This is a genomic window from Candidatus Weimeria sp. HCP3S3_B5 (assembly GCF_052064335.1).
In the GTDB taxonomy this organism is placed as follows: Bacteria; Bacillota; Clostridia; order Lachnospirales; family Lachnospiraceae; genus Weimeria.
Genome location: NZ_JBQHVU010000016.1, coordinates 1 through 57,671, shown reverse-complemented (window position 1 = coordinate 57,671; position 57,671 = coordinate 1). Strand labels below are relative to the sequence as shown.

The 57,671-nt window shown below is 42.4% G+C and carries 52 protein-coding genes (1 of these 52 running past the window's edge); 36 read left to right on the top strand and 16 right to left on the bottom strand.

Annotated elements, in window-relative coordinates:
- From ACTNCK_RS08695 to ACTNCK_RS08650, 10 genes are all read left to right on the top strand, one after another.
- Positions 1-1,099 carry the end of a GH36-type glycosyl hydrolase domain-containing protein gene (locus ACTNCK_RS08695; RefSeq protein WP_441082123.1) on the top strand. The gene continues 1,304 nt to the left of window position 1, outside the view, so only the last 1,099 of its 2,403 coding nucleotides appear in the window; its start codon lies beyond the left edge, outside the window; it ends in the stop codon at positions 1,097-1,099.
- A gap of 87 nt (positions 1,100-1,186) precedes the next feature.
- Positions 1,187-1,372: a hypothetical protein gene (locus ACTNCK_RS08690; protein WP_441082122.1), complete on the top strand. Its 186-nt coding sequence runs from the start codon at positions 1,187-1,189 to the stop codon at positions 1,370-1,372.
- Positions 1,373-1,410: 38 nt separating this feature from the next.
- The gene (locus ACTNCK_RS08685) at positions 1,411-2,010 is read left to right on the top strand and encodes a PilZ domain-containing protein (RefSeq protein WP_441082121.1); all 600 of its coding nucleotides are present in this window, start codon (positions 1,411-1,413) and stop codon (positions 2,008-2,010) included.
- A 144-nt stretch (positions 2,011-2,154) separates the two neighbouring features.
- The gene (locus ACTNCK_RS08680) at positions 2,155-2,868 is read left to right on the top strand and encodes a S1 RNA-binding domain-containing protein (protein WP_441082120.1); all 714 of its coding nucleotides are present in this window, start codon (positions 2,155-2,157) and stop codon (positions 2,866-2,868) included.
- Positions 2,869-2,872: 4 nt separating this feature from the next.
- The gene (locus ACTNCK_RS08675) at positions 2,873-3,886 is read left to right on the top strand and encodes a 5'-3' exonuclease (protein WP_441082119.1); all 1,014 of its coding nucleotides are present in this window, start codon (positions 2,873-2,875) and stop codon (positions 3,884-3,886) included.
- Between the two features lie 13 nt (positions 3,887-3,899).
- Positions 3,900-6,575, top strand: a complete 2,676-nt coding sequence (locus ACTNCK_RS08670; protein ID WP_441082118.1) for an EAL domain-containing protein — start codon at positions 3,900-3,902, stop codon at positions 6,573-6,575.
- 26 nt (positions 6,576-6,601) lie between these two features.
- Complete coding sequence (locus ACTNCK_RS08665; RefSeq protein ID WP_441082117.1) at positions 6,602-7,615, top strand: lipase family protein; 1,014 nt, start codon at positions 6,602-6,604, stop codon at positions 7,613-7,615.
- A gap of 253 nt (positions 7,616-7,868) precedes the next feature.
- Positions 7,869-9,860: a heavy metal translocating P-type ATPase gene (locus ACTNCK_RS08660; RefSeq protein ID WP_441082116.1), complete on the top strand. Its 1,992-nt coding sequence runs from the start codon at positions 7,869-7,871 to the stop codon at positions 9,858-9,860.
- Positions 9,857-10,162, top strand: a complete 306-nt coding sequence (locus ACTNCK_RS08655; RefSeq protein WP_441082115.1) for an ArsR/SmtB family transcription factor — start codon at positions 9,857-9,859, stop codon at positions 10,160-10,162. The genes ACTNCK_RS08660 and ACTNCK_RS08655 overlap by 4 nt, the downstream gene beginning before the upstream one ends.
- 68 nt (positions 10,163-10,230) lie before the next feature.
- A complete protein-coding gene (locus ACTNCK_RS08650; protein ID WP_441082114.1) occupies positions 10,231-11,970 on the top strand; it encodes a hypothetical protein in 1,740 nt (579 codons plus the stop codon).
- Here the strand turns inward: ACTNCK_RS08650 and yfbR are convergent.
- Positions 11,963-12,565 carry a 5'-deoxynucleotidase gene (yfbR, locus tag ACTNCK_RS08645; RefSeq protein WP_441082113.1) on the bottom strand — a complete coding sequence of 201 codons (603 nt, stop codon included), beginning with the start codon at positions 12,563-12,565 and terminating at the stop codon, positions 11,963-11,965. The two genes, ACTNCK_RS08650 and yfbR, sit on opposite strands and share 8 nt — an antisense overlap.
- A gap of 98 nt (positions 12,566-12,663) precedes the next feature.
- On the opposite strand from yfbR, the gene ACTNCK_RS08640 reads away from it, so the two are divergent.
- The 15 genes from ACTNCK_RS08640 (at position 12,664) to ACTNCK_RS08570 (ending at position 33,206) form a co-directional block, all read left to right on the top strand.
- Positions 12,664-13,971, top strand: a complete 1,308-nt coding sequence (locus ACTNCK_RS08640) for an ATP-binding protein (protein ID WP_441082112.1) — start codon at positions 12,664-12,666, stop codon at positions 13,969-13,971.
- A gap of 92 nt (positions 13,972-14,063) precedes the next feature.
- On the top strand, positions 14,064-14,258 hold the full coding sequence (locus ACTNCK_RS08635; protein WP_441082111.1) for a hypothetical protein: 195 nt from the start codon (positions 14,064-14,066) through the stop codon (positions 14,256-14,258).
- Between the two features lie 19 nt (positions 14,259-14,277).
- Positions 14,278-14,961 (top strand): exonuclease domain-containing protein, encoded by a 684-nt coding sequence (locus ACTNCK_RS08630; protein WP_441082110.1) that lies wholly within the window; start codon positions 14,278-14,280, stop codon positions 14,959-14,961.
- A gap of 192 nt (positions 14,962-15,153) precedes the next feature.
- The gene (locus ACTNCK_RS08625) at positions 15,154-16,887 is read left to right on the top strand and encodes a phospho-sugar mutase (RefSeq protein ID WP_441082109.1); all 1,734 of its coding nucleotides are present in this window, start codon (positions 15,154-15,156) and stop codon (positions 16,885-16,887) included.
- A 39-nt stretch (positions 16,888-16,926) separates the two neighbouring features.
- Positions 16,927-17,949 (top strand): LacI family DNA-binding transcriptional regulator, encoded by a 1,023-nt coding sequence (locus tag ACTNCK_RS08620; RefSeq protein WP_441082108.1) that lies wholly within the window; start codon positions 16,927-16,929, stop codon positions 17,947-17,949.
- Positions 17,950-18,142: 193 nt separating this feature from the next.
- A complete protein-coding gene (locus ACTNCK_RS08615) occupies positions 18,143-19,519 on the top strand; it encodes an ABC transporter substrate-binding protein (protein ID WP_441082107.1) in 1,377 nt (458 codons plus the stop codon).
- Positions 19,520-19,567: 48 nt separating this feature from the next.
- Positions 19,568-20,590 (top strand): carbohydrate ABC transporter permease, encoded by a 1,023-nt coding sequence (locus ACTNCK_RS08610; RefSeq protein ID WP_441082106.1) that lies wholly within the window; start codon positions 19,568-19,570, stop codon positions 20,588-20,590.
- Complete coding sequence (locus tag ACTNCK_RS08605; protein WP_441082105.1) at positions 20,590-21,468, top strand: carbohydrate ABC transporter permease; 879 nt, start codon at positions 20,590-20,592, stop codon at positions 21,466-21,468. Before ACTNCK_RS08610 ends, ACTNCK_RS08605 begins: the two co-directional genes overlap by 1 nt.
- 36 nt (positions 21,469-21,504) lie before the next feature.
- Positions 21,505-22,752: an AGE family epimerase/isomerase gene (locus ACTNCK_RS08600; RefSeq protein ID WP_441082104.1), complete on the top strand. Its 1,248-nt coding sequence runs from the start codon at positions 21,505-21,507 to the stop codon at positions 22,750-22,752.
- Positions 22,753-22,781: 29 nt separating this feature from the next.
- On the top strand, positions 22,782-23,957 hold the full coding sequence (locus ACTNCK_RS08595; RefSeq protein WP_441082103.1) for a glycoside hydrolase family 130 protein: 1,176 nt from the start codon (positions 22,782-22,784) through the stop codon (positions 23,955-23,957).
- A 29-nt stretch (positions 23,958-23,986) separates the two neighbouring features.
- Positions 23,987-25,012, top strand: coding sequence for a glycoside hydrolase family 130 protein (locus tag ACTNCK_RS08590; RefSeq protein WP_441082102.1), 1,026 nt, complete (start codon positions 23,987-23,989; stop codon positions 25,010-25,012).
- A gap of 18 nt (positions 25,013-25,030) precedes the next feature.
- Positions 25,031-27,268 carry an alpha-galactosidase gene (locus ACTNCK_RS08585; RefSeq protein WP_441082101.1) on the top strand — a complete coding sequence of 746 codons (2,238 nt, stop codon included), beginning with the start codon at positions 25,031-25,033 and terminating at the stop codon, positions 27,266-27,268.
- A 12-nt stretch (positions 27,269-27,280) separates the two neighbouring features.
- A complete protein-coding gene (locus tag ACTNCK_RS08580; RefSeq protein WP_441082099.1) occupies positions 27,281-29,374 on the top strand; it encodes a type I phosphomannose isomerase catalytic subunit in 2,094 nt (697 codons plus the stop codon).
- A gap of 23 nt (positions 29,375-29,397) precedes the next feature.
- Positions 29,398-32,133 (top strand): glycosyl hydrolase, encoded by a 2,736-nt coding sequence (locus ACTNCK_RS08575; RefSeq protein ID WP_441082098.1) that lies wholly within the window; start codon positions 29,398-29,400, stop codon positions 32,131-32,133.
- The gene (locus ACTNCK_RS08570; RefSeq protein WP_441082097.1) at positions 32,130-33,206 is read left to right on the top strand and encodes an electron transporter RnfD; all 1,077 of its coding nucleotides are present in this window, start codon (positions 32,130-32,132) and stop codon (positions 33,204-33,206) included. Before ACTNCK_RS08575 ends, ACTNCK_RS08570 begins: the two co-directional genes overlap by 4 nt.
- Before the next feature lie 35 nt (positions 33,207-33,241).
- Here the strand turns inward: ACTNCK_RS08570 and ACTNCK_RS08565 are convergent, their stop codons facing one another.
- Positions 33,242-33,583: a hypothetical protein gene (locus tag ACTNCK_RS08565; protein ID WP_441082096.1), complete on the bottom strand. Its 342-nt coding sequence runs from the start codon at positions 33,581-33,583 to the stop codon at positions 33,242-33,244.
- 206 nt (positions 33,584-33,789) lie between these two features.
- Here ACTNCK_RS08565 and ACTNCK_RS08560 point away from each other — a divergent pair, with 206 nt between their 5' ends.
- The 7 genes from ACTNCK_RS08560 (at position 33,790) to ACTNCK_RS08530 (ending at position 39,344) form a co-directional block, all read left to right on the top strand.
- Entirely contained in the window at positions 33,790-35,145 is a 1,356-nt protein-coding gene (locus ACTNCK_RS08560; protein WP_441082095.1) for an MATE family efflux transporter, read from the top strand.
- Positions 35,146-35,214: 69 nt separating this feature from the next.
- Complete coding sequence (locus ACTNCK_RS08555) at positions 35,215-36,453, top strand: O-acetylhomoserine aminocarboxypropyltransferase/cysteine synthase family protein (RefSeq protein WP_441082094.1); 1,239 nt, start codon at positions 35,215-35,217, stop codon at positions 36,451-36,453.
- A 123-nt stretch (positions 36,454-36,576) separates the two neighbouring features.
- A complete protein-coding gene (locus ACTNCK_RS08550) occupies positions 36,577-37,449 on the top strand; it encodes a 4Fe-4S binding protein (RefSeq protein ID WP_441082093.1) in 873 nt (290 codons plus the stop codon).
- Between the two features lie 4 nt (positions 37,450-37,453).
- Positions 37,454-37,699, top strand: coding sequence for a sulfurtransferase TusA family protein (locus ACTNCK_RS08545; protein ID WP_441082092.1), 246 nt, complete (start codon positions 37,454-37,456; stop codon positions 37,697-37,699).
- A gap of 55 nt (positions 37,700-37,754) precedes the next feature.
- Positions 37,755-37,961 carry a sulfur carrier protein ThiS gene (gene thiS, locus ACTNCK_RS08540; protein WP_441082091.1) on the top strand — a complete coding sequence of 69 codons (207 nt, stop codon included), beginning with the start codon at positions 37,755-37,757 and terminating at the stop codon, positions 37,959-37,961.
- A complete protein-coding gene (locus ACTNCK_RS08535; RefSeq protein WP_441082090.1) occupies positions 37,961-38,782 on the top strand; it encodes a HesA/MoeB/ThiF family protein in 822 nt (273 codons plus the stop codon). Before thiS ends, ACTNCK_RS08535 begins: the two co-directional genes overlap by 1 nt.
- A 91-nt stretch (positions 38,783-38,873) precedes the next feature.
- Positions 38,874-39,344, top strand: a complete 471-nt coding sequence (locus ACTNCK_RS08530) for a M67 family metallopeptidase (protein WP_441082089.1) — start codon at positions 38,874-38,876, stop codon at positions 39,342-39,344.
- Between the two features lie 25 nt (positions 39,345-39,369).
- Here ACTNCK_RS08530 and ACTNCK_RS08525 read toward each other — a convergent pair whose 3' ends face one another.
- Positions 39,370-40,407, bottom strand: coding sequence for a protein kinase domain-containing protein (locus tag ACTNCK_RS08525; RefSeq protein WP_441082088.1), 1,038 nt, complete (start codon positions 40,405-40,407; stop codon positions 39,370-39,372).
- Between the two features lie 114 nt (positions 40,408-40,521).
- Positions 40,522-41,298 (bottom strand): DUF4352 domain-containing protein, encoded by a 777-nt coding sequence (locus ACTNCK_RS08520; RefSeq protein ID WP_441082087.1) that lies wholly within the window; start codon positions 41,296-41,298, stop codon positions 40,522-40,524.
- 114 nt (positions 41,299-41,412) lie between these two features.
- On the opposite strand from ACTNCK_RS08520, the gene ACTNCK_RS08515 reads away from it, so the two are divergent.
- The 4 genes from ACTNCK_RS08515 (at position 41,413) to fliB (ending at position 44,796) form a co-directional block, all read left to right on the top strand.
- Positions 41,413-41,850 carry a hypothetical protein gene (locus tag ACTNCK_RS08515; protein ID WP_441082086.1) on the top strand — a complete coding sequence of 146 codons (438 nt, stop codon included), beginning with the start codon at positions 41,413-41,415 and terminating at the stop codon, positions 41,848-41,850.
- Between the two features lie 114 nt (positions 41,851-41,964).
- Entirely contained in the window at positions 41,965-42,582 is a 618-nt protein-coding gene (locus ACTNCK_RS08510) for a 50S ribosomal protein L25 (RefSeq protein ID WP_441082085.1), read from the top strand.
- 212 nt (positions 42,583-42,794) lie between these two features.
- Positions 42,795-43,496 carry a hypothetical protein gene (locus ACTNCK_RS08505; RefSeq protein WP_441082084.1) on the top strand — a complete coding sequence of 234 codons (702 nt, stop codon included), beginning with the start codon at positions 42,795-42,797 and terminating at the stop codon, positions 43,494-43,496.
- A 166-nt stretch (positions 43,497-43,662) separates the two neighbouring features.
- Positions 43,663-44,796: a flagellin lysine-N-methylase gene (gene fliB, locus ACTNCK_RS08500; RefSeq protein WP_441082083.1), complete on the top strand. Its 1,134-nt coding sequence runs from the start codon at positions 43,663-43,665 to the stop codon at positions 44,794-44,796.
- 211 nt (positions 44,797-45,007) lie between these two features.
- On the opposite strand, the gene ACTNCK_RS08495 is transcribed toward fliB, so the two are convergent.
- From ACTNCK_RS08495 to ACTNCK_RS08440, 12 genes are all read right to left on the bottom strand, one after another.
- The gene (locus ACTNCK_RS08495; RefSeq protein WP_441082081.1) at positions 45,008-45,514 is read right to left on the bottom strand and encodes a shikimate kinase; all 507 of its coding nucleotides are present in this window, start codon (positions 45,512-45,514) and stop codon (positions 45,008-45,010) included.
- A gap of 14 nt (positions 45,515-45,528) precedes the next feature.
- Positions 45,529-46,491, bottom strand: coding sequence for a phospho-N-acetylmuramoyl-pentapeptide-transferase (locus ACTNCK_RS08490; RefSeq protein ID WP_441082080.1), 963 nt, complete (start codon positions 46,489-46,491; stop codon positions 45,529-45,531).
- Between the two features lie 92 nt (positions 46,492-46,583).
- Positions 46,584-47,396 (bottom strand): MerR family transcriptional regulator, encoded by an 813-nt coding sequence (locus tag ACTNCK_RS08485; RefSeq protein ID WP_441082079.1) that lies wholly within the window; start codon positions 47,394-47,396, stop codon positions 46,584-46,586.
- A gap of 89 nt (positions 47,397-47,485) precedes the next feature.
- Positions 47,486-48,625: an NAD(P)/FAD-dependent oxidoreductase gene (locus ACTNCK_RS08480; RefSeq protein WP_441082078.1), complete on the bottom strand. Its 1,140-nt coding sequence runs from the start codon at positions 48,623-48,625 to the stop codon at positions 47,486-47,488.
- Positions 48,622-48,975 (bottom strand): (2Fe-2S)-binding protein, encoded by a 354-nt coding sequence (locus tag ACTNCK_RS08475; RefSeq protein ID WP_441082077.1) that lies wholly within the window; start codon positions 48,973-48,975, stop codon positions 48,622-48,624. Before ACTNCK_RS08475 ends, ACTNCK_RS08480 begins: the two co-directional genes overlap by 4 nt.
- 64 nt (positions 48,976-49,039) lie before the next feature.
- Complete coding sequence (locus tag ACTNCK_RS08470) at positions 49,040-50,617, bottom strand: FAD-dependent oxidoreductase (RefSeq protein WP_441082076.1); 1,578 nt, start codon at positions 50,615-50,617, stop codon at positions 49,040-49,042.
- Positions 50,618-50,628: 11 nt separating this feature from the next.
- A complete protein-coding gene (locus ACTNCK_RS08465; RefSeq protein ID WP_441082075.1) occupies positions 50,629-50,946 on the bottom strand; it encodes a (2Fe-2S)-binding protein in 318 nt (105 codons plus the stop codon).
- Positions 50,947-50,981: 35 nt separating this feature from the next.
- On the bottom strand, positions 50,982-52,388 hold the full coding sequence (locus ACTNCK_RS08460; protein ID WP_441082074.1) for an APC family permease: 1,407 nt from the start codon (positions 52,386-52,388) through the stop codon (positions 50,982-50,984).
- A 77-nt stretch (positions 52,389-52,465) separates the two neighbouring features.
- Positions 52,466-52,813 carry a P-II family nitrogen regulator gene (locus tag ACTNCK_RS08455; RefSeq protein ID WP_441082073.1) on the bottom strand — a complete coding sequence of 116 codons (348 nt, stop codon included), beginning with the start codon at positions 52,811-52,813 and terminating at the stop codon, positions 52,466-52,468.
- Between the two features lie 21 nt (positions 52,814-52,834).
- Entirely contained in the window at positions 52,835-53,977 is a 1,143-nt protein-coding gene (locus tag ACTNCK_RS08450; protein ID WP_441082072.1) for a tyramine oxidase subunit B, read from the bottom strand.
- A 168-nt stretch (positions 53,978-54,145) separates the two neighbouring features.
- Positions 54,146-55,678: an AAA family ATPase gene (locus tag ACTNCK_RS08445; RefSeq protein WP_441082071.1), complete on the bottom strand. Its 1,533-nt coding sequence runs from the start codon at positions 55,676-55,678 to the stop codon at positions 54,146-54,148.
- Positions 55,679-55,696: 18 nt separating this feature from the next.
- Positions 55,697-56,635, bottom strand: coding sequence for a tetratricopeptide repeat protein (locus tag ACTNCK_RS08440; RefSeq protein WP_441082070.1), 939 nt, complete (start codon positions 56,633-56,635; stop codon positions 55,697-55,699).
- Positions 56,636-57,671: the final 1,036 nt, after the last annotated feature.

Sequence of the window (57,671 nt, the reverse complement as noted above, 5' to 3'; positions counted from 1 at the left end):
CTATAAATATCTGGCTGAGACAGGAGATCTTGATTTTCTTAACAAGGAGATACCATATTGCAATAGCGGAAGTGATAATGTATATGGGCATCTGAAAAAGGCAATCAGGTTTTCACTTGAACATCTAGGTCCCCATGGGCTTCCGGCAGGACTGTGGGCGGACTGGAATGACTGTCTTCGTCTTGGCGCCGATGGAGAATCAAGCTTTGTAGCTTTCCAGTTTTACTATGCTCTTGTACTGATGAAGAGACTGGCCAGTGACAGGGATGATACAGCCTATGTCGGCGAGCTTACAGAGCTGATAAGTGAATATCATAAAAAGATAACGGATCTTTGCTGGGATCAGGACAGGTTTATAAGAGGTTATACGGAAGACGGACAGCAGATTGGAAAGCCAGGAGATGAGGAGGCTTCGCTGTGGTTGAATCCTCAGTCCTGGTCAGTCATAAGTACATTTGCATCAGAGGAGCAGAGTAAAAAGTCATTGGATCTTGTGAATACTCAGCTTAATACCTCATATGGAGCTGTCATAATGGATCCGCCTTATCATGAGCATGCCTTTGACGGAGCACTTGCAGTTATCTTCAATGCCGGTATGAAGGAGAATGGAGGTATATTTTCACAGCCTCAGGGATGGCTGATACTTGCTTTATCTCTAATGGGAAGAGGAGATGATGCATTCATGTATTATATGGAAAATTCTCCTGCGGCTCAGAACAGACAGGCTGACATCAGAAGGATAGAACCATATGTATATGGACAGTTTACAGATGGGCGTTATTCTCCTAATCTTGGCAGAAGCCATGTCCACTGGCTTACAGGTACAGCAAGTACCATGATGGTGGGCTGTGTAGAAGGAATCTGTGGAATGCGACCAGATCTTTATGGAATCCATATCAGTCCGTCAATACCTTCAGACTGGGATTCGTTTGAGATCGAGAAGGATTTCAGAGGATGTCATCTGTCGATTTCAGTAGACAATCCAAAACACAGGCAGTCGGGCGTGTCTAGACTCATTCTGAATGGTGAGGACATGGAAGGAGACTACATTCCTGTAGAAAAGCTTAAGGAGAATAACATTATAGAGGTGACTCTCTGATCTTCTGAGGCAAAATCGTATTCTTGTAGTTGCAAAATCTGAATTAAAATGTATAATAAGTTTTATCATACAAAGGAGATAGAAGCAATGTCGCAAGCTAGACCTCATAGAGGGAGACTAAGGGTAGTAACGCCTAAGAAGCAGTACACACTTACTATGCGCCCTGACATGTATGATAGAGCAAAGAAGGCTGCGGAGGAGAAAGGTACATCATTTTCAGGACTTGTTTCTGATGCCGTGGTTTATTACCTTAAGCTCTATGGGATAAGATAAGAGACGGTTGGTAAAAGGAAACGATTATGCTAAGTGATATGTTAAAAGAAGGGACAGAGGTTTTACTTGACAACAAGACAGCGGAGGCGGAGCATATCTATAAGTCCGTTGTTATTGTTGAGGAGGGAAGTCTGATTGGGCTTTCTCCTGTAACAGATGAATATGGTGATTTTGTTGACTTCAGCAGTGGTGAAACGTCTATTTCTATAATAGGTACGAACGATGTATTTGAGGGTGTAAAGATCTTTCCTGTGGATTATCATGGGAAACGAATATATCTTACATACGGGAAGAAGGAAGAGACCCCGAGAAATTATCACAGGGAGTTTCGAAGATATCCGGTCAATGAAAGCTGTAAGGTGAATGATTATGACGCAAAGCTTTTTGACGTAAGCGAGCAGGGATTTGCAGTGATAATTGACAGAAAGTACAAGCCAGGGGTCTGGATGGAGGTCAATTGGAAGGGGATTAAGCTGTTTGGCAAGATAAAACAGGCTAAGGATCTGGACAATGGCAACTGGTTTTATGGCTGTAAGATAGATGAGGCTCCTGGAAATTATACAAAGCAGATCAAGATGCTCCAGATGGATTTTGAGTATCTTATAAATACTCCTGTAGAGAGTGCAGAAAAGAAATAAGGAATTATAAAGGCGACGGGGTTTCCCGTCGCTTTTTTTGCAAGAAGGGTGTACGGACATCTGCGAAAAAATTTCCCTTGAATGTAGTTATTTTAGATAGTATAATTAAAATAGTTTGTTATATTTTAAGGAGAACTGATAATAATGGCTGAAGAAACTATGGAAGCATATGAGAAGGAGATAAATGAATCTCTTGCAAAGCAGAAAAAGATCGAGGATCAGGAGGACCTAGGCTGGGACAGGCTTAGAGCTGAGATGTCATCAAAGACTCCGATAGAGGTCGAGATCATAGAGGCAGTGAAAGGAGGCTGTGTTGCATATGCCGAGGGTATAAGAGGCTTTATACCTGCTTCAAGGCTTTCTGGACGATATGTAGATGATCTTGACAGCTTTGTCGGGAAAAGGATCAATATTCTTGTCACAGAGGCTGATCAGGAGAGTGGAAAGCTGATTCTTTCCGCAAGAGAACTGATAAGAGCTCAGGAGGCAGATGCGAGGAATAAAAAAATAGCATCCCTGCTTCCGGGAAATATCGTTTATGGTACTGTTGAGAGTGTAATGCCATATGGAGCTTTTGTCAGTCTTGGTGATGGGATCTCAGGACTGGTTCATATTTCAGAATTCGTGGAAAGAAGGATACAGTCACCATCTGAGCTTGTAAAGGAAGGGGATAAGGTAAAGGTACGTATCAAGGGAATAAAGGACGGTAAGATCTCTCTCTCAATGAAAGGACTGATTACAGATCCAAAGGCGCCGGAGCAGAGGCCTGAGGAAGAATCAACTGAGAGGGAGTATTCTTCCGGTGTGGAGGCTACAACCAGCCTGGGCAGCCTTTTATCAGGAATAAAGCTGGATTAAGGTTATGGGAAGGTTTTTGATTGTTGACGGATCGTCAATGCTTGTTACATCGTATTATGGGCTGTTGCCAAAGCAGATCCTTTTCGCCAAGACAGAAGAGGAGAAGGAGGCATATTATGACAAGATCATGCAGTACAAGGGTCAGTACACAAATGCGATGTATACAATGACAAAGACTCTGCGAAAGCTTGAAAAGGAGCAGCAGATCACTCATATGGTAATCTGCTTTGATACAACACGGGATACCTTTAGAAGAGAGGAATATCCATTATATAAAGCTAACCGTGGATCTACTCCGCTTCCATTAAAACAGCAGTTTATTAATATGGAGAATATGTTAAGAGAAATCGGCTATGCTGTGGAGACAAGCGACAGTTATGAGGCGGACGATCTGGCAGGATCTGCGGCATTTATGTATGAGAGCAGGATGCCAACCTACATTATAACTAAGGATCATGATTATCTGCAGCTGATCAGTGAGAATACATTTCTCTGGCTTATCCAGACTAAGCAGGAAGCAGCGGATGATATCACGAAAAGATATGCATCTGTCTTTTGCGATCAGACGAAATTCAATCTACCTGACAAGGCAGCTTTGATAACACCTGAGATCTGCAGAGCAGAATATGGTGTGGATCCGTCGATGATACCTGATCTAAAGGGAATAGTCGGAGATTCCTCAGATAATATTCCGGGAGTTAAAGGGGTAAGCTCTGCGGCTGCACCGCTTCTTAAGGAGTATGGCAGCATTGACGGAGTATATGAGGCAATCGATTCTTGTAAGAATGATAAGGAAATAAAGGCTCTTTCGTCATTCTGGAAAGAGGCTCTGGGAATAAAACGTACACCAGTCAATGCGCTGATACGTGACAGGGATATGGCCTTTTTGAGCAGGAGACTTGCTACAATAAAGCGAGATGTTCCTCTGTCTCATTCTTTCGAGCAGATGAGTCTTGACAGGCTCTCTGAAGGCAAAAGGGTAGAACAGTATAAGAAATACGGGTTTAAAACGATTTGAGGAGGTTATGATCATGGAATTGATGCCTGGGCTATTTAAAGATAAGACATTGATGAAGAGCTTTTTTCAGGCAATTACCGTTTCTGATGACGGGCGCTATCTCTTCGTTATGGACGAAAGGAATAAGAATATCAGATGGTGTAGAACTGCTGTTGATTTTTTTGGCCTTTCAGGTGATGTTGTCTCACAGGGAGAACAGGACTGGATCATGCGCATGCATCCAGAGGACCGGGTTGAGTTCATGAAGAGGATGGAGGAGCTTCGCGGTCATAAGTCCGAAAAAATGCTGTGTAAATGCAGGATGAAGGATAAGAATGGAAGCTATGTAAATTGTGAAGTATCAGCCTCTCTGGTTACCGATGAGGATGGGGAATCAGCGTATATCGCAGGCCTGGTAATGAATATCGGTATACAGAACAGGATCGATACTGTTACAGGACTTCCTAATCTGTATGCATTCTTTAATGATATAAAGGCCGGTGTGGATAAGGACAAGGTAACTGACGTACTTCTGATAGGGGCTACCAGATTTACTGAAGTAAATGATATATATGGTTATACATTTGGAAATGAAGTCCTTATCAGATTTGCAGAGAAGTTGAGAGACTATTTTGGAAACAGATGTGAATATTACAGGATGGAAGGAGCTAAGTTTGCAGTAAGGTCTTTATCCATGCCGATGAGAGAGCTTGCAGATATATATGATAAGCTCAGATTTGACTGTAAGCAGGGATTTGATGTAGATGGATGCAGGATACATCTTTTTCTGGCTGCTGGTGGAATGACAGTATCTGATAACATTGTCAGTGCTCATACCATGTATTCATGCATGTTATATTCCTTTGCAGATTCCAAGGACAGACATCAGGGCGAGCTGATAGTTTTCCATAATCGTATATCAGAAAAGAACAGGCAGTGGCTTGAGGAACTGAATGTCATAAGAGAAAGCGTCATTGATGGATGTCGCGGTTTCTATCTATGTTACCAGCCTATAATACGCGTAGCAGATGGAACTCTGGCTGGAATGGAGGCGCTTATCAGATGGCATCATGAGAAGTATGGTGATGTAAGCCCGGAGGAATTCATTTCCATACTGGAGAAGGATACCGTTTTCCCTGAGTTGGGAGCCTTTATTCTCCGTCAGGCCTGTATAGATTCCGGGGATTTCGCGAGGAAGGATCCTGATTTTGTCGTTAACGTAAATCTTTCGTATGCCCAGATAGAAAAAAGCAACTTTGCAGATTCAGTTATAAATATACTTGATGAGACAGGATATTCTCCTAAGAATCTGTGTCTGGAGCTGACAGAAAGATGCCGTATCATGGATGAAAACATGCTCCGCGATAAGGTCTCAACTCTTAGAACGAGAGGTATCAGGTTCGCGCTGGACGATTTTGGCACAGGATATTCATCACTGAATCTTTTAAGAAAGATGCCTATAGACGAGGTCAAGATCGACCGACAGTTTATTAAGGATATCCTTGACAACAGGATAGATCAGAATATTATCAACGGACTGACACATTCAGTTACCGAGAGTGGTAAGGCAATATGCATAGAGGGTGTTGAAAATGAAGAGCTGCAGGCATTTCTTCAGAGATATCCTGTCACCTTCTTTCAGGGATATCTTTATTCGAAGCCGGTACCTATAGAGGAGTTCAAAAGGCTGCATTTTGATAAGCTGCAGGGGCTTGGACCACAGATATCACAGGCTGATCAGCTGGCTCTGAATGTGCAGCTGGATAATGTGATTATTCGTGCTGTCAAGCTTCTTCATCAGGGCAAGACCTTAGATGACGCGATGGCACAGGTAATGGCTGAGATGAGTACTCTGATACACCCTGACCGTATATTTTTCGGAAGGGTAAGGGATTCACAGACTGTGACAGTGCATGAGTGGGTAAGTCCCGGAGTCAGAAAAGATTCCCTGAAGCAGATCGAATCTGTTCATAATGTCAGGTGGTGGGGAAGATATGCAAATGAGGATGATGTCATAATAATATCTGACGTACCTGCTGTGATGAAGACCGCTCCGGAATGTGTCAAAGATCCGGGTAGTAGAAATTTCATCGAGGTATTACTGAAGGACGGTCAGACCCTAAATGGCTATATTGGTGTAGAAAACTATGTCAAGGCAGAGTTCTTAAGCACTAAAAGCCTTTTGCAGACAATAGCATTATTCCTTAATGCAGAGATCAAGAACCAGCTGTTGATCGAACAGCTGACAGAGCTGTCCAGAAGTGATCAGCTGACAGGGATCAATAACCGCAATGCATATGAGGAGGATATGATGCGGCTTGAAAGAAAGAGGATTCCTATGGGCGTAATCTTTGCTGATCTGAACGGCCTTAAGAATATGAATGATACCTTTGGCCACAGCAAGGGGGACAAGCTCATCATCAGAGCAGCAAGAATCCTGGAGGATATATTTGATAAAGGAACTCTCTACAGGATAGGTGGAGATGAATTTACCATTATATTTGAAAATGTCGACCAGACCAGTTTTAGTGAATATATGGAGAATAAATCCCATATAATCGACAGGGATTCTATATTTATCTCACTTGGATGGGGTTGGACCAATAATTCCAGCTTCCGTGAACGGGCTCAGCTTGACGCGGAGCAGATGATGTATAAGAAAAAGGCCGAGTATTATATGAACCATGACAGGCGTCGTAAGGTGCAATGATCTGGCTGAATAGATCGGAGGAAGCTTTGAAGAGATTAACAGGGATTTTTATGTCAATATTACTTACGTTTTCAATGCCAGTATCGGCTTTTGCCGGAACAGCAGTATCATTTTCGTATCCAGATGGGGCCTTTGACCATGAAGAAATGAATGCCTCTGTAGTATATGATGATGCTTTCTTTCAAAAGAAGCCGACCAGTAGAAACGATCAGCTGGCACTTCTGTCTGCTGGCGCTGCGGTGGCTGTCTACAATGAGAATGATATCAGGGATTTTCTCAAGACCTGTGGCTTTACCAATAAAAGGGATTCAGTAGAGAGCAATGACAGCGCAGATCTTTCGTTCAACTTTGCTAAGAAAAAGATTGGAAAGAAGACATTGGTTGCTGTTATTCTTCAGGGAACCTCAAGCGAGGCTGAATGGAGAAGCAACCTTGATCTTGGATTTGACAGTAATATGAACACTACCATGGTTCATGCTGGATTTAATAAGACCGAGAAGCTGGTGCATAAGAAGCTGAATGCATTTCTGAAAAAGAATGGTCTAAAAAAGGGCCAGGTCTGCTTCTGGGTGACTGGGCATAGCAGAGGTGCGGCTGTTGGCAATATTATGGCAAAAAGACTGACAGATGTTTATGGCAAGGGAAATGTCTTCGCATACACGTTTGCAACGCCTAAGGTAGCGAAGATCAGCGAAAAGCAGGCAAAAAAGTACACCAATATATTTAATTATTTAAACCCACAGGATATAGTTACTCAGGTTCCGACTAAGGATTCAAAGACTCTTGAGACGAAGCTCTGTGACTCAGGTATGATAAATAAACAGGCTCTTGAAACAGCACTTGCAGTGCTTGGCCTCGATGAATCGGTTAACTATAGCTTTGGCACATATCGACGTTTTGGAAGAGATATTACAATGACCAAGGCTGAACGCGATACAATGAAAGAGAGCTTTAGTCAGTTAACGGGAGCTGATTTTCGGGATGATAATGTTTCGCACAATCATTGTCAGAGCTGCTATCTGTCCTGGGTGATGGGATAATAATTAATAAAAAATTAATGTAATCATCACAAAAAGTTCACATTTGCCATATATTATAAAGAAGTCGAAGCAGAAATGCTATCGAATTTTTTTCATACTCTCCCCTTTTTGCCACGGTATTATGCCGTGGCTTTTTTCACCAAGAAAAACATGTTGACAGAAAGGAATAGTTCTGGTATTATAAGTTTATATTTGAATAGTTGTTCAAATGTTCGTTATAATTATCGACCTGTATTATGTAGAAAGGATGAAAATGGATCAAAGAGAAGAGGAAAAGCTAAAAAAAACAGAAGCCCCAGAGAATGAAATAGAAGAGGATGATGAGGATGAAATGCCTCCAGGGCAAAAGTTCATCCAGATATGTATCTCAACGGGCCTGTTGATACTGGCATATTTTATTTGTAAAAAGCAAAGTCTTCCTTTGTGGGCTCAGCTTTGCCTATATCTTATCCCTTACTTAGCTTCAGGATATGATGTGATCAGGGATGCCCTTGAGGATATTTGCCACGGGGAAGCAATGGATGAGGATTTTCTTATGACAGTTTCTACCGTTGGAGCATTGTTGATAGGCTTTGTTCCGGGTGGTAAGCCTATGTTTCCGGAGGCAGTTTTTGTTATGCTGTTTTTCCAGGTTGGAGAATTCTTCGAAGGCCTTGCTGAGGGTAATTCCTCGAGAGCAATTTCACAGCTTATCGATATTAGACCTGATTGGGCCAATGTTGAACGTGATGGGCAGGTTATTAAGGTGAGTCCCGAGGAGGTAAAGGCAGGGGAAATAATAGTGATAAGACCTGGTGAGAAGATACCGGTGGATGGTCTTATAATAGATGGAAGTACAAGCCTTGATACGGTTGCCCTTACAGGAGAGAGTGCTCCTCGTGATGCCAGTAAAGGCGATCAGGTCCTTTCCGGCTGCGTGAATATCTCTGGACTTATCAGGGTTCGTGTAGAGAAGGTTTTTGCAGAGTCGACGGCAGCAAAGATCCTTGACCTGGTAAAAAATGCTGGGAAAGCAAAATCCAGAAGCGAAAGGTTTATATCAAGATTCGCCAGGGTTTATACCCCTGTAGTGGTTCTGGCTGCGGCTTTTCTTGGCCTGGTGATTCCCGGTATATACGGAGTCTGTACCGGAACCGGATACATTGCTAATTTTGCCAGTTGGTTTCTGCGTGCACTTACCTTCCTTATAGTGTCCTGCCCTTGTGCTCTTGTTGTGTCTGTTCCTCTTGCCTTTTTTGGCGGGATCGGAGCAGCATCAAAGAATGGTATTCTTGTAAAGGGATCGTCATTCATGGATGCTTTATCCAAAACAGATATAGTGGTTTTTGATAAGACAGGTACGCTTACGAGGGGAGTTTTTGAGGTTACATCGATTCATCCAGATCGGATCCCGGCTAAAGAACTCCTTCATCTGGCAGCGCATGTAGAAAGATATTCGACACATCCGATCGCAGCATCGATCAGGGCGGCCTTTGGCGATGAGGATGATGGCTGTAAGGTGAGTGAAGTAAAGGAAATCCCCGGAAGAGGTGTGCAGGCAAGGGTCAATGGAAGGACTGTCTGTCTTGGAAATGAAAGGATGATGGATGAGTGTGGCGCGGCATGGAAGTCATGCCAGGATGCCGGTACCATGATCCATGTTGCAATAGATAATGAGTATGCAGGCCATATCCATATTTCAGATGTTATAAAAGCTGACGCAGCAGATACGATTTTGGAGCTTAGAGAGCTTGGCGTCAGGAAAACGGTGATGCTTACCGGGGATAAAAAGGATGTAGCAGAGCTTGTGGCAAAAGAGACAGGCATCGACGAATACAGAGCAGAGCTTCTTCCACCTGATAAGGTTTCAAGCCTTGAGAGGCTATTATCTGAAAAGGAAAAAGGCAGGTCTCTGGCTTTTGTCGGAGACGGTATAAATGATGCGCCTGTGCTTGCAAGAGCGGACGTGGGTATCGCGATGGGCGCAATGGGAAGCGATGCCGCGATAGAAGCGGCTGATGTCGTGCTGATGGATGATAAACCATCCAAAATAGCCCGCGGTATAAAGATATCAAGGCGTACTATAAGGATAGCCAAGGAAAATATCGTTATAGCTATTGCGGTAAAGGTGGCTATTCTGGTGCTTGCAGCCATAGGACTAGCCCCTATGTGGCTTGCTGTTTTTGGTGATACAGGCGTTCTGCTTATATGCATTGCCAATTCTGCAAGGACATTAAGCTACAAAGCAGGAAGAAAGGGATCATGAGAAAAGACTGTAATTTACCTGATGAGAATGAGATGGCAGATCTTGCTGAGCTTTTTAAGGTGTTTGGCGATTCGACAAGGGTCAGGATCCTCTTCACACTTTTTGACCAGGAACAGTCGGTTACCGATATAGCCGATGCGTTAAATATGACTGCGTCGGCTGTTTCTCATCAGCTGAGGATACTAAAGACCAATAAGCTTATAGATTCACGCAGGGATGGCAAACAGATCTTCTACTTTCTTGCAGATGAGCATGTTCATTCGATTCTGGATGTTGGACGAGAGCATGTTGAAGAAGAATAACTGATTTACAAATGACAGTCACTTGAGTTATAATAGTCCGACAGGGTAATTATCTCAAGGGGTTTATTATGTTTGACAGAGATGCAGTATCACATGATTTAGACATTATCGTTCATCTTGCCGGAAGACTTGACATGGATGACAGGGAACAGATCAGGGCTGTTCTACTGATGCAGAAGAAGGATAATCTGCTGGTGAGCGATTATGGTAAGAAGTTTATAGGCCGGCTTATTGGTGTCTTTACTGGCAGGGATGTCCCTTGTACTGATATTTTCACTGGGGATATAATCCAGGGAAAATTTCCAGTAGATGAGTTTACTATAGAAAGGATAAAAAGCAATCCGGATGGATTTGTAGCTTTTCTTGAAAAAAAGGACGCCGCCGACGCTCTCGCAAGGCATAGAAGAGAGGCAGCCTCGGCAGTTGAAAGGCTTAAGTCCACGGATAAAAACAGCAGCACAGGGAGGGCTGTTTCTGATAACAGGGTAAAGGATGCGGTGATAAAGCCTACTCCGAAGAAGTCAATAGAAAAGGTGGAGGCAGAAGAAAAGGCTGTAACTCCTACTGAAAAAAGGCCTCAGATGGCAGAGACTGAGGTTAAAGAAAAGACCAGAACGGCTGCGCCGCCTAGGACGACTGAGGATAGGGCTGATACAGATAAAATAAAGCAGGAGAAGGATTCTTCTACAGTAAAGCCAAGTTTTTATCAACAGCAGGAGATGCAGTACCGGCGCAAAATGGAGGAAGCCAGGATTGCTGATGAACAGAGAATTCAGGAACAAGCTGAGCTAAGGGCAGCGCAGGAAGCTCTTGATAAGGAGGCAGCGCAGTACGATGCAATAAAGGATACTGCTAAAAAAGCAAAGGAAGCTGCAAGGGATGCCTTTCATTCTGCAAAGGATACTGCGGAGGATCTATCCAACAGGGTATATGAGTTTTCAAAGGCGTCAGGCAGGGAAGGGAACAGCCCTCTTGATCTGTTTGCAGATATAGAGAAGCCATGGAAATATCTGAATATTTACTGGAAGCTATTTCTGGTCTTCCTTCTGTTTGGCTACTGGTTTATCATGACAAAAAGCGCGGGTGCCATAGTCCCTGAGATGATACTTGGCTCGGCTATGATACCAGTTGCAGTGATCCTTTATCTGAATGAGATCAATGGAATCTATGAGGAAACGCTTCCTCTGACGAGTGCTGTATATTCGCTGATCTTTGGTGGCATCATGTCTTTGATTCTGACATGGATCACAGGCGTGGTATTTATTGGAGTACCGGTTCTTAATGCGGTTTTTGCAGGGATAATAGATGAGCTGATGGTATTTGTTACCCTGCTTGGAATAGAGATGTACCATATAAAGAGGACAGGTAAAAATGCCACGGTCCTTCAGGGTGCCTGGTACGGAGCCTGCTTTGGAGCCGGATTTAGTATTTATCAGGTGTGTCAGACTTCTCTATCTGGATATCTCTCCGATGGACGGGCCGGAGTCTTTATGTGGAAGCTTTTATCACAGAGCCTCTTGAGCATAGGAGGTCATATAGCCTGGGCCCTTATCTGTGGTGGGGCATTATCGGTAATTGTTACCGAGACCGGAGTTATAAAAAGCTATGAGTTTGGGAAAATGTGTGCGCTTTCCGTTGCTTTCCCGATTATCATGCAGGTCCTCTGGGATCTGCCATTCGGAAACTGGGGGATATATGGATTTACACTAAAGGGAGTTGCCTTAGGCCTGATCTCACTCTGGGTCGTCAATATATTCCTCCACAGAGGCATAAGAGAGGCAATAATATCCAAGAGGGAGTCTATATAAGCTCATCAAGGGTTTTGCCATACGATGGAAGAAATTCCTTCATAAAGTCAGAAAGCTCTGGAAGCTCTTCACACATTTTGTGAAGGGCTTTTTCTATTGTCCTCATGGCAGTGGTGAATTCGTGATTTCCGGCCTTTTCTTCCTCGATGCATTTGATGTATGCAGAGAGCTTATCAGCGGCTTTTACAAGCCGTCTCATGTAACGTTCATCATCATCACTGTCAACAGGAGGATCCTCACAGATGATATCCCGAAAGGAGTCCTGGAGATCCTTAGGAAGATGATTGAGCAGAGTAAGCTCAGCCTGATGTTCCATATCCTTATATGCGCTTTTAAGGGTTTCGTCAGAGTATTTGACAGGAGTAGGCATGTCTCCGGTGATTATCTCAGATGCATCGTGATAGAGGCCGATAAGGGCTGCTCTTTCGCTGTTCAGGTGTCTGCCATAGCGGGCGTTTGCAATCACACAGAGTGCATGTGATATCATTGCGACCTCCATGGAGTGCTCGCTTAAGGATTCTTCCCTGGCGGAATGCATAAGCGACCAGCGCTGTATATATTTCATTCTGGCAATAGCTGCAAAAAAAGTGTTCATGGTTTTCTCCTTATGTTGAATATAGTATAGCATTTTATCTACCTGAAGTGGTAAAATATATTTGAATAGTTTTAAAAAGAAAGAGAAAGGCAGCGCAAATGTATAAAGAAATAGCGGAATTTATTTCATATGGAAACATTCCTCATGACAGTATCCTGTACAGACTAGGCGACATATTCAGGGACTATGATGAAAACAGGTCATCTGATGCAGAGCTAAAGAGGAGGATCTATACTGAGGTACACAGGCTATTAGCCCTTGCAACGGATTATGGCTTTGATGGTAATCTCTGGCAGAATTACCTTACGTATCTTATGATAACGGACGAAAATCCTTTTTCAATAACATGTGAGAAGGTCGGAGCCAATGAGGGATCGGTAAATGAATTTGCAAAAAATGATTTCAGGGCTGCTATAAGGCTATTTCATTATGATTTTGCACCTATTGAGAAGGCTCTGGGAATCAATGTTTTTACAGTGCTTTGCAATTATAAGGCAGTCGTAAAAAAGGATCTTATGTATAATCATTCTGTTTCTGTCAAGGTAAGGGAGCTAAGCGCAAGGCTTTCGCAGGCAAAGGATGAGAATGAATTCTTTACCATAATGACAGACTTCTATAAGGCTGTTGGCGTTGGTATGTTCGGTCTGAACAAGGCATTTCGTATCTCTGATGATGACGGGAAGGTTATTTTCCATCCTATCAACAATATGGAGGTCGTTCATCTAAATGATCTTGTAGGATATGAGGAGCAGAAGCGGCAGCTGGTTGAAAATACGGAGGCTTTTGTAGAAGGGCGCGGAGGAAACAACTGCCTTCTTTATGGAGATTCTGGAACTGGAAAGTCCACCTCGATCAAGGCTATAGTAAATGAATACTATGATCAGGGGCTTAGGATGATAGAGATCTACAAGCATCAGATGAAGGATATAAGTACCGTTATTTCGATGATCAAGAATCGAAACTATCGTTTCATCATCTATATGGATGACCTTTCATTTGAAAATTTTGAGATAGAGTATAAGTATCTTAAGGCAGTCATAGAAGGCGGAGTTGAGACAAAGCCAGGTAATGTATTGATCTATGCTACAAGTAACAGGCGGCATCTGATAAAGGAGGACTGGTCTGACAGAGATGATGTCGAGGGGGATGCAGGTATCTTCAAGAGTGACACGATTGAGGAAAAGCTATCTCTTGTGAACCGCTTCGGATGTCAGATAAACTATTCAAAGCCGGATCAGAAGCGATATTTTGAGATAGTCAGGGAACTGGCTCACAGAAATAAGATAGATATGACAGATGAGGAGCTTGAGAAGGCTGCTAATGTCTGGGAGATAAGAAGAGGAGGCATGTCGGGACGGACTGCCCAGCAGCTAATAAATTATCTGAGCGGAAAGGGCGAGGTTTAACCTGAGATTTACTATATTTGATTTTTATGGTATCATTATATGGTGTTTCTTTTAGCCTGAGAAATATCTGCAATGCAGGAAAGGAGAATGATATGAACACTATAACTCTTATCTGTCAGGGATGTGGAAGACCTTTTACCCTTGCCCAGTCGGACTATGACAGGATGCTTGATGAAAATATCACTACTCCCCGATTCTGTTCTATCCAGTGTGCTTTCCATGGATGGGACAGACAGGCTGTCTGGTTTGGAAGATATCGAAGAGACGCAGGTGATCAGAAAGGCTGACATTTTGTCAGACAGTATTATGGAACAAGAAAAGATAAGCATCTTCGTAGATTTCGAAATGCAACCGGTAGACCGGAATAAGCATCCGGCAGAATGGGATATTGCCAGGCATGAGATCATCGAGATCGGAGCTGTCATGCTTGATGAAGGACTGGATGAGATCGACAGCTTCCAGTCCTATGTCCGGCCGGCATACTCAGATGAGATCCAGCAGACTGTGGAAGCCATGACAGGGATTACAGAGAAGACTCTGGCTCTTGCTCCGGGGTTCGCCCAGGCTTTTTGTGATTTTTCCAGATGGTGCAATAAAAACGGACAAGTATATTCGATCTATGCATGGAGCGGCGCTGACCGTGGTCAGATAGTTCATGAGCTTTTGCTTAAGCAGATAGAAAAGACTGATTCTGTAAAATACATGCTTTCTCACTGGTATGATTATCAGAAGATCTTTACAAGAACGATCGGTAGAAAGCTGGCGGTTTCTCTCGACAGAGCAGTCACTGCCTGCGGACTATCATTTGAGGGCCAGATGCACGATGCTCTCTGGGATGCAAGAAATACAGCCAGGCTATACAGACTAACCTCGGATAAAAAGAGCTTCAGAAAGATGGCGCCCGGTGTAAAGAGATCTCTTGAAACAAAAGATCACTTTACGGCTTCTCTTGGAGACATGGTTGATTTGAGTAAGTTCAATCTGCCATAAGACTTTTGGAATAAGCATACATTTTATACTAATAATTTGTTAGTGTAAAATGTATGCTTATTCTATGTAATTAGATATATGTATTTCAATATGTCAAATAAAAAGACTGGCAAAATTATTTAAACACTTGACACGTGACGATTATTAGCCTATATTTAAGTTGAATTAAGCTAAAATCCAAGGAGGATAGATATGACTGAGGAAGTGAAAAAGAGATATCAGCAGTGGATTTCTGATCCATATTTTGATGAAGGGACAAGGAGAGAATTACAGGATATCTCGGATGATGAGGATGAGATAAACGATCGTTTCTACAGAGACCTGGAGTTCGGAACTGGCGGACTTCGAGGAGTTCTAGGTGCGGGAACCAACAGGATGAATATCTATACCGTCCGTAAGGCGACTCAGGGTCTTGCCAATTACATTTTAAGACAGAATGGTCAGGACAAGGGTGTTGCGATAGCATATGATTCAAGGATCATGTCAGATGAATTTGCGAAGGAAGCAGCACTGTGCCTTAACGCGAACGGGATCAGAAGCTTTATTTTCCCTTCGCTTAGACCAACTCCTGTGCTTTCTTTTACAGTAAGAAAGCTGCATTGCATTGCGGGCATTGTTATTACAGCATCTCATAATCCTCGTGAATACAATGGATATAAAGTATATTGGGAGGATGGAGCACAGATCACTCCTCCTCATGATAAGAATATTATGGCCTGTGTTGAGGAGGTTAATGAGTTCTCCGCTGTAAAGACGATGGATGAGGAGAGCGCAAGGGTGGCTGACCTGTATAATGTTATTGGCTATGAGGTGGACGATGCTTATATAGCCGAGCTTAAAAAGCAGTCAGTTCATCCTGAGATCATAAGGGAAATGGCTGACAATTTCACTATCGTTTATACACCTCTTCATGGAACAGGCAATGTTTTTGTAAGAAGAGTTCTGAAGGAGCTTGGCTTCAATAACGTATATACTGTTCCGGAGCAGGAAAAACCAGATGGTACCTTCCCTACGGTTTCATATCCTAACCCGGAATCGCCGAAGGCATTTGAGCTTGCCTTAAAGCTGGCTGAAAAGAAGGATGCGGACCTTGTTCTGGCAACTGATCCTGATGCAGACAGACTTGGAGTTTACTGTAAGGATACGAGGAATGGAGGATATATAAGCTTTACTGGTAATATGTCAGGGGCCATCATAGGTGAATATCTGCTTAGAGAGAAAAAGGCATCTGGAACCCTTCCAGCCAATGCAGCTCTTGTAGAAACAATAGTTACGACAGATATGTTAAAGCCGATTGCCAGAGAATATGGAGCTGATCTGATCGAGGTTCTTACAGGCTTTAAATATATAGGAGAGCAGATCAGGCTTTTCAAGGAAGACAATAGCCATGAATTCATTTTTGGCATGGAAGAGAGTTATGGATGTCTGGCTGGGACCTATGCCAGAGATAAGGATGCGCCAGTAGCCGTGATGCTCCTCTGCGAGGCGGCATGCTGGTATAAAAAGCATGGTAAAACGCTCTGGGATGCGATGGAAGACATTTACAGGAAATATGGCTATTATAGAGAGACTCTTTCTACGATCACAAAGGCTGGTGAAGATGGCGCCAGGGCTATTTCTGCAATGATGGATAAAATGCGGACTGAAAAGGTAGACCGGCTTGGTGACCATAGGGTGCTTGCTTTAAGAGACTATAAAACCGGGGTCAGAAGGGATTTTTTAACTGAAAAAGAAACTAAATTAACACTTCCGGTTTCTAATGTGCTATACTATGAATTATCTGATGATGCATGGTGCTGTGTCCGCCCTTCAGGAACTGAGCCTAAGATCAAGTTCTATATGGGAGTTAAGGGAAACAGCATAAGTGACGCAGATCAGAAGCTTGAAGAGCTCAAAAAAGCAATGACTGATTTTGTAGAAAGTTAAACCAGTTGGGCCTGCCGACAAACAGGGAAAGGGGCAGCAATGGCAAAGAATGTAACACTTTCTGATATCGCGAAAAAGGTAGGGGTTAGTACTGTTACTGTATCCAAAGCGCTTTCCGGACAAAATGGAGTAAGTGACGCCGTACGAGCTCAGATAAAGTCGCTTGCTGATGAGATGGGATACAGGAAAAAGCCCAGGTCAGCAAAGCGTGATAGAAACGATGAAGGATATAATATAGGAGTTATCATATCTGATGGGTTCCTTGACAAATATTCATCATTCTATTCGACTATGTATAAGGAGCTCGCGGCACAGGCGGTCAATCGTGGATGCTTCGCCTTTATGGAGCCTGTAACAAAGGAAGACGAGCAGGCCCAAAACCTTCCCAGGCTTGTAACCGAGGAGAGGGCAGATGGCATAGTTGTAATAGGACATCTGTCAGAAAAATACCTTTCTTCCCTACGTAAAAAAGGCGGATTACCTGTAGTCTATATGGATTTTGCGACTACTGACAGAGAGGCCGATGCAGTAATATCGAATGGGTACTATGGAAGCTATTTTCTCACCAACTATCTTTTTGATAAGGGCTTTAAGAAGATAGCCTTCCTTGGGACCATCGGCTCAACCGAGTCGATAACAGACAGATACCTGGGCTATATCAAGTCGGAAATAGAGCATGGATATTCTTATGGGGATTCAATGGTAATAATGGACAGGGATCCGGTCACAGGCAGAATGGATGAGGATAAATATTTCGAGATTCCCGATAAGGATAATATGCCTGAGGCCTTTGTATGCAATAGTGATCTGGCGGCGGCTAAGCTTATCCATAAGCTTAGGAAAGAAGGCTACGGGGTTCCTGATGATGTATCTGTCGTGGGCTATGATAATTATCTTTATCCGGGACTATGTGATATAGGGATCACGACTTATGAGGTGGATATCCGTCAGATGGCGAGGAAGGTTCTTCATATGATAACCCACAAGATAGATAACAGGCCATATCAGGGGGGAGTTCAGATAGTTGAGGGAAGGCTGATTGAAAAGGAATCAGTAAGATGACAGGAGGCGGGAAACACCCCGCCTATTTTTTATGCATATTTCACAAAAACCGCAAGTTTGATTTGTTTAATCTGACTAAAATTACTTAATTAACCGATTTTTAGCTTGACTAAATTAAGTTTAGAAGTATAATTAAGTTAGCTTCAAAAGAGAAGCAAAACAAGTTTCTAGTCCAGGATAAGGAGGGCTTAAAATGAAGAAGAGACTTTTATCAATCGTTCTTGCAGGAGCAATGTGTGTAGGACTTGCAGCCTGCGGTGGGAAGAACGGCGCAACAAAGAGCAGCTCAGCTAAGAAGGATAAGCTGACATACTCTGGAACAGTTCTCGGAGAGAATACAGACCTGAAGGCTGATATCACAGTGTTCAACCACAGAACAGATCTTGACTCCGACGATTACAAGGGTACTACCTGGAAGCAGTATCTGGCAGCCTTTAATAAGGATTATCCAAACATCCATGTAAAGATCACAACAGATACAAACTATGCAGATGATGCTCTGACACATCTTCAGTCAGGAGACTATGAGACAGTCATGATGATCCCGGCAGTAAATAAGTCAGATCTTTCATCATATTTCATGCCGCTTGATTCTCTTGATAATATGAAGAAAGAGATCAATTATGCTGAAACCTGGGAATATGATGGATCAGTATATGGTGTTCCTTCAACAGCTACAACACAGGGTATCGTATATAATAAGAAGGTATTCAAGGAAGCTGGGATCACAGATCTTCCTAAGACACCGGATGACTTCATCGCAGATCTCCAGAAGATCAAGGATAATACTAAGGCAATTCCTCTTTATACCAACTACGCAGCAGGATGGACAATGGGTGCATGGGATGCTTACATCGGTGGAGGCGCTACAGGGGATGCAACCTATATGAACCAGAAGCTTGTCCATACAAAGAATCCGTTCTCAGATCCGGGTGATAAAACACATGCTTATAATGTTTACAAAATCCTTTATGATGCAGTTAACAAGAAGCTTACAGAGGATGACTACACCACAACAGACTGGGAAGGCTGCAAGGGTATGATAAACAGCGGAAAGATCGGCTGTATGGTACTTGGATCATGGGCTTATCCTCAGATGGAGGCTGCTGGTGACAATGGCGACGATATCGGATATATGCCGTTCCCGATCACTATTGATGGTAAGCAGTATGCATCAGCTGGAGCAGACTATTCATATGGTATCAATAACAATGTATCTGATACAGCTAAGCAGGCGGCTCTTATCTTTGTAAAGTGGATGACAGACAAGTCTGGATTCTCATACAACGAGGACGGACTTCCGGTTTCAAAGTCAGACGACAGAACAAAGCTTGCATTTGACGGTGTTGATTTCGTAACTGATGAGCCGGCTCTTAAGGGCGAGGAGGATTATCTGAACGAAATGAACTCTGAGTCAGAGCTTAACATTAACAATGGTGGAAACGACAAGATCCAGGCTATCGTTGAGCACGCTTCAAAGGGTGACGAGTCCTTTGATAATATCATGAAGGAATGGAACAAGAAGTGGAGCGATGCGCAGGACGCAAATGGAATAGAGGCTAAGTACTAAAACGCGGAGGAGGCGCTTCGGCGCCTCTTCTTAAAAAGGAGAAATTCCATGACAGAAAAAAAGACATTTAGTCAATGGATAACAAGCAGAAGAGTACAGCAGGTGCTGATATGCTTGGGGTTTACTCTTATCCCCCTGCTTCTGCTTTTAGTATTCACATACATACCATTTGGCAAAATGGTTCAGTTTTCTTTCTTTAAGATGACCTATCTTACTCCGCCAGAAGCAAGGAAGTTCGTTGGATGGCAGAATTACATAGATGTGTTCCGCAGAAAGGACTGCTTCGGGGCCTTAAAGCTGTCTCTGTACTATATGGTTGGAGCTATCGTGCAGCTTTTTTTAGCGCTGCTTCTCGCAACAATTCTTTCATTCAAAACCAAGGGCGGAAATTTCTTTAAGGGCCTGATGTTTTTCCCTTACCTGATAAGCGGAATTGCGATCGGATTTATTTTCAAGTTTTTCTACACCAGAGGCTTCGTACTTGATACAGTTCTGCAGTGGTGCGGATTTAACCTGAAAGATCTTCCTTACTGGCTGAAGGATCAGAAGGTTAACAACTGGTCGCTTGTATTTACATCAGTCTGGAGATACTTCGGACAGAATATGGTCCTTTTCATAGGAGCAATAATGTCAGTGGACTCTGAGCTTTATGAAGCAGCATCTCTTGACGGAGCAAACAGATGGCAGCAGTTCAGATATATTATCCTTCCTTCGATCAAGACTATAGTGACACTTAATGTAATCTTAAGTATTACCGGATCACTAAGCTCCTTCGAGCAGCCATTCGTTATCACTAGCGGTGCAAATGGTACAGGAACATATTTCGTGATCATGAACAGGATAGCACATGTATCACAGAAGGTTGGCCTTGCATCGGCAATGGCAGTAGTTCTTCTTATGATAATAATATTCTGTACGATCCTGCAGAAGCTGTTCTTCAAGTACATCTTCCGCGATGCAGAGTCAGATGATGAGTCATACAAGGCAAAGAAGGCAAGACTTAAAGCTGAAAAAGCCGCGAAGAAGGCTATGAAAGCAAGCTCTGTTAAAGCGAAAGGAGGCATTGCTTAATGGATGCATCAGTCAGGGTAAAGCCTAAGAAATACAAGAAGAGTTATAATCCTGAGCAGGTTGTATTCGGATTAATAAAGTATCTGATACTCTGCTTGTTTGGATTCATTGCAGTACTCCCGATAATCTCCTGCGTTATCACCGCATTCAAGACTAATGCTGAATATCAGGAAACGAATGTGATGACTCCGCCGAAGAGCTGGCTTAATTTCCATAACTTCGTAGATGCTTTTACGAAGGCAAATATGGGAAGAGCCTTTATCAACTCCTTTATAGTAATGGTCGTGGTGCTTGTTGTATCTGTGATCATTGGTTCGCAGCTGGCGTTCGTTCTGAACAGGTTCAAATTCCCGGGCAATAAGCTCATAAGGAATCTGTTCTTTCTGGCGAGTCTCCTTCCGGCAGTTGCTACCCAGGTCACAGTTTACAGTATCATGTCGAAGTTAGGTTTCATCAATCATCTCTATGGTTATATTATCATGATGTGTGGAACCGACGTTATATCAATATATCTGTTCATTCAGTTTATGGAAAACATTCCTGTTTCGCTGGATGAATCAGCAATCATGGATGGCGCAAGCTACTGGACGATCTACTGGAAGATCATTCTTCCTCTACTGAAGCCAGCTATAGTAACAAGCTGTATCTTAAAGGGTGTTTCAGTATATAACGAATACTACTGCGCCAACCTTTACCTTCAGACTCCGGATGTCAAGACACTTGCAGTATCACTTTATACGTTCGTAGGACCTATGGGCTCTCAATATAATCTGATCTGTGCTGGTGTTATTATCTCATTCATTCCTGCGCTTATAGTGTTTATCCTGTTCCAGAAGCAGATTTACAGTGGTATCGCTGCAGGCGCAGTAAAGGGCTGATAAATGGAAGACATATTTTTAAGATTAACTAAAGAGATGAAAAAGCATCTCTGCACTGTGATACTGCCATTCTGGCTTCGTCGCAGAGACGATGTGAATGGCGGATTCACGGGATATATGGATTATGATCTGCATGACGATGATAAAGCAGTTAAGGGTGGTATATTAAACAGCCGTATCCTCTGGTTCTTTTCATCTGTTGTGAAGGCTATGAATCAGGGACAGATAAGTGAAGAGGATCTGATCGGATATAAGAAATCTGATATTGAAGCTGCAGCTGACCATGCATATGAATTTCTTCGTGATGTGATCTATGATAAAGAAAATGGTGGTCTCTTCTGGTCGGTAACCTATGATGGAAAGCCATATGATACCACGAAGCATACATACAATCAGGGATTTGGTATCTATGGGCTGGCAGCCTACTATGAAATAACAGGGAAGAGAGAAGCTCTGAATCTGGCTCTTGATCTTTTTGATGTGATAGAAGATCATTGCCGTGATAAGGATGGTTACGGAGAGGCATATAACAGGGATTTTACTCCTGCTTCCAATGAGAAATTATCGGAAAACGGAGTTATGGCATCGCGTACGATGAACACTCTTCTTCATGTTTATGAAGGCTATGCGAAGCTGCTGGAGGTTTTAAAGGAAAGAGAGGATTACCCTTCCAGAGTTGTCAAGGTTTCTGACAGGATGATATTTCAGTTAAAGATATTTAATGAAAAGATCTATAATCCTGCCAGACATCGTCAGGAAGTGTTTTTTGATAAGAAATATAATTCCTTAATCGATCTCCACTCCTTCGGTCATGATATAGAGACAGCCTGGCTGATCCGATGGGGCCTTCAGGTCTTGAAGATGAAGCCGTCTGTGCCGGATCACAAGGATCTGATCGATGAGACCTGCAGGATGGCAGTTGATCTGACTGAAAAGATCTATAATGACTGCTTTGATGGGCATTCTCTTCCTGCCGAGAAGGAAGGAAACGAGGTTCATGATCATCGTGTATGGTGGGTTCAGGCTGAGACTGTGAATGGATTTCTTTACGAATTCATGGTTAATGGTGATAAGAAGTATCTTGATGCGGCAAATGCAACCTGGGATTACATTAAGGAAAAGGTAATAGACCATAGGAAGGGATCTGAGTGGTATTGGGAGCTATACGCAGACGGCAGTCCGATTCCTGACAGACCTATAGTTGAGGAGTGGAAGTGCCCATACCATAATGGCAGGATGTGTCTTCTGGCGCTTAGCCTGTCTAAGAACAGTCCTGAACTCTGAATAGACTATTTTTGATGAAAGGAAATCAGATGATACAGAAATCCATCGAACAGCTCATTAATGAGCAGGAAGCACTGATAGTAAGACCTAATGAGGTCGATGGGAATTTTTATAACGGAATATATGAGCGTTTTACTCATCCTGTACTTACCAGAGATCATGTTCCAGTATGCTGGAGATATGATTTTGATCCTGAGACAAATCCATATGGTGAGGAAAGACTTGGAATCAATGCTGTGCTCAATTCAGGAGCTATCTATATGAATGGGAGGTATTATCTAGTTCCCCGTATAGAGGGTAATGACAGGAAGTCATTCTTTGCTGTATGTGAAAGCGACAATCCGGTTTCTGGATTTAGATTCTGGGATGAGCCTGTTCAGCTTCCGGATACCGAGCCGGATGAGACAAATGTATATGACATGAGGCTGACACAGCACGAGGATGGATACATATATGGCGTTTTCTGCTCTGAGAGCAAGGATAAGAATAATTCCGATCTTTCTGCAGCTGTTGCAGCTGCAGGAATAGTAAGGACAAAGGACTTAAAGACCTGGGAAAGGCTTCCGAATCTCGTTACACTTCATTCTCCTCAGCAGAGAAATGTTGTTCTGCATCCGGAGTTTGTCGATGGCAAGTATGCATTTTATACCCGTCCGATGGATGATTTCATTGATACAGGAAGTGGTAGTGGTATTGGATTCGGTCTTTGTGATGATATCACTCATCCGGTCATAGATCAGGAAAAGATGACATCGATCAGAAGATATCATCAGATTACAGAGGCAAAGAATGGTGCTGGTGCAGTTCCTATAAAGACCGATAAAGGTTGGATACATATTGCACATGGTGTAAGAAATACGGCTGCTGGCCTAAGATACGTATTATACTGCTTTGCATGTGATCTTAATGATCCTTCTAAGGTTATTGCAGAGCCGGGTGGGCTTTTTGTAGGACCTAGAGGAGCTGAAAGAGTTGGTGATGTATCAAATGTAGTATTCACAAATGGTGCAGTAGTAAATGATAATGGTGACGTTTATATTTACTATGCTTCATCTGATACCAGACTGCATGTAGCGCATACTACGCTTGATCGTCTTGAGGATTATGTATTTAATGGATACGAGGATCCAGGCAGATCAAGAGACTGTGTTACACAGAGAGTCGAGCTGATCAGAAAAAACAAGAGATTTATCGAAAAGGCCTGATAAAAGTTAGATTTTACAAGGAGAAAACAATGGGAAAATATAAGATTTTAAACAGCCCTGCTGTTCCTGATATGCCATGGCAGGACGGACCGTCTGATTTTACAGGCGCACCTGTATGGAGATACAGTGACAATCCGATAATTGGCAGGAATCCTCTTCCTGGTGTTGCAAGAATCTTCAATAGTGCTGTTATGCCATACAATGGAGATTTTATAGGAGTATTCAGAGGTGAGCAGACCAATGGAATTCCTTATATCTATCTCGGACATAGTAAGGATGCCATTCATTGGACATTCGATAAGGAAAAGATCCATTTCGTAGATGAGAATGGAAATGACTTCATGCCGGTATATGCATATGATCCAAGACTTGTAAAGGTTGAGGATACATATTATATAATCTGGTGTGGTGATTTCTATGGCGCAGCGATCGGTATAGCAAGGACAACCGATTTCAAGACATTTGTCCGTATGGAAAACCCATTCCTTCCTTTCAACAGAAATGCAGTACTTTTCCCTAGGAAGATAAATGGTAACTTCGTTCTTTTTTCTCGTCCTTCTGACAGTGGACATACTCCATTTGGTGATGTATTCATCTCAGAAAGTCCTGATCTGACATATTGGGGAAAGCATCGTCATGTTATGAGTAAGGGCCAGGAATGGTGGGAAAGCTTAAAGATCGGTGGCGGAGCTGCTCCTATTGAGACATCAGAGGGATGGCTTCTGTTTTATCACGGGGTAAGCGGAACCTGTAATGGATATGTTTATTCGATTGGTGGGGCTATATTAGACATCGATGAGCCGTCAAAGGTCAAGTATCGTTGTGAAACCTATCTTCTTACACCTGAAGAGTGGTATGAGGAAAGAGGCTTTGTACCTAACGTATGTTTCCCTTGTGCAACCATCCACGATAGTAAGACAGGAAGGATAGCTATATACTATGGAGCCGCTGACAGCTATGTAGGACTTGCTTTTACTACTCTCGATCAGATAGTTGATTACATAAAGGAGCATAGCGTAACAAACGGAACTGATACTGAACTTGGCAAGAGATAAGATAAAGATTTTTAAGCAATGATCAGATACGAAAATGGGAGCTTCCTGCTCTCCACACCAAATACTTCATATGTTATGCAGGTGAACCGGGATGGATATCTCGGGCACCTGTATTATGGCAAACGGTTAGACAGACCTTTAGTGCAGGACTTCCTGAGATCGGAAGAGATACCTTCTCCATCTGTTAAACCAGGGGAAAAGGTATCTTTTCTTGATAATTTCCCCTTTGAATATCCGGCTTCCGGAGTAGGGGATTTCAGGGAAAATTGCCTTGAGATTTCTGATTCAGAACAGGTCTTTGGCTTCGAACCATTATATAAAGGCTATATTATCAAAAAGGGTAAACCAGCCCTTAAGGATCTGCCCGCATCCTTCGGTCATGACTGTGAAACACTTATTATTACACTAGAAGATAATGTAAGAGGTGTTGAACTTGATCTTGGATACTGTGTTTTTAATGACTGTGATATGATCACGCGATGGAATGTAGTAAAGAACCTTTCAGAAAAAGACATATATCTTGAAAAAGCTCTTACACTATGTATGGATATGGAGCTTGAAGGCTTTTCGGTCATTCGTGAAACTGGTGTCTGGGCCAGAGAGCATCAGGCGTTTTTTACTCAGATCCAGCCCGGTGTGGTCGCTACAGAATCTTCAAGAGGGGAAAGCGGACATGAGGCTGCGCCTTTTATCGGACTTGTTTCTTCAAATGCAACTAATGAGACCGGTGAGGCATACGGATTCTCCTTTGTATGGTCAGGAAGCTTTTTAGGAAAGGTCTGGACAAATTCATTTGGTCTTTCAAGGCTTGTTATGGGAGTAAATCCAAATAATTTCCGCTGGAAGCTTAAAGCAGGCGATGAATTCACCATGCCAGAGGTCATTATGACTTATTCATCTGAAGGCCTTGGAAAAATGTCCAGAAATTTTCATGACTTTATCAGAGAGCATATTATAAGAAGCGTCTGGAAGGACAGGCAAAGGCCTGTATTAGTAAACAACTGGGAAGCCACCTATCTGGATTTCGATGATAAAAAGCTTATAGAGATCCTACGTACTGCATCTAAGGCCGGTCTTGATATGCTTGTCATTGATGATGGATGGTTCAGGGAATCAAAGGTGGAACCTGAAGGCGGTCTCGGTGACTGGGTACCTGTGAAATCCAAATTTCCTGATGGCTTCACACCTGTAGTTGAGGAAGCCAAAAAACTCAATATAAAGCTTGGTCTATGGTTTGAACCGGAGATGATCTCTATAGATTCAGATCTTTATAGGGCTCATCCTGAATATGCACTTTCTTTTCCAGGTCGTGTTCCAGCCCTGTGCAGAAATCAGCTTATGCTTGACTTCTCAAATCCAGATGTACTGGATACGATCTATGAAAAGATTGCTACTCAGATCAGAGAAAGTCATTTTTCCTATATTAAATGGGATATGAACCGTCCTATCTGTGACGCATATTCAAGATATCTGCCAGCAGATCAGCAGGGCGAGATATTTTTTCGCCATGTGCTTGGCGTTTATAAGATCCAGGAAAAGCTGTTGATGGAGTTTCCTGAGCTTCTGATAGAGAATTGCTCATCAGGTGGAGCTAGGTTTGACTGTGGTATGCTTTATTATTCTCCACAGATCTGGACGTCAGATGATATGGATCCGGTAGAGAGACTTTCTATATGTGAGGGTACGGAGCTTATATATCCTGTTTCTACAATGGGAGCTCATGTATGCAAAAATCAGAATGATATTTCAGGTCGTCTTGTTTCATTTGATACAAGAGGACTTATGGCTATTGCAGGTACATTCGGATATGAGCTGGATATCTCTAAGCTTTCAGAAGAGGATCTGAAAAAGATGCCGGCTCAGATCAGGCTCAGAAGAGAGCTTGATAAACTGATAAACCGGGGCGAATATTACAGGCTATCAAGCTTTGACAGGAGAGGATACAGGATCCCTGGCTCAATTGCAAAAAGCTATGACTGTATGGAGATAGTAAGCCGCGATGGAAGCGAGGCGGCAGTATGGTATATGAAGCCTTTGTATGAGCCTGATTCCAGAGGAAGCCGTATCAAGCTGAAGGGTCTTGTTTGTTCGGCTGATTATGACGTTACCGTTATAACAGATGCTGACTCGTATTTTAATCCGGATACTGCTTTGCTAAACAAAAGAGCGATCAGCGGAGAAGAGCTTATGAATGCAGGACTTTGTCTTCCTGTGATTCATGGAGATTACACAGGAGTACTGATCCTTATAAGATAAAGGAGTCGTAGAATGGATATAAACTGGGATGATGCGATCATCTGCAAGGGGAACAATTACAGGATAAAAAAGCTTCTCGAAAAAGAACAGATTAATCTGATCGGCTTCGGCGGGTCCATAACCCAGGGCTCACTGGCAAGCTGCGTAGAGAATAGCTATAGCTATCTCGTTTATAACTGGCTGAAGAAAAGATTTCCGGATAAACTATTAAATTATTTTAACTGTGGTGTGGGAGGAACAGGATCCCTATATGGTACCTTCAGGATAAACCGAGATGTAGCTGCATGTGATCCTGATCTGGTACTCATAGATTTTTCAGTAAATGATACTGCCAATTCTGAATCTCTAGATACATTTGAGGGCACTATCAGACAGCTTCTCTCTCTCCCTTCAAGGCCAGCTCTGATCATACTTGGAAATGTATTTTACGACAGGGGTGAAAGTGCCCAGGTAATCCATTCAATGATAGCAAGACATTATGATCTACCGATGATATCTATGGATACCACACTCTATCGCCTTGTTCTTGAAGGGAAAATCGATAGAAGAAGCTTTACTCCTGACGATCTGCATCCTGATGACAGGGGGCATGGACTACTGGCACAGTCCATCGAACATTTCCTTGAGATGACGTTTGAATCAACAAGTCTCGATCGTGATCTGCCTATACCTGAACCGTTTTCATCAGATGTATATTCATATGTAAACTCAGTTGATGTAAGGCTCAACGGTTTTGCCCGCCATATGTCCAGAAGAAAAACAGTGCAGGACAGATTTGTAGAAGGATATGAAGGGTATAATAAGGGAGACTCTCTTATATTCTCCGGATATGGCACCTCGATTTCTTTAATGTATCGTCAGGTTATTTCGGCAACAGACATGAGTCCCAACGCTACTGCTTATGTAGATGGCGTAAAGGTAGCAGAGCTTACCGGGTCATTTGATGAGACCTGGGGAGAGAATATGAAGACAGCTGTTGTTGCATCCGGACTTCCATTTGGAAAACACGAACTGGTTGTTACCGTGACACAGACACATGATGATGACACAAAACCGTTTTATTTTAATGGTGCTGGTTTCGCAGGTAAAAAACCGGATATCATCTTTCTTGATCCTGTTTGTACTCATAATGTATGGGGAGGCACCCGTATCAGGACCGATTTCGGCTACGATGTAAACGGTGATGATATAGGAGAATGCTGGGGTGTTTCTGCCCATCCTAATGGAGATGGAACAGTTAGAAATGGTGAGTTTGCCGGAAAAAAGCTCTCAGAGGTTTATTATGAGCATCCAGAGCTTTTCTTTTCTGATAAAAAAAGGGACTTTGGCTACAGTGGTAGCTGTGCCTTCTACGAGGATGGGCACGCGCCCGAGGATGAAAAAGACATCTTCCCGCTTCTTATCAAAATAATAGATGCTAAGACTGATCTTTCGATTCAGGTGCATCCCGATGATCAGTATGCCGCCATTCATGAGAACGGATCCTTAGGTAAAAAAGAATGCTGGTATGTGCTCGATACCCCTGAGGGTGGCGGTGAGCTTGTAATAGGGCATAACGCAAAAACTCACGAAGATCTTGTACAAATGGTTTCAGATGGAAAATGGGATCAGCTGATACGCAAGGTCCCTGTTCATAAGGGTGATTTCATCCAGATAGATCCTGGAACAGTGCATGCTATAAAAGGCGGAATGCTGATCTTAGAAACTCAGCAGAATTCTGATATTACCTACCGTGTGTATGATTATGACAGACTGTATCACGGTAATAAGAGAGAGCTTCATGTGAAGCAGTCACTTGATGTTATAAAGGTTCCGGCTGCTTCTTTAGATAATTGTGTGATTCGACATGATCAGATCGAGAGTGAATCGAAAGAGAATGAGCTTCAGGAAATTTATAGGTGTGATAAGTATACTGTGATGAAACTCAGTGTAGATGGAAAAGCTGACATTATGGTATCAGATAGATTTTATACAGCATCTGTCATAAGCGGAAGTGGAACTATCGATGGAAGGAAGATCAAAAAGGGTGATTTCTTTATCCTGCCGGCCGGTTATGGGAAATCAAAGTGTGAGGGAACAATGGATATACTTTTTAGTAAAGTATAGGATATTTAAGGAGGTTTATTTAAATGAAGAGAGAAATGGTAACTATGCTTCTGGCTGGGGCGATGGTCCTTGGCTCGGTACAATGCCTGCCCGTTACAGTCAGCGCTAAAGAGACTACCTTAGCCAGCTTCGATTTCAATAAGGGGATTGATGGATGGTACTATGGAAAAGGATGGGAATATCAGTACGACAGTGGTTCTTCAACCACTGTCGATGCCGATTGTGGTGCACTCCGTATGAATGTAGATTTTTCCAAAAACAGCGATAGTGACTGGTCACAGACTACTGCAGTATATGAAACCAAAAATCCGATGAACCTTACAGGCGCAACGAAGGCCTCTCTTGATCTGATCTATGATGCCAGACAGATGACAGGCGGAAATCTCGGAGTAAAGCTCTATACTGACGAGGGCCTTAGTGCGACGGCAACGGCCGATCTTACAAAGGCTGAGACTGTCTCTGGTGACAAAAAGAAGGTTCATCTTGCATTCAGCTTTGATGCCCTTGATGGCAAGTCTAAGGCAGTTAAAAAATTCGCCATTCAGCTGGTCGGCATAAAAACTGCTTATAAGGGATCTGTATGGATCGACAATGTCACTATCATCTCAGACTCATCCGCAGATAAAGATGTCGTTTCCACCAAAAAGATAAAAAAGCAGAAGGCGGTTGATCTAAATTCCCTTAAGCTGCCAGTAACGATAAAAACAGTGGATCCTAAGGCAACTAATGACGTAAAAAACACCTATGCATATCTTCAGGCGATTGGAAGATCACAAAAGATGATATTCGGTCATCAGAATGAATACTGGGATAAGGCGGGCTCTTCAAAGCTTTCAAGCTCTGATACAAAGGACGTGACAGGTTCATACGCCGGAGTAATGGGTATAGACGGATTATCACTTGTAGGTGATGAATACAGCGCCGCAAAGTGGAACAAAACACACAAGGCAAAGATCAGGGAAGATCAGGCTGGTAATGTCAAGGCTGCAGCTGCGATCTCAAATGAAGCAATTAAAAATGGCTCGATCGTCACCTTATCTGCCCATATGCCAAACTTCGGGATCGTAAAGAAAAAGGGAAACTCCTATGATTACAGCGGATACACCCCTAATAATATGGAGAAAGATCCGGCAAACAATATCCTCCCAGGTGGCAAATACAACAAGCAGTTCAGAGGCTATCTGGATCTTATTGCATCATATGCCAAACAGGTAAACGGGACTGTACTTTTCCGTCCTTTTCACGAAAACACCGGAAGCTGGTTCTGGTGGGGTGCTGCATACTGTGACAGAGAGACCTATAAGAATATTTACAGATACACAGTCACATATCTGACAAAGACTAAGGATGTCCATAATATGCTCTTTGTTTACTCACCAGGTAGCGAGCCAGGAAGTGTAGAGGAGTTCGAGGAGAGATATCCAGGAGACGCCTATGTAGATATGGTCGGCTTCGATATGTATGACAGGACTCATGATGATGCCTTTATCGCGAATTTTCGTAAGCAGGTTAAGATCACTGATGATTTTGCAAAAAAGCATGGCAAACTATTTGCTGTAACAGAGACCGGAGTAGCTAATGACGCTGAAGCAGGCGATTCTCAGACAGCTTTGCTAAAGAAGGGCAATGAGAAGGACTGGTACAATAAGATACTGAATGCTGCCAAGGATTCAAGTGCAAGCTATTTCCTGCTTTGGGCAGACTTTTCAAAAACAAACGGTTTTTATATACCATATGTCGATAAGGTAAATAAAAACGGCACGCTAAAGGGTCATGAGCTTCTTGATGACTTTATCAGCTTCTATAATTCTGCTGACTCTGTTTTTGCCTCAGATCAGAAGAGTGCACTGAAAAAATTATCATCTAACGCAAAGATAAAGGCTGCTGTCAGCGGAAGCACAGGATTTATCACTGCACCCTTGTCCGGTAACAGGATCCTTGGGAAGACCACACTTGCAGCACTTGTGCCATCTCTTAAGAAGACTGATAAGGTAACATTTGTTGTAAAAAGCGGTGAAAAGAGCACGACACTTAAGGCCAGAAAAGACGGCAATACCTACTCTGCAGTACTCTCGGTCGATCAGCTTAAAAAACTCGATGCCGGAATCGGTACCATTTCACTTATGACAGGTAAGAAGATCCAGCAGTCCATTGAGGTTATTCTTAACATTCCGGCTCCGGTTGAAAATCCGCTGTCAGTAGATGGCTTCGAGGACTACTTAGGCTATGACGCAAGACTTACCAATGCCTGGACTACGAATAAGGACAGTGGATGCAATATCAAGCTCTCACTGGTAAAGGATGCCTTTGACGGATATTCCATGAAGATGGATTACGACGAGACTGCCAAAGGCTGGGCAGGTGCTACTATCAATAAGATCGCCGACTGGTCCTCGTGCGACAGCCTGAGCTTTGACATAGCTCCTGATGGAAAGAACCAGAAAACTGTTGTCCAGGTCACTGCAGGAGGCAATGTATATGAAGCATATCTCAATACCTATACCGATTATGCTTCAGCCGGAACTGATAAGCTCCATATCGTGATCCCATTCAGTGACTTTGTAGCTCGCGATGTATCAGGAAATCCTAAGGGAGGATTAGTGAAGGATTCTTCTAAGATCTCTTCAGTAGGACTCTGGGTCAACGCTATAGGTGATTCCTCTGCGGTCAAGGACGGTAAGGTATCAGGCTCACTTATATATGATAATATTATGGCTGAAAAAACAAACGCTAAAGCAGCGGTTTTTACTAAGAAATGATGAAGATTAATTGGAATGACAGCCGCATCCACTATTGCGGCAGAATGGAAAAAGATCCTGAATGCGATGGGATCAGATGGGCGTTTGCTGCTTCAAGCGCCTATCTGCGTTTCAGAGGTAGTGAGATCTCCATCAGGATTTCTGCAAAAAGTGAATGGTGGAATACATATCTTGGAGTAATAATAGATGGGGTTCAGAGCAGGATAAAAATATCTGTGGATGAAGCATCAGCAGATGAATATATTTTAGCCAGAGATCTTGATCCAGATATGATCCATGAGCTTTTAGTTTTCAAGCGAATGGATACAGCAAATCTTATAACCATTAAAGGATTTGAACTTAATGACGATTCGCAGGTTCTTGATGCCAATACTTCTAATACCCTGCTAGCAAAAGAGCTGGGTATAGGATCCGGAAAAAAGATAGAATTTTTCGGAGATTCAGTTAGCTGCGGAGAGGTCTCTGAAGCAGTACTGTATACAGGCAAGGAGGATCCTGTACATAACGGGGAATACTCTAATAGCTGGTATTCCTATGCCTGGTATACCGCCAGAAAGCTTCATGCACAGATCCATGATACCTCTCAGGGCGGAATAGCTCTGCTCAACAATACAGGATGGTATCATGAGCCGAATTATGATGGTATGGAGTCGTTCTACGATAAATGCCAGCCAAATAAAAATCTGGCTGCTCTTACCAGCTGGGATTTTACCAGCTGGACTCCTCAGGCAGTAGTAGTAGCAATCGGTCAGAATGATTCTCATCCGGATGACTATATGAGGGCAGATTACAACTGCAAAAAAGCAGTAAAATGGAGAAGCGCATATGCAGACTTCCTGAAGAAGCTGCTTAATATATATAAGGAAACTCAGATAATCTGTGCAACAACAATATTAAACCACGATCCCTCCTGGGATAAGGCTATTGATGATGCGATAGAGACAGTCTGCTCAGACAGACTCCATCATTTCCTTTACAGTAAGAATGGTTGTGGGACACCCGGACATATAAGGATCTCTGAGGCTGACGAAATGTCTGATGAGCTATCTGCATATATTGACAGGATTATATAAAAATAAGAGCCTGACAGAGTCAGGCTCTTATTTCCTTATCTTTCAAATCTGAAATAGACGATCAGGGAATCATCAGCGCGGTGTATCCATACAGCTGTATCCTCATCCGGGTTATCTGCGACCAGCTTTGTTATCGCATAACGGCCATATTCATGGCCCTCTCTTGAAGCCTTGCCGTGAGATGTGGCGTCGCCATAGTCCCCTTTCTGAAAGCGGGCGACTGCATCTACAACCTTCTGCATATCATCCTCGCCATTCATAAATTCTTCTCTGATCCCTCTTGAAATGTAAACATGATCTCCGTTTACATTTTCATAAGGTACCGTACCATACCCCTTTTTCTTAACATCGTCCATAAGCTCTTTCATCTTAGTCATAAAATTCCCTCGCATTTCTATAAACCCAGAGCTTTTATTGCCCTTTAACTTATCTACATCTACATTTTATCACAATCCAGCCATTATGGTAGGACTTTTTAGCAGATTTATCGAAAATTTTGTCAGATATTCTCATTGACATTATTTCTTGATTTGATATAATTTATAAGTTACGTTCAAAGTTAATTATTTTTGAAGGAGGTCCTATGCAGGAAAACAAAATGGGCACTATGCCGATAAAAAAGCTGATCATCAACATGTCTGTGCCAATGATGATCTCCATGATGGTTCAGGCACTCTATAATGTTGTTGATTCCGTCTTTGTAGCCAAGCTATCACAGGATGCTTTTACTGCTGTCACGATCTCCTTTCCACTTCAAAATCTGATGATATCTGTAGGTGCAGGCACCGGAGTCGGCGTAAATGCAATGCTTTCAAGAGCACTAGGAGAGAAGAACTATCACAGGTCTGATAAAGCAGCGAATACAGCAATACTCCTTGCTCTATTTAGTACAATCATCTTTCTTATTCTAGGCCTTACAGTAACGGAGCCTTTTATCAATAGCCAGACCAGGAATCCGGAAATAAGGCAGCTTGGATATGCATATCTGGGAATAGTAATGACACTAGGTATAGGAGTTTTCATGCAGATCATACTGGAGAGACTTCTGCAATCTACTGGACGTACAATGCTGTCAATGACGTCCCAGATAACCGGTGCAGTAATAAATATAATCTTTGATCCACTTCTGATCTTCGGGATCGGGCCCTTCCCGATGTTAGGAGTTGCCGGTGCAGCATACGCCACGATAATGGGGCAGTGCATTGCTGCTTGTCTGGGTATTTTCCTTAATCTTCATTTTAACAAAGAGCTGCATTTTTCCTTTAAGGAAATATTCCATCCGAATTTCAAGATAATAGGCAGAATCTATGCGGTTGGTGTACCATCTATACTTATGATGGCCATTGGTTCCGTAATGACCTACTGCATGAATCTGATCCTGAAGACTTTCTCTACGACCGCCATAGCAGTCTTCGGGGCATATTTCAAGCTGCAGTCCTTCTTCTTTATGCCAGTATTCGGGCTTAATAATGGTCTGATTCCAATCCTGGCATATAACCTCGGTGCCAGAAAGAAATCCAGAATCGATCAGGCACTTAAGTTTGCTCTGTTACTTGCAGTATGTATCATGTTATGCGGAACAACGGTTTTTGAGCTCTTCCCAGGAGTTCTCCTCAAGTTGTTTTCTCCATCAAAGCAGCTTCTTCAGATGGGTATTCCAGCTCTTAGGACCATCGCTATACACTTCCCGATAGCGGCCTGCGGAATCGTTATGGGGTCAATCTTCCAGGCATTCTCAAGGAGTATATACTCCCTGCTCGTCTCTCTTGGCAGACAGCTTGTTATCCTGATACCTGCAGCATGGCTTTTGGCACAGACCGGAAATGTTAATAATGTCTGGTGGTGCTTCCTGATCGCAGAGTTTGTCTCATTTACACTGTCCCTGCTTTTCTTCAAAAAAGTATACAGACAAGAGGTTATTGTTCTTGATTCTCATTGACATATCCCTGGGTTTGTGTTAGAGTAAATACAACTTATAAACATAGTAACCCGATAGGAATATATGAGAATGGATTTTAACACAAAAGTCCTCCATGGCAGGTCAACAGGTAATTATGCATTTAAATCCACGCTCCCTCCAATTGCGCAGGTAACCGCCTTTGGTTACGGAAGCGCAGAGGAGCAGGAAAAGGTTTTCAATCATAAGGCATTCGGCTATGCGTACACAAGGATCGGAAACCCTACTATTTCCGCTTTCGAAAACAGAATAGCAGAGCTTGAGGGTGCTCCCTCAGCAGTAGCAACAGCCTCAGGAATGAGCGCTGTTACGCTCTCCTTGTTAAATGTCTTATCAAGTGGCGATGAGATAATCGCATCATCCGGCCTGTATGGAGGCACGCTTGATCTATTCAAGGATCTTGAAAAATTCGGGATCCATACCCATTTCACAAGGAAACTTACCCCCAAATATATTGAGCCATTTATTAACGATCATACTAGGATCATTTTTGGCGAGGTTATCTCTAATCCAGGGCTATTTATTCTGGATATCCCGGAGCTGGCAGAATTCGCCCATAGCAGAGGTTTACCGTTGATTGTAGATTCAACCATGGCAACTCCTTATCTGATAAATCCATTATCTCTTGGAGCTGATATAGTAGTGCACTCTTCGTCAAAATATATTAATGGTAGCGGCAATTCCATAAGTGGCATCATAGTAGATGGTTCAAGCTTCAACTGGGATCCGTCAAGATATCCTGCCATGAAAGACTTTGCAAAATACGGAAGTATGGCATATTCGATCCGTCTGCGGACAGATATCTGGGAAAACTTTGGCGCATGCCTCTCTCCATTTAATGCATATATGAATATTGTAGGCCTGGAAACCCTTGGTCTTAGAATGGAAAGAATCTGTTCAAATGCAAGGGAGCTGGCAAGGGGTTTATCCACTGTAAAGAGTATCTCTGATGTGAATCACCCAACTCTTGAAAGCTGTGAATCATACTATTTAGCCCAAAGAGACCTTGGCGGATTTGGAGGAGGCATACTTACATTCAGGGCCGGAAGCAGAAGCCGGGCATTCCATATTATGGATAAACTAAAGTACGCCACTATCGCAAGCAACATCGGAGATATAAGAACATTAGTCATCAACCCTGCATCCACTCTTTATATACACAGCACCAAGGAACAGATGGCCGATGCCGGTGTTTTTGATGATACTATCCGTGTCAGTGTTGGGATAGAGGATCCCAAGGACCTTCTTGAAGACTTTGTCCAGGCAATTGAGCTTACAGACAAGGAATAGCATTAAAGTACTTGACAAAGACTGAAAAAAAATTATAATTAATTTTGAAATAACTTAATTCCTATATGAAAGATAGGAATTAACCCGATTGTATTTCTGGATTGAAGATGTATGGAGGAACTTATGGCAGTTGATTATTCGGCACTCAAGGCTGGTGGCTTCATGAGGCAGAAGCAGAAGGATACTTTTTCACTTAGAGTAAAGATCGTTGGTGGCACTGTAACAACAGAACAGCTCGCCGCAGTCCAGGCTGTGGCTGATAAATACGGTCATGGATATGTTCATCTTACAGCAAGACAGGGCATAGAGATTCCTTTTATCAAGCTAAAGGATATCGATGCTGTAAAGGCTGATCTCGCAAAGGGCGGCGTGGTCCCGGGTGTATGCGGACCAAGAGTCAGGACAGTTACAGCCTGTCAGGGTGGCAGATGCTGTCCATCAGGATGTATCGATGCGCTTGATATAGCCGAAAAGCTTGACAAGAGATATTTTGGACGTGAACTGAACCATAAGTTTAAGTTCGGAGTGACAGGCTGCCGAAACAACTGCCTTAAATCAGAGGAAAATGATTTCGGGATCAAGGGAGGATATGAGGTAAGCTGGAAGGAAGAGCCGTGTATAGGATGCGGAGTTTGCGTTAAGGCCTGCCGCGAGGGAGCGATAACCCAGGACGAAAACGGTCGTATAAACGTAGATTATTCCAAATGCAACAACTGCGGTCGCTGTGTAAAAAGCTGTCCAGTAGATGCCTGGGATTATATTCCTGGATTTATCGTAACCTTTGGCGGGACCTTCGGAAACAATATGAAATTCGGCGAAGAGGCTGTTCCCTTCATCAGGGATGAGGACACTCTTTTCCGTGTTGCAGATGCTACAGTTGATTTTTTTGCAGAGAATGGACTTCCAAGCGAGAGATTTTTCAAGACGCTAGAACGTGTCGGCTGGGATAAATTCAAGGTTGTTGTAAATAACGCTTATAATGCGAAAGGAGAATGAACATATGGCAGATTTTGATATTGCAGATACAGTTGACATCACAGATGTGGTCTGCCCGGTAACCTTTGTTAAGGCAAAGGTGGCTATTGAGGAGCTTTCAGATGGTGAGATTCTTGATGTTCATATGAACGACGGAGAACCGGTTCAGAACGTTCCGCGCTCAATGAAGGAGGAAGGACATCAGATCCTAAAGCTCATTGACAATAATGACGGAACGTATGACCTGATAGTTAAAAAGGTTGGAGACTGACAAATAGCATAAAAGGGCCATTCATACACAAAGGCTAAACTCGGAGGTAAATGAATTGAAGATAAAGGTTGCAGGAGAAGAAAAAGAATACAAAGATGGAATAACTGTTTCTGAGCTTATTGATGCTGAAAAGATCGATAATCCTCTTTATGTAACTGTCACGATAAATGATGATTTCATAAATAGGGATGATTTTGAAAGCACAGCACTAAAGGAGGGAGACTCGGTTGAATTCCTATACTTCATGGGAGGAGGCAGGTAATGGCTTTTACTAACAAACAGCTTGAGAGATACTCAAGACACATAATCCTTAAAGAAATCGGTGTTAAGGGCCAGAAAAAGCTGTTAAATGGCAAAGTTCTGATCGTAGGGGCTGGTGGTCTCGGTGCCCCGGCTGCTATGTATCTTGCTGCGGCAGGAGTAGGAACGATCGGAATCATTGACGCCGATGTTGTAGATCTGTCAAATCTCCAGAGACAGATCATCCACACGACAGCCGATATCGGCAAGGAAAAAGTAGAGTCTGCAAAAGAGACTATGCAGGCCATCAATCCTGATGTCAAGGTCAATACTTACTACAAGTTCCTGGCATCAGATAATATCATGGATATCATCAAGGATTATGATTTCATCCTTGATGGAACAGACAATTTCCCTACGAAGTTCCTGATCAATGATGCGTGCGTAATGGCTAAAAAGCCTTTCTGTCACGCAGGAATCCTTCGTTTCAATGGTCAGCTGATGACCTATGTACCGGGCCAGGGTCCATGCTACAGATGCGTATTCAAGAACCCGCCACCAAAGGATGCTGTTCCTACCTGTAAGCAGGCCGGAGTAATCGGCGCAATGGCTGGTATCATCGGATGCCTACAGGCAATGGAAGCCATCAAGTATCTGACAGGCGCAGGAGAACTCCTCACCGGATATCTCCTCACATACGACGGTCTCAAGGGTGACTTCAGGAAGATCAGGCTTCCTAAGGATCCAGACTGTGCTGTATGCTCAGATCACCCTACGATCACTGAGCTCATCGACTATGAGCAGGTACAGTGTGACTGGGATCCGAAGAACCCGCTATCCTGAACAGAAGAAAAATGACAGGTGTCATACCATTGGTGTCTGACACCAATGGCGTGACACGTGTACAAATAACTCTGATGTGAAGGAGAGCTAAATGAGTTACATTATAACTATTAAAGAAAGTGATTACCAGAAAATTCTGGATCATGCAAGGAAGAACGCTCCGGAAGAGGCGTGTGGACTTATTGCTGGGACTGAAGCGGAAGAGCCTGATGCATACGATCAGGACGGCACTGGTGTGCATCCGGTGAAGCATATCGAAAAGGTCTATCTGCTTGAGAATATAGACCACAGTGAAGAACATTTTTCTCTGGATCCAAAAGACCAGTTTGCAGCGATCAAGGATATGCGTGCAAATGGACTGAAACCGCTTGGCAACTGGCATTCCCATCCGGCATCGCCATCCCGGCCGTCGGAGGAGGACAAGAGGCTGGCATACGATGAGCACGCCAGCTATCTGATTATGTCACTGCAGAACAAGAACCACCCGGTGCTGCAGTCATTTCACGTGTCTGACAAGCAGACAAAGGTGACAGTCGAAGAACTGATAGTAATAGACGATTAAAGAAGCCTGAGAGGAAGTCCTCTGTTTAGTAACCTGCAATATACAGCACTATGAGCATTACAACAATCCAGAATATGAAAATAAATACAGAGAACACCAGTGTTGTCAGAATCCTGGTAACTCTATTTTTGCTTCTTATCGGGATAAATCTTATGAAAACAGGTGTCCATCTTGTCCACAGATCTATTTCTGAAAATGCCATACAGGCGCAAATGATCTGATATATTATTCTTTCACTGTTTGTTATACCGTCTCCATTAAAATCGATGATTACGCCTGTTGTAACGAAATATACGAACGTGGCAATCAGCATATGAACGATATTGCCATTTCTGAACCCGGGTATATTTATATGAAAAGGCAGAATCAAACAGCCCTTCATGGCTCGTCTCAGCTCTTTTATGCTCTGGTATCTGTCTGACGGATCGAGACTGGTCGCTGTCTCTGCAATACGTATATATTGTCTGTTCTCAGGAAATAATTCTTTTATCAGCACTCCTATAGCATAGATATCCGTACGTTCATCCGATGCTCCGAAACCATACTGTTCCGGCGCAGCAGAGCCGTGTGTGCCCAGATAAACGGTGTCATGAGATTCTTCTTTGTGCTTTATCTTGGCGGCATCATAGTCTATGAGCTTCGAAATGCCGTCAGATGTGATCATTATATTTGATGGCTTGATATCACGATGGATGATGGGCGGAGTGGCAGAGTGCAGAAATTCTACGGCATCTAAGATGCCATTCAGGATTTCTTTTTTTTCTGAATCTGTCAGATGATAGGTGTCTTTCCGGCCAGAGGGCTTCTCTCCGGAAGTGGCTGTTTCCGGGGATTTTTTTACATGATCTTCTGACGCAAGAAGCTCATCCAGAGTACGTCCTTGTATGAATTTCTCGGTGACCACGAGTCTGCCGTTTTCCTCATGAAATTCCTTCACGTAAGGTATGTGCACATTCCTATGCTCATGAAGATACTGGTAAACATCGATATTGTATTCTGTTAAAACTTTCTGGATGTATATTTGTCTGTTTTCCCTGTCAATGATGATCTGTTCGCTTTCCATGAATGATATTATAGCAGATAATGGATCAGGAAGAAGTGCAATTTTATATTTACAGAAACATAGAAAGAAGCCGTGACAATCTTAATTGCCACGGCTTTTGGCATCTTATTCGGGTTATTTTACAGAGGACCAGTCTACTTTATCGGATGGTATTTCAAATGTCACTTTCTTGTCGCCCCAGAAATCAGGCTGATAAGAAATCTCAAACTTTTTGAAGTCCTTCGGAACCTGGTAAGTCATTATCCCGTTCATCTTCTTTCCACTTGCTACATCTCCACCAAGTGAATTTAATCCATCTACCTCAGGAGCCTCTTCACCTGTATAATCCTCGTCAATCGACATATCATCACAGTAAGCTTCAAAAGATACCCAAGTGCTTACAGTTATATCTTCATCTGAATCATTTTCGATATCGAAGATAAGTGCAAGGAAATATTTTCCTTTATCAGGCACAGCAAAATTTGCTTCGCTGCCCTTTGATAGGATAGCCGACGATAATTTTACCTTGACTCCATCGAAATCAGCTGTATCGCCAACTGTAAATGTAGTATCTTCTTTCTTGTCCTTCTTTGAAGATTTAGAACTAGTAGATTTTGCCGACGATGAAGTAGAGCTGGTTGTAACCTTTTTAGGCTTGTCGTCTCCTGAAGCGGCTGCAGCGATGATGATTATCAGAATAACGATCACTATTATAGCGATCAGTCCACCTTTGCCTTTCTGCTTCTTACGGCAATAAGGGCATACATTGGCACCTGCAGGTATCTGGGAACCGCAGTATTTGCATGTCTTTGTCATGTTATTTTGGAAATGTGGTGGAGTGTTCTGAATATATGGATTTGTTCCATTACTCTGTCCACCATTATCTGTTGTATTAAAGAATCCGTCTGCCATAAAATCCTCCTTGCTAAAACGGTTGTCAATAAAATCATTCTAAAGTATTGCACAACTGAATTGGTGTGCTGCTGGCACACACATTTTGAAATGAGTTATGATACAATACTTCTTATGGATAAGAAATCAACTACTGAATTATTACAGATATTGAAAAGTACAGATTCTAAAGCTGGCCTTGAAGAATATGTGCAGAGAATTGATAAGCCTGAGACGCAGGTGAAGTCGTTTTCGGAATTCCTGGATTCCCTGCCGGAGTTTAATGATAGGAAGCCGTCAGAAATCATTAGGGACTCCAATATAGAGCGGACATACGGATATCAGATATTTAATGGAAGAAAGCTGCCAGGACGTGATAAGGTGATCATGATTTCACTGGCTCTGCATCTGAATCTGGATATGACGCAGAAGGCACTGGCTGCAGCTAAGGCTCCGGCTCTCTATCCACGTGACAGACGGGATGCAATCATCATCTATGCAGTGGAGCATGGTATGTCGGTTGACGAAGCCTGTGACCTGCTCGATGAGTTCGGAGAAAAATTTCTCGACTGATTTTTCTTGAAAAAAAATATTATTCGTGTTATCATATCACACGGTAAATTTTTGTTGACAGATTCAAATCGGGTCTGTCTGGGGTCAAGACGGCCCGCAGAAAGGAGTTATACAATGGCATCACTTAATGCAAAGACACGTGACATGTCAAAGAAGGCAAAGGCTCTCCGCCGTGAGGGACTCATCACAGCATCTATGTGCGGAAAGGACCTTCCGGAGTCACTTTCACTCGTCATCGATGCAAATGAGGCTACTCAGTTCATGAAGAACCATCATGTAGGTTCAGAAGCTACACTTGTAGTAGATGGCAAGGAGTACGATACAATGATCAAGTCAGCAGACAAGGATCATCTCAATACTCATTATCTTGACATGACATTCCAGCACCTGATCGCAACAGAGAAGGTAAAGGGCGTAGCTGAGATCATTCTCTTAAACGAGGATCGTACAGCAGGATTCCTTACAAGAGATATCAGCACCGTAGAGTACAAGGCATATCCTAAGGATATTGTCGACAAGATCGAGATCGATGTATCAAAGCTTCCTATCGGAACAGAGATCACAGTCGGAGATCTTGATATCGCAAAGAACGCAGACATCGATGTTACAACACCGCTTGATTCTTCAGTTCTTCATATCGCAGAGCATCAGCATATGGATGCAGCAGCAGAAGCCGTACTTGAGGCAGATGAAGAGGCTGCTGCAGAGAAGGAAGCAGAGACTGCTAAATAATCTGCACCATTTTATAGCAGCTTGTGACAGGAAAGTATATTTCTTTCCTGTCTTTTTTGTTCAGGAAAAAATGCAGTTCATGGAAATGCCTTATTTTCAACGATTACAGATAGTTATTCTTTAAGTTTTATTGAAAATTGTTAAGTCATACTTGCAATTGTTACAAAAATATGTCATAATATTCTCCGTAAAAAATAGAAAACGGAGGATTTATGTTTAAAAAAAGTCTCATAGCAGTTACAGCAGTTTTTCTGGCAATTCTTATGGTTCCGACCATAAAGGCATCAGCAGAGAATGCCGTATCGGGCTCTGCAATAGTCACAGAGAGCCTTGCTACTACAGGCTCCTCAATAACATTAAAGAAGGCCAGAAAGGTCAGAAAGAGCGGCTATAGGCCTGTAAACGCAAAGAAGCTTAGCGCTTCCTATAAGAAAAAACTTAGGAAACAGAAGAAGAACTGGATCGGCGTAAGCTATGGCAATTATAAATCAAGAGTAAAAGCGGAGCAGAAGTCTCTTATAGATATCAGTTGGGAAGAGCTTAAGGCCAACTCTCAGGTAAAAATCACAAAAAAGGCCTTTGACCTGATGTGCAGGGTTGTACAGTGCGAAGCAGGTGATGTAAGGTATACTACAAAGGAAATGACTGCCGAGGTAATAGTCAACAGGGCAAGAAGCTATAAGGGATCATCAGACCCGGTATACAAGGCTCTGACAGCCAAGCATCAGTTTTCCGTAGTAAGGATGTCCAGAATCCATACAAACGATATCAACGGCGAAACTGTAAATGCATGCAAGGATGCCCTGCTTAAGAACAGTCATCCAAAGAATCTGAAATTCTTCCGCGCTGGATACTATTTTTCATGGGCAAAGCCTTATACACACGCAGATGGAACCTATTTTTCGCTCGCATAAGACAACAGAAAGACATAATAATTATTAATAGAATTTTTATTGATTATGCAGGGCGTTTAATGTATAATTTAGAACCGAAATGAAACCCCTTTCATTTCAATTTCATATTCTCCCCTATTAGCAGGTCTGGTGCCATTTGGTATCGGCCTGCCTTATTTATATAAAGATGAAAACATTTATCACCCAACTGGAAAGCTACTATAAATGTCTGATGACAGACTGCCCGGCCAATTGCTGCCGATACTGGAAGATAGAGGTCAGTAATGACATCTACCAGAATTATACCAAACTGACTGGACTTCATGGAATAATAATTCGCTCCTGTATAAAGGGACACGGGCCAGGAATCATCCGAAGGGTCTTTGGAAGATGCCCTTTTCTGATAGAAGGAGGGCTCTGCCGTTTCCAGCAGGATAATGGAGATATAGCGCTTCTTCCTCTTGTCTGTAAGCAATACCCTTTTCATGTCATGGATCTTGGCTACAGACAGGAGATAACAATTCTGCTATCATGTCCGGCAGCCGCTGCCACATTTGATGATCATCCATACGATATCAATCTGGTTCCCACAGAAAAGAAATACCAGCCTTATTATACTGCAAATAACGATGATAAGGAGTTTTTGTCAGAGCTTCTTCTTCAGAGGGATATTGCATTATCGGCTATTTGTGAACCCTCTCACAGTCTACCCAGTCTGTTTCAGGCCATCTATGCTTGTGCCGGGCGATCAAATTCATTATATCTGAGTAATTCTACAAGAGTTAAAGCCAGGGATATCCATCTGTCATTTGATCCAGATGACTGGGGAAGCTATATTGTCTCTAAGGAACCTTCAAATGCATTCTACCCGATTGAACTGGTAGATAGGATTATTCTTGACCTTGTCTATTACACATCAATGTCATTAAGAAATCCGCATCTGTTTGTACTGATTCAAAAGTACAAGAAGCTGTTTGGCCGATTAGATCAGCATAGTGCCAAAAAATGGCTGGATGACAGGCTTGAAGAGCTCTACAAGGCGGATCCATCCTTTGAAGACCGTCATAGATGCTATTTTGCACACACTCTTCAGCAATTATATCCCTATGCCTACGAATCATATTTCTGGCAAAGACAAGCCATGCTGGCTATACTTTATACGGAGCTTCTGGAAATATTTGATATTACAGAATTCATTTCCTATAATAGGGTGCCGGATAAAAAAGAAAGGGTCCTGACATTATCAGCACTCGAACGTGGAACCAGGCATAATCCGGCATTGACTGAGAATATTTTTAATCTGATACGAAAAGAGTTTTAGCCTTATCTCATCTAGTCGCTGTTGCCCTGACCTATGTAGCAGCCCTGTTCTCTGGATTTCTTCAGCTGTTTATGATAAGACTTATAGCAGGGAGCGCAGACAGAGATGACTGAGAGGTTAGGGCCTAGGGGGAGTCCCTAACCCTAACGACCTCCGGTATCTATCTAGCGGATAAATATTCATTTTACCGATAGTTGCTGTTGGGATAATATCATCCCTCTTTTAGCTGTTCAACAATCCGGATTACCGATTCTCTGATATCAAGTCCATTGATTTCGGCGGTAAGATCGGCATATTTCTCATATAGCGGTGTTCTTTCTTTATATAAATCATAAAGCGTCTGGCCCGGGTTTACAGCTACGCCTCGTTTATTCAGGTCTCCAAGCCTTGATTCGATCTCATCATATGGCAGCTTCAGATATACCAGACAGGAAATATCTTTTAAATGCCTCATCGCATTTTCCCCATAGACAACACTACCGCCTGTAGCAATAACAGTTTTGTCCGTTTCTATCGAGGCATTTACCTGATCCTCTATATCCTTAAAACCAGCCAGTCCTCTGTTTTCTATAATCTCACTCAGAAGCTGCCCCTCACGGTCCTGTATAAGAAGGTCAGAGTCAATAAATTTATATCCAAGGTACTTTGCAAGTACCACCCCGAGACTGCTTTTGCCGCAGCCCGGCATTCCTATTAATGTAATATTATTATATTTCATTTCATCCCTGCAGATCAGATAATAAATATTCCAAGTGCTGCTGAAATCAGAAGCTGAACGATAGAAAATCTGACCACAACCTGCATGTCAGACCATCCTCTCCCACTCTTTGAGCGGAGTTCATCGTGTATTGGCGTACGGATATTCTTCATAAAGTTTTTTTTGTGAAGAAAACGGATCACCGAAACCTTTATAAGACCAAGACCGCCATCCAGTATTAGAACCAGAGACAATATGATGTAACTGAAAGGATGCCTTGATTTCATTGCAAGAAGAGCAATGGCATATCCTAACGCTCTTGATCCGGCGTCACCCATTAACATTGAACTCGGTTTTGTGTTAAAAAACAGATATGCCGCCATAACACCCATCAAAACGCAGGCATAATCCGCATACTCTGCAAGCTCTGCTTTAAAGAGCAAAGCAAATGATGCAATCGTCACGAAAGAAACAGAGGCACAGAGACCATCTATCCCATCTGAACAGTTGGTCACATTGATCGCCGTCCATATCAGGATAATACCCAGAATAAAATATAGAACAAGCGGTATATGAAACGAAATTCCAAAAAAGGCTACAGACGTACCATTTTCTCTAAGGAATACGATCATAGTAATCACTGAGATCGCAAGATCGATTGCGCCTTTCTTATAATCCTGCCACGGTATTTCTGAGGCATCATCAAGATATCCGGAAAGCATAACAAGATTGATAAGAACAGTGTAAATAATACTTTCTACAGAAACAGGGCAGACTAATAGAACGACCAGAGAAAAAACAGGGATCATTATCACCCCTACTCCTCTTAGCTTACCCTTTGAAAGCGCCCCATTAACGGCAAAATCCCTACCATGGTCCCTTGGAAGAAAGGGAAATCTCATATCAAGCAGTACAAATGATATAAGAAAGCCCATCGCTGCCGCCAGGCAAAGGATCTGAGAACTACTGATAACATTAGATAAATATTGATAAAACATCTTTTTCCTCACTAATCTTTTATGGATATTCTAGCATTAATCAAAACCATGGTCAATCAGGTAGAAAAAAGAAAATTAAAAATTAAAGACTGTTACACCACTCTCATTTGAAGCTGAGTCAGGTATTCATTAACATTGGATGTTTCATATCTGTCAATATGGCAGAATTCGACCAGATCACCTGCCTGCTTGAGATGATGCTCCTCACAGTACTTAAGCATTCCTGGATAAAGATCTACAGTCTGACTAAATCTTCCTCTGTATGCAAGAGAAATATATTTCCCTGCCTCCAAAGCAAAATTAGTATCTAGATTAAGATAACCCGAATAAAAAAATATTGCTTTAGTAGCAAAATCTCCATTTTCTCCCATACGGTCTGTATCCAGAATATAACAGTCACAGGCACCGATTGTTGTAACATCTTTTGAGAAATAACTTTTGAATTCTGCAAGACGATAATTAATCTCATTATCAGGCACTGCACCCTCTGAAATCAGAAGACAGTTTCTTTCAGGAAGATCAAGCTCATGGATTGTCCCTGATGTGTCAAGATTTAATGCCTCATTTATAGAACGCAGTCTGGAATTGATGTTGCCCTTTATCTGAGTAAGTTCCCTTATCTTATCATCTATTACAGAAGATTCCCTTCCAAGCATTTCCGTTACATGTTTAAGGCTTCTGTCCTTTTCCAGCTTTAAAATATCCTCTGTGGAGAAACCGATGGAAAGCAGCTCTCTTACTGTATTCATAGTACGGATATCATCCATAGTATAAAGTCTGTAATTATTCTCCTCATTCCTGACAGGATTTAGAAGACCAACCTTCTCATAATACCTTATGGAGTCTACACCTATATTAAAAAGCTTTGAAATCTCACCTATTTTGAAAAGACCGTTTTCACTCATGTATGGCATGGTATCACAAGTCCAATCTATACGCAAGATGAAAAAGGAGAAAAATCCCCTTTCTCATCGAATATGGTTTAATATATGTCTTAGATCTGATAGAAACGCTCGTATCTTAACGGTTCAATGTTTGTAATAGGATCCTCTCCCACTACCGTCTGCGCCATGATATAGCCAACAGCAGGAGCTGTTCCAAATCCATGTCCATTGAAGCCACAAGCCAGGATCAGGCCATCAGCCTCACGAGGCCGTCCCAGAACGCAAACTCCATCCTTTGTCAGATCCAGTACTCCAGACCAGCTGCGAACTATCTTAGCCTTTGCCAGTGCCGGAATCCAGCCCTCGATAGCCCTGCATGAGGCTCCCAGGGTTGCCGGGTGCTGCATACTCATATCATTTGGATCCTTTATTTCCATAAACTCCTCTAGTCCTGATTCAGAACCAAATACAAAAGAACCATGCTTTGTCTGATGTCCATAGAAATCCGCTGCAGCCGTTCCGAGCATCTGAGGGAACATCTCCGGCTCCATCTCTGTGACCAGAGCACAATCAACTAATGGTGTCATAGGGACATCAAGACCAACCGTATTCATTATCCTTCTTGAATCATAACCGGCTGCCAGAATGATATCTCCTCCTTCAAAGACTGTACCGTCCTCAAGGATTACTCTCCTGACCTTACCCTTTACCCTTTCAAGCTCATTGACCTTGGCCTCTGTAAAGAAATGAACTCCAAGCTCAACATCCTTCATATAATAGGCAAGTGTGGCTACAAGAGGATTGGCATGTCCATCTGTCGGACAGAAGCTTGCACCCATGACATCCTCTGACATATATGGAGAAATCTCTCTTACCTGATCACCTGTTATCATATCAAGCTTAAGTCCGCCTGCAGCACAGCTGTCTGCAAGGGCCTGCAGCTTCTTCATATGGGCCTCAGTCTTACCAAGACGAAGGTTACCCTTCTGAGTATATTCGACATCTCTGCCGAGCTCCTCTGAAAGTGTTGGCCAGAATTTCTGAACGGCTGTCATAGCCAGCCCAAGCTCTCTAGGATCTCGTCCAGACTGACGGACACCACCACCATTACGGCTTGACCCGCCATGCCCTATCGACGAGCTTCCCTCAAGTACAATGATATCCTTTACACCCTTTTTCTTAAGATAATATGCGCTGGCACAGCCTACGATACCACCGCCTATGATAACTACATCTGCTGTTCTTTTCATCGTAAGCCTCCTTTGATCTCATCTTCCTTAAGGCCTCTGTCGTTACCAGCCACTCCCATATCCAGTGGTCTCATCGGTGTACGGGCTGTAGCAAGTGTAACGTCATTTGGCCTTATACCAAGCTCCTTTGCCACAAGTCTTCTTGTAAGAGTTCCACAGGTCTGTCCCTGACAGAGTCCCATTCCACATCTTAAAAGTCTCCTTAGCTCCTCTATAGTTGTGATCCCCTGATGGAGAGCCTTTCTGATCTCGCCCTTGGTCACCTCTTCGCAACGGCATACCAGAATGTCATCATCATCTTCAGGCACATAAGGGCCGATTTCTTTCAGCTTTTCTTCAATGTCTAACATTTTTTCTCCTTTCCTTTAATAAGGATATATCGCTTTCCATAAGATCAAGTTATAAAAGCGTCCCTTATGCCTTCTTATAAAATCTTGCTCTGTCGATGAATTCCATCGGAACCTTCATTGTTACCAGATTGGTTCCGTCAAAAGCCTTGCTGGAACGGACATTGGTAATGACCGCATCACAGATCTTTTCTCCGCTCCTTGACAGTCCGTACCCCTTATCTCCTATTTCAGGAAGAGGAAGGAATTCATAAGGAATAGTCACCTCGCCAAAGCCTGGCTGAGTATCCTCTGCTACAAGGAAGATTGCCTGACCTGAACAGCTTGCTACACACATCCCGCAGTTAATACACTCACTGCCATCTACCGAAATAGGGAGAGATGTTATATTGTCACCGATAGAAATACATCCTTTTTTGCATGCATCCTGACAAGGATTACAAGGTATGTTCTGTGTACACTCGATCACCGGATGAACCTTTGCCTGTTTCCTGAATCCAGGGAATCTGCTTATCTCATCATCCGCCACAAATCCATGTGTAAGAAGATTTTCGGAAATATCTATTCCCTCTTCAGTCTTTTCGATCTTCTTTCCTCTGTTCTTAGGAGCAAACATTCCCTGACGAAGAGATTCCAGTGACTGATCAAGTTCCTTCTCTCTTACTACTCTTGCTTCATGATCGGTATAACCCAGGTATTCTGCAATAGCTGCTCCACTCATCCTGCCCTCGATCATAGCAGAAGACGCCTCCTCAATACCAGCGACATCACCAGCTGCATATATACCAGGAACTGATGTGGCCCCGGTTTCATCACATTTAGGCACGAATCCACCTGCAGAGGTATCCATTTCAATTCCATCCATCTTAAGAAGCTGTGCCATAGGAGATAGTCCAACAGCCACACAGACAGTATCAACATCAAAATGCTTTTCTGTTCCCGGTATAAAGTTGAAGTGACTATCAACCTGCTGGATCGTAACACCCTTTACACAGTCAGTCCCCTCTACCTCTTTTATAGTATGAGAAAGATAGAATGGAACTCCCGTACGAGCAACCTTTGCTGCATGTACTCCATATCCTCCGATCCTTGGAGCAGCATCTGCAAGTGCCACAACCTCACAGCCAGCCTGAATAAGCTGGAATGAAACAACCAGTCCTACGTTTCCTGTTCCAAGCATGAGAATTCTGTTTCCCGGCTTGATATGATGCAGGTTCATCATTGTCTGGGCAGCCCCTGCACCGATCACGCCAGGAAGGGTCCATCCTCTGAAATTAACCATATTCTCAGCAGCACCTGTTGCTACAAGGACGGCATCACCCTTGTAATGCACTACCTTATCGCCTTCCTGAACAAGAACCTCCTTGTCAGGATAAAGGCCGATTACCGTAGCGTTAAGCACAACCTCTACGCCAGCCTCCTTAGCCTCCTCAAGAAGCTGCTGACCGATCCTGAAGCCTCTGATCTTAGCCTTATGTTCCTTTGAACCGAAAAACTTATGGATCTGTTTGAAAAGCTGTCCGCCCGGTGCAGCATTTTCATCAAATACTGTTGCCTTTACACCACTTTTTGCTGCTTCTATTGCCGCACTAAGGCCTGCAGGCCCTGCTCCAACTACTATCAGCTCTTTTTTTATTACTTCCATGAACAGCCTCCTTACTCAACATCTAACGGTTTTACGCCATCCTGAGTCTGTACCTTCATACCTTCACGAAGAGGTGTAATGCAGGTCCTCACATTCGGCTGTCCGTCTACTATCATTACACAGTCAGTACATCTACCGATCGCACAGAACACGCCTCTCGGCTCGTGCCTTTTGGCTGTATATCTGTGGATCATGATACCATTTACTCTTAATGCTGCAGCAATCGGTTCACCCTCATATCCCTGAAGCGTTTTTCCATCATAGGTAAAATTTACAAGCTTTCCCTCAGGACTTTCACCTAATATAGGGTGATTTTTTATTCTATCCATTTCTTTTCCTCCATTCAACATACTAGTTCTATAACTTACTTCCAGATTCCTCTGTATTTTCTTATCTTATAGTACATAGGATTTTCCATTGCCAGGACCTTATCGATAGGAACCGGCTTAAACAGTGGTATCCTCATCTTTATCCTGATCCAGAAGATCGAATATATAAAGAGGATTGCCGTAATTATTCCGGTTACCATAAGAATCTGGTTCCTTTCCACCGGATCAGTAGAAATATTTGCTATCATGAAAACAATGCCAGCTATACTGATGCAGGGCAGGACTGGTCCAAACGGTACCTTGAAGTTTCTGGGAGCCTTTGGAAGTCTATGACGAAATACAAGCAGATCGATGTTTGCTACTGCATATGATGCCATCCAGAACACTGAGCCAACCTGGATCAGAAAACTGATTCTGTCGGATGAATTCTGGGAAATATATGCGCAGATCAGAATACCTATTGTGATTATCCAGCATCCGATAAACGGAACCTTGTTCTTATTCATCTTGCCAAAGAACTGAGGCATCAGATTCGTATAGCTCATTCCAGCAAAGATTTCTGACAAACCCTGAACTGTTGAATTCTGTGTGCTGACAACAGCCAGTCCCGAAACGATACACATCCAGATCTGACCAGCTTTTCCAAAAAGTGCCTGTCCATATAGCATATGCGGAGCTGCTGAGTTCATCAGATCGTCCCATCTGGTATAATTGTGGAAGCCAAAGATCATTATAATCTGGACAATGCAGATTATTCCAAGTCCCATAAACATTCCAAGCGGGACATTTCTTTTTGCATTCTTTACATCCTTTGAAATAGGAATTGCATACTCAGCTCCGATAAAGAGCCAGAAACCAATCGCTGTAAGGGAAACAATGGATAACGGAGTCGGTGTACCGACTACTGCCGGCTGACTGACTATCTTACCAGTCCCCAGCTTTAACGTTCCTATTATTCCCATTACAAGCATGGATCCAAGCATCAGGTAGCTTACAAGATCCTGTATTCTGGCAAACATATCCACGCCGCGAAGATTTGCAATAAGAATAATTGTTGAAGCGATCACTACCCACAAATAGTTAGGCATATTGATCTTTAATACTGATCCCATTGCATATGCAAATATCGATGCTTCTACTCCACAGGACAGAATATTGGAAACCATATATCCGCCGACCATCAGCACAATTGTTGGTATCGGTCCTATACCAGCAAGTGTATACTGAGCCAGTCCTCCGGTCACATTTGGCATGATCGCATTCAGCTCTGACAGTGTAGCCATGGTAATCATGTTCAATACACATGCAATGATCATCGCAGGAATAAACATCTCACCGGCAGTCCCGGCACCTTGTCCAAGCTGGACCAGCGTACTTGTGGCAATGATAAGGCCCACAGAAACAGATATGACGTTTCTCAGTCCTAATTTCTTCTCATCCATCGTCTTTTCCTTTCAAGGAAATCTATGCCGATATCGGTAAACATACATTAATGTGCCGATATCATTCCGACATATGATCAAAGCGCATCTGTTCCTTCGTCTCCAGTTCTTACACGGATCATATTGTCAAGACTGTATACAAAAATCTTTCCATCTCCGATATGTCCTGTGTAGAGCGTCTTTAATAACTCATCAGTGATCTTTTTTACTCTTCCAGTCTCAACCACTACAGAGATCTGAATCTTAGGAAGAAGCTCCATCTCATAGTTTTCATCAACCTCGTACTCCTTTGTTCCCTTCTCTACTCCACATCCGAGCACCTGAGTGAAGGTCATTCCTCCTACCTTTAGCTCTGAAAGCTCCTTCTTTATCTTTGCGAATTTCGACATATCGCAGATCACTTCAATTTTGCTAAGTCCTGACATTTCTTTTTCCTCCGTAAACAATCAAGCCATTTCTGGAACATCCCAAAGGTTCAGCTTGACACCTATGCCTTCCTTTAATGCTCTTCTATATACTGAGCATCCCCAGGCAACATCCTCTACAGGCATTCCACCAACTGAATATACGATGACCTCATCATCAGATTTTCTTCCTGGCGCTTTTCCTTCTATAATATCTGTAATCTCAGTAATATCTGAAAGCTTATTCTTTCCTTCATGTACCAGATCCGTGAATTTACACCCTATGATTCCCATCTTCGGATATGTCGGATACGGATATTCATTAGCCCAGGCCTCATAAAGCTTATAATTGTCGACCACAAATCTGCACTTACTCAGATAATCATCATCAAATCTTGCGGCTGACGGCATTGAGATAAACGCTCCAGGCTTTACCCAGTCCCCGCTTATATAAGGATAGGTTTCTACTATCTTTGGATCATCATCTGTCATTGCCGTGGTCGTAAATGCTATTACATCTGCCCCGCGAATTGCTTCCTCATCTGTTTCACATACATTGATCTCATCAAACTGAGGATATTCCTTTTTGACAAAATCTATAAATGAATCAATTGACTTACGTCCTCTGCCCTTTATATTTACCCTGTGAAGCTTTGGACAAGTGACAGCAAAAGCAGCTAGCGATGTCTTACCCATTACTCCTGGTCCGATGATTGCAGCCGTTTCGGAATCTTTTCTAGCAAGATATTTAGCTCCTACTCCTGGTATTCCACCAGTCCTGTATGCAGAAAGAAGATTCGCTGACATAAATGCTAGCGGTGCTCCCGTATCCTTATCATTAAGCACCATCATCAGTATAGACCTTGGAAGTCCCTTTTCCTTATTTTCAACATTGGAGCCATACCACTTTACTCCAGCCATCTGGTACTTGCCTCCAAGATATGCAGGCATTGCCATGAATCTACGGTCCTGAGTATTCTTTGGCATTCCCGGGAACTTCGGATCATCAGGGAAGGTCACCATACAGCCATGTGAATTATGGTTTTCACCACCCATCATATAATCTCCAGCCTTAAGGAGCTTAAGCATATCCTCCATTGATTCTATACATGCTGCCATATCCTTTACTCCCGCCTTTACCATATCAGGCTCACTAAGGTAAAGAAAATCAATTTTTGTGTCCATGTTACCTCCTTGATCTTCACTCATTATCTACCATCCTGTATCAGCAAAAACAAAAAAGCCGGTCCCTTTTTGGGTACCGGCTTCTTTGCCTTTGCTATCTGTTAAGTGAATTGTAAACCCTTGTATCATACAAGGGTCAAGGAGTGAACTTGTACTTATTTAGATACATTATTTCTCAACAAGTATTTTTTCAACACTATCTGCGTCATAAACCACGCTAGCCTTATTTTCTGTCTCAATTATATAAAGTGCATGAGCTGCAAGATGCTCTGCTGCCTGCTCCAGGTCTCTTACACCAGGCTGATCCCTGTAGATCTCTATTATCTTATCAATTCCCCGATCAGTTATCCTGCATTCTTCCTTTTTGATCTGCATTCTATCAAGCACCTTTGGTAAAGAAAAACGCTTGAATATCATCGCTTTCTCATCCGGACTATAATCATCAATATCGATAACAGCAAATCGTGTCATAAGAGGATCTGAAATCTTTGACTTGTCATTTGCTGTTGCTATCGGGTAAACACCGTTTGTCGGCACCATACATTCCACATAATTATCTGTGAATCCCAGATTATCTAATAATGTAAGAAGTGCATCAGCAGGACTCATACCATTCTTGCCATTATCAGACTTATCAAGCTCATTAATGATAAAGACAAGGTTAGAAGATCCAGCTTCAGAAAAAGCCTCCATGATCTTTCCCGGCCTTGCATTAGAATAAACTCTAGGGCTTCCTGTCAAAGCCTCTGCATCGGTTATCGTGCTCATATCAAGTGCTGTCCAGGGCAATTTCAGTATTCTGGCAACCGCATATGCGATCTGAGATTTTCCTACCCCGGCAGGTCCGCAGAGCAAAAGACCATATGACGGAAGTGTGTGCGTCCGGTTGATCTGGATGATAGTTTCAATAATCCTCTGTTTGACCTTATCCATCCCATACAGACTATTGTCAAGGACCTTTCTGGCTTCTTTAGGATTTATCGATGGAAAATAAGCATCCTTCCAATGAATATTCAGCATCATTGATAAGGCTCTCATAGCATGTCTTCTCTCATCCGGACTGATACTCTGGGATCTTGCCAGCATCAGATTTCTTTTTGCCCAGACAGCAATATTATCTGGCAGAACATCAGAAGCTACCTTTAGAAAATTTTCCATTCCCGTTATATCCGTCATTCTCAGCTTAAAGGCAACTGACTTATCTTCTATTGCAAGATCATCGTTCTTCTCTACCTTAGGCGATTGTGAAGCGAGAAGTCTGTTTATGACATTCTGTAAAAATCCATCCTCTGATGTAAGTCTTCTAAGTCCGGCTGAATCAACCGCACGTATCTTATATACGTTGTAATTACCATCAACTATATGTCCAGATAATCTGACATCTTCGTGATTGTCTGCTAAAAAAGCCAAAAGTTTGGTGAATCTTGAGTCAACTGCATCTATCGCCGCAAAAAGCTGGTCGGATGATCTCCCGTACTCAAAACTCATTTTATCTTCATATCTATAAAACCTTCCGCTAACATGATGAACCAGCGTACCAGCTTTATCCTCTATTATCAGGATGGGATGATCCTTATCCGAGAAATCAGATTCCTGCTCAAATGTCTTATACGAAAAAGCCTGCTTTCCGGAAGTACCCTGCGGCATTTCTTTTTCTTTTTTTTCACTGCTGTCACTAAAGTCAAACGTTTTAGAAGCCATTTTTACTCCTTCTTAGAATCACTCATGCTGCTTGTCTTTTATCTGATCGGCTATCTCATCAAGCTTATTCTTGATTGCCGGATCCCTTGTAAGATCATAAGCTATTGATAAAAAATAATATGCCATCTGATAATTCTTGTCCTGCATAAAATACATCCCATTCTGGCTTGACAGCTTAATAACCAGGGGATCGGGGCCAAATGGGATATCATCCTCATCGCATATCTTCTTCACATCATCTATACTGATCTGTATATGATCTTTCCCATCCTCCTTTAAAATCGCGTTTATCTCCCTCTTAGCATTTTCATTATCATCAAAGCCAGTAGAAAATGCCAGCATAGCCAGAGCCTTCTCAGACTCATTACTTGTCTCATAATAATAAGCAGCATTCCTGTATGCGTGCCCAAGCTGACCGGATGAATAAATATTTTGAAAGTTTCTTTTTGTCAACGTAAAAAATTGGTCTATGGCTCCCATCCTTTTTACAGTTTCTGCATATTCAAATGCTATCTCTGGGCTGATCGGATTCCATTCCATGGCCTCTTCAAGCGATTCAAGCGCCTTTCCATAATCTCCTCTCTGAAGAGCAATGCTTGCACACAGGACAAAAAGATTTGAAACCGGGTATTCTACCAGCTTTATCTCTTTTTCGTCTGCTCTTTCTTCTCTAACATCATCCTCCAACCTGTTTTCTTCATTATCTTCAAGCTGTCTTCTCTCTTCACCCCTTTCAGAATATATATCTCTTCTTCTGACCCTGTAAAGTCCTTCTTCAATCGGGTTTTTAAAATCAAGATATTCAAATCTCTTGTCTTCCTTTATCAGCTCATCAGATGAAAGTGAATCTATTACCCTGTCTATTTTCTTCTGAGCATCATCAAGATCGCCATTAACAAAAAGCTTTCTTGTGCCCATCAGTTCATTTTCAATCTCTTTTTTTCTTATCTCATTCATATTTAGTCAGTTTTTCTTCCTTCGAATAAGTTGGTAAATCTCAACGGATATTCTATCACACTTGACCTAGATTTAACATGTAATTTTACATCAATCTCATTATGTGTCCACATTATCTTTTGTTTCGACATATTAGTATGTAGTATTTGTATGCTTTATTAGCATATTATGTTTGTATTTGCTATATCCTTTGCATTTTCACTATAACTCAATTTTAATTTTATATATTTCAGCTGTTAGGCCTGACTTGATTAACCTTCACATAATATTACCATCTCGATCTTGCTGTACTTATTTTATTTACAAAATCCTTCAACATTGTTATAATTAGTTTAACTATTTAGTCTCTGGTCAGATCAGATAGAAATCAGGATGCTAAAATATTCTGCAAACTTAAGCTAATCTTTTGATGAAATTTTTCGGCATCTATATATATTAATGACCTGACGTTTTGGCGACTGATTAATAATGCAATCAATATATTGTCTTACAAATAAAGGATACAACGACATAATGTGTTAGTATATGTATGCGTATTATTGTTTGCATACGATATCAAATTTTAATATAGTGCAAACATTCTATGTAAATCACATACTCAACATAAAATACAGTTTCAAATATATCTTATACAGCGACCACATCATCTAATTCCCGAACAACAACAGATACTAATCTTGTAATGAAGTCAGATTTTATGTCAAGTAGTAATTGTAATATATAATAGTATATGTAATATATAATAGTATATGTAATAAAGTTATGACATACAAATTAAATGTTGTTTATAGCATTAACGTAAACTTCATTTACGACTACAATGTCTATAATGGTTTAGAATTTAATTATGACGTAAAAGGTGTTTTTATCAACAATGTCGATTTTGTAAGCAAAGTAGTTAACAGGTTTAATATTAATTTATATGTTGATATTTAATTTTATCTTGATATCTAATGTAATGTATATGTTTAATATCAGCACTGTATTTTAAAACAAAAGCTAACATGTAATCGGTTATAATAACAAAAGAATATTA

Bases quoted from the DNA above. Each gene is read 5' to 3' on its own strand.
- ACTNCK_RS08680 (WP_441082120.1), top strand. From the start codon at position 2,155: ATGGCTGAAGAAACTATGGAAGCATATGAGAAGGAGATAAATGAATCT.
- ACTNCK_RS08570 (WP_441082097.1), top strand. From the start codon at position 32,130: ATGATGAAGATTAATTGGAATGACAGCCGCATCCACTATTGCGGCAGA.
- ACTNCK_RS08440 (WP_441082070.1), bottom strand. From the start codon at position 56,635: ATGAATGAGATAAGAAAAAAAGAGATTGAAAATGAACTGATGGGCACA.
- ACTNCK_RS08615 (WP_441082107.1), top strand. From the start codon at position 18,143: ATGAAGAAGAGACTTTTATCAATCGTTCTTGCAGGAGCAATGTGTGTA.
- ACTNCK_RS08510 (WP_441082085.1), top strand. From the start codon at position 41,965: ATGGCATCACTTAATGCAAAGACACGTGACATGTCAAAGAAGGCAAAG.
- ACTNCK_RS08475 (WP_441082077.1), bottom strand. From the start codon at position 48,975: ATGTTAGACATTGAAGAAAAGCTGAAAGAAATCGGCCCTTATGTGCCT.
- ACTNCK_RS08535 (WP_441082090.1), top strand. From the start codon at position 37,961: ATGGCTTTTACTAACAAACAGCTTGAGAGATACTCAAGACACATAATC.
- yfbR (WP_441082113.1), bottom strand. From the start codon at position 12,565: ATGAACACTTTTTTTGCAGCTATTGCCAGAATGAAATATATACAGCGC.
- ACTNCK_RS08620 (WP_441082108.1), top strand. From the start codon at position 16,927: ATGGCAAAGAATGTAACACTTTCTGATATCGCGAAAAAGGTAGGGGTT.
- ACTNCK_RS08605 (WP_441082105.1), top strand. From the start codon at position 20,590: ATGGATGCATCAGTCAGGGTAAAGCCTAAGAAATACAAGAAGAGTTAT.
- ACTNCK_RS08470 (WP_441082076.1), bottom strand. From the start codon at position 50,617: ATGGAAGTAATAAAAAAAGAGCTGATAGTAGTTGGAGCAGGGCCTGCA.
- ACTNCK_RS08590 (WP_441082102.1), top strand. From the start codon at position 23,987: ATGGGAAAATATAAGATTTTAAACAGCCCTGCTGTTCCTGATATGCCA.
- ACTNCK_RS08575 (WP_441082098.1), top strand. From the start codon at position 29,398: ATGAAGAGAGAAATGGTAACTATGCTTCTGGCTGGGGCGATGGTCCTT.
- ACTNCK_RS08505 (WP_441082084.1), top strand. From the start codon at position 42,795: ATGTTTAAAAAAAGTCTCATAGCAGTTACAGCAGTTTTTCTGGCAATT.
- ACTNCK_RS08555 (WP_441082094.1), top strand. From the start codon at position 35,215: ATGGATTTTAACACAAAAGTCCTCCATGGCAGGTCAACAGGTAATTAT.
- ACTNCK_RS08635 (WP_441082111.1), top strand. From the start codon at position 14,064: ATGAACACTATAACTCTTATCTGTCAGGGATGTGGAAGACCTTTTACC.
- ACTNCK_RS08685 (WP_441082121.1), top strand. From the start codon at position 1,411: ATGTTAAAAGAAGGGACAGAGGTTTTACTTGACAACAAGACAGCGGAG.
- ACTNCK_RS08580 (WP_441082099.1), top strand. From the start codon at position 27,281: ATGGATATAAACTGGGATGATGCGATCATCTGCAAGGGGAACAATTAC.
- ACTNCK_RS08455 (WP_441082073.1), bottom strand. From the start codon at position 52,813: ATGTCAGGACTTAGCAAAATTGAAGTGATCTGCGATATGTCGAAATTC.
- ACTNCK_RS08545 (WP_441082092.1), top strand. From the start codon at position 37,454: ATGGCAGATTTTGATATTGCAGATACAGTTGACATCACAGATGTGGTC.
- ACTNCK_RS08675 (WP_441082119.1), top strand. From the start codon at position 2,873: ATGGGAAGGTTTTTGATTGTTGACGGATCGTCAATGCTTGTTACATCG.
- ACTNCK_RS08660 (WP_441082116.1), top strand. From the start codon at position 7,869: ATGGATCAAAGAGAAGAGGAAAAGCTAAAAAAAACAGAAGCCCCAGAG.
- ACTNCK_RS08560 (WP_441082095.1), top strand. From the start codon at position 33,790: ATGCAGGAAAACAAAATGGGCACTATGCCGATAAAAAAGCTGATCATC.
- ACTNCK_RS08625 (WP_441082109.1), top strand. From the start codon at position 15,154: ATGACTGAGGAAGTGAAAAAGAGATATCAGCAGTGGATTTCTGATCCA.
- ACTNCK_RS08630 (WP_441082110.1), top strand. From the start codon at position 14,278: ATGGAACAAGAAAAGATAAGCATCTTCGTAGATTTCGAAATGCAACCG.
- ACTNCK_RS08600 (WP_441082104.1), top strand. From the start codon at position 21,505: ATGAAAAAGCATCTCTGCACTGTGATACTGCCATTCTGGCTTCGTCGC.
- ACTNCK_RS08640 (WP_441082112.1), top strand. From the start codon at position 12,664: ATGTATAAAGAAATAGCGGAATTTATTTCATATGGAAACATTCCTCAT.
- ACTNCK_RS08550 (WP_441082093.1), top strand. From the start codon at position 36,577: ATGGCAGTTGATTATTCGGCACTCAAGGCTGGTGGCTTCATGAGGCAG.
- ACTNCK_RS08515 (WP_441082086.1), top strand. From the start codon at position 41,413: ATGGATAAGAAATCAACTACTGAATTATTACAGATATTGAAAAGTACA.
- ACTNCK_RS08465 (WP_441082075.1), bottom strand. From the start codon at position 50,946: ATGGATAGAATAAAAAATCACCCTATATTAGGTGAAAGTCCTGAGGGA.
- ACTNCK_RS08610 (WP_441082106.1), top strand. From the start codon at position 19,568: ATGACAGAAAAAAAGACATTTAGTCAATGGATAACAAGCAGAAGAGTA.
- fliB (WP_441082083.1), top strand. From the start codon at position 43,663: ATGAAAACATTTATCACCCAACTGGAAAGCTACTATAAATGTCTGATG.
- ACTNCK_RS08670 (WP_441082118.1), top strand. From the start codon at position 3,900: ATGGAATTGATGCCTGGGCTATTTAAAGATAAGACATTGATGAAGAGC.
- ACTNCK_RS08690 (WP_441082122.1), top strand. From the start codon at position 1,187: ATGTCGCAAGCTAGACCTCATAGAGGGAGACTAAGGGTAGTAACGCCT.
- ACTNCK_RS08585 (WP_441082101.1), top strand. From the start codon at position 25,031: ATGATCAGATACGAAAATGGGAGCTTCCTGCTCTCCACACCAAATACT.
- ACTNCK_RS08565 (WP_441082096.1), bottom strand. From the start codon at position 33,583: ATGACTAAGATGAAAGAGCTTATGGACGATGTTAAGAAAAAGGGGTAT.
- ACTNCK_RS08655 (WP_441082115.1), top strand. From the start codon at position 9,857: ATGAGAAAAGACTGTAATTTACCTGATGAGAATGAGATGGCAGATCTT.
- ACTNCK_RS08480 (WP_441082078.1), bottom strand. From the start codon at position 48,625: ATGAAAAGAACAGCAGATGTAGTTATCATAGGCGGTGGTATCGTAGGC.
- ACTNCK_RS08450 (WP_441082072.1), bottom strand. From the start codon at position 53,977: ATGGACACAAAAATTGATTTTCTTTACCTTAGTGAGCCTGATATGGTA.
- ACTNCK_RS08650 (WP_441082114.1), top strand. From the start codon at position 10,231: ATGTTTGACAGAGATGCAGTATCACATGATTTAGACATTATCGTTCAT.
- ACTNCK_RS08520 (WP_441082087.1), bottom strand. From the start codon at position 41,298: ATGGCAGACGGATTCTTTAATACAACAGATAATGGTGGACAGAGTAAT.
- ACTNCK_RS08485 (WP_441082079.1), bottom strand. From the start codon at position 47,396: ATGAGTGAAAACGGTCTTTTCAAAATAGGTGAGATTTCAAAGCTTTTT.
- ACTNCK_RS08530 (WP_441082089.1), top strand. From the start codon at position 38,874: ATGAGTTACATTATAACTATTAAAGAAAGTGATTACCAGAAAATTCTG.
- ACTNCK_RS08490 (WP_441082080.1), bottom strand. From the start codon at position 46,491: ATGTTTTATCAATATTTATCTAATGTTATCAGTAGTTCTCAGATCCTT.
- ACTNCK_RS08460 (WP_441082074.1), bottom strand. From the start codon at position 52,388: ATGGATGAGAAGAAATTAGGACTGAGAAACGTCATATCTGTTTCTGTG.
- ACTNCK_RS08445 (WP_441082071.1), bottom strand. From the start codon at position 55,678: ATGGCTTCTAAAACGTTTGACTTTAGTGACAGCAGTGAAAAAAAAGAA.
- ACTNCK_RS08495 (WP_441082081.1), bottom strand. From the start codon at position 45,514: ATGAAATATAATAATATTACATTAATAGGAATGCCGGGCTGCGGCAAA.
- ACTNCK_RS08525 (WP_441082088.1), bottom strand. From the start codon at position 40,407: ATGGAAAGCGAACAGATCATCATTGACAGGGAAAACAGACAAATATAC.
- ACTNCK_RS08595 (WP_441082103.1), top strand. From the start codon at position 22,782: ATGATACAGAAATCCATCGAACAGCTCATTAATGAGCAGGAAGCACTG.